The 57,671-nt window shown below is 69.5% G+C and carries 49 protein-coding genes and 1 tRNA gene (1 of these 50 running past the window's edge); 13 read left to right on the top strand and 37 right to left on the bottom strand.

Features of this window, described 5'->3' with window-relative positions:
* The 7 genes from ABZ463_RS00250 to ABZ463_RS00220 all read right to left on the bottom strand — a co-directional run.
* Window positions 1-567 carry the 5' portion of a pseudouridine synthase gene (locus tag ABZ463_RS00250; protein WP_352009100.1) on the bottom strand. It extends 150 nt beyond the left edge of the window, so the window shows 567 of its 717 coding nt (coding positions 1-567); the start codon lies at window positions 565-567; its stop codon lies off the left edge, out of view.
* A 1,019-nt stretch (window positions 568-1,586) separates the two neighbouring features.
* Window positions 1,587-2,147, bottom strand: coding sequence for an SMC-Scp complex subunit ScpB (scpB, locus tag ABZ463_RS00245; protein ID WP_352009099.1), 561 nt, complete (start codon window positions 2,145-2,147; stop codon window positions 1,587-1,589).
* Window positions 2,137-2,964, bottom strand: a complete 828-nt coding sequence (locus tag ABZ463_RS00240; protein ID WP_352009098.1) for a segregation/condensation protein A — start codon at window positions 2,962-2,964, stop codon at window positions 2,137-2,139. Before ABZ463_RS00240 ends, scpB begins: the two co-directional genes overlap by 11 nt.
* A 49-nt stretch (window positions 2,965-3,013) precedes the next feature.
* A complete protein-coding gene (locus tag ABZ463_RS00235) occupies window positions 3,014-3,955 on the bottom strand; it encodes a ParA family protein (RefSeq protein ID WP_352009097.1) in 942 nt (313 codons plus the stop codon).
* 99 nt (window positions 3,956-4,054) lie between these two features.
* Window positions 4,055-4,996 carry a site-specific tyrosine recombinase XerD gene (locus ABZ463_RS00230; RefSeq protein ID WP_352009096.1) on the bottom strand — a complete coding sequence of 314 codons (942 nt, stop codon included), beginning with the start codon at window positions 4,994-4,996 and terminating at the stop codon, window positions 4,055-4,057.
* Complete coding sequence (locus ABZ463_RS00225; protein WP_362772206.1) at window positions 4,993-5,637, bottom strand: NUDIX hydrolase; 645 nt, start codon at window positions 5,635-5,637, stop codon at window positions 4,993-4,995. The genes ABZ463_RS00230 and ABZ463_RS00225 overlap by 4 nt, the downstream gene beginning before the upstream one ends.
* A 5-nt stretch (window positions 5,638-5,642) precedes the next feature.
* Window positions 5,643-7,313 carry a CTP synthase gene (locus tag ABZ463_RS00220; RefSeq protein WP_352009094.1) on the bottom strand — a complete coding sequence of 557 codons (1,671 nt, stop codon included), beginning with the start codon at window positions 7,311-7,313 and terminating at the stop codon, window positions 5,643-5,645.
* A gap of 156 nt (window positions 7,314-7,469) precedes the next feature.
* Here ABZ463_RS00220 and ABZ463_RS00215 point away from each other — a divergent pair, with 156 nt between their 5' ends.
* From ABZ463_RS00215 to ABZ463_RS00200, 4 genes are all read left to right on the top strand, one after another.
* Window positions 7,470-8,195, top strand: coding sequence for an acyltransferase (locus ABZ463_RS00215; protein ID WP_352009093.1), 726 nt, complete (start codon window positions 7,470-7,472; stop codon window positions 8,193-8,195).
* Between the two features lie 218 nt (window positions 8,196-8,413).
* Entirely contained in the window at window positions 8,414-9,571 is a 1,158-nt protein-coding gene (locus ABZ463_RS00210; RefSeq protein ID WP_352009092.1) for a ScyD/ScyE family protein, read from the top strand.
* A gap of 134 nt (window positions 9,572-9,705) precedes the next feature.
* Complete coding sequence (locus ABZ463_RS00205; RefSeq protein WP_352009091.1) at window positions 9,706-10,296, top strand: DUF4126 domain-containing protein; 591 nt, start codon at window positions 9,706-9,708, stop codon at window positions 10,294-10,296.
* A gap of 141 nt (window positions 10,297-10,437) precedes the next feature.
* Complete coding sequence (locus ABZ463_RS00200; protein WP_362771598.1) at window positions 10,438-11,064, top strand: hypothetical protein; 627 nt, start codon at window positions 10,438-10,440, stop codon at window positions 11,062-11,064.
* A gap of 59 nt (window positions 11,065-11,123) precedes the next feature.
* On the opposite strand, the gene uvrB is transcribed toward ABZ463_RS00200, so the two are convergent.
* The gene (uvrB, locus tag ABZ463_RS00195; RefSeq protein WP_352009089.1) at window positions 11,124-13,235 is read right to left on the bottom strand and encodes an excinuclease ABC subunit UvrB; all 2,112 of its coding nucleotides are present in this window, start codon (window positions 13,233-13,235) and stop codon (window positions 11,124-11,126) included.
* Window positions 13,236-13,423: 188 nt separating this feature from the next.
* Between uvrB and ABZ463_RS00190 the strand changes: the two genes are divergently transcribed.
* Genes ABZ463_RS00190 through ABZ463_RS00180 form a run of 3 tightly spaced genes read left to right on the top strand, consistent with a single transcriptional unit; the run spans window position 13,424 to window position 17,132 of the window.
* Window positions 13,424-15,067: an SPFH domain-containing protein gene (locus ABZ463_RS00190; protein ID WP_362771596.1), complete on the top strand. Its 1,644-nt coding sequence runs from the start codon at window positions 13,424-13,426 to the stop codon at window positions 15,065-15,067.
* Between the two features lie 2 nt (window positions 15,068-15,069).
* Window positions 15,070-16,332, top strand: a complete 1,263-nt coding sequence (locus ABZ463_RS00185; RefSeq protein WP_352009087.1) for an SPFH domain-containing protein — start codon at window positions 15,070-15,072, stop codon at window positions 16,330-16,332.
* Between the two features lie 26 nt (window positions 16,333-16,358).
* Window positions 16,359-17,132, top strand: a complete 774-nt coding sequence (locus tag ABZ463_RS00180; RefSeq protein ID WP_352009086.1) for a sporulation protein — start codon at window positions 16,359-16,361, stop codon at window positions 17,130-17,132.
* A gap of 103 nt (window positions 17,133-17,235) precedes the next feature.
* Here ABZ463_RS00180 and ABZ463_RS00175 read toward each other — a convergent pair whose 3' ends face one another.
* From ABZ463_RS00175 to polA, 6 genes are all read right to left on the bottom strand, one after another.
* The gene (locus ABZ463_RS00175) at window positions 17,236-18,105 is read right to left on the bottom strand and encodes a PIG-L family deacetylase (protein ID WP_362771593.1); all 870 of its coding nucleotides are present in this window, start codon (window positions 18,103-18,105) and stop codon (window positions 17,236-17,238) included.
* 193 nt (window positions 18,106-18,298) lie between these two features.
* Window positions 18,299-18,898, bottom strand: coding sequence for a dephospho-CoA kinase (gene coaE, locus ABZ463_RS00170; RefSeq protein WP_362771591.1), 600 nt, complete (start codon window positions 18,896-18,898; stop codon window positions 18,299-18,301).
* 20 nt (window positions 18,899-18,918) lie between these two features.
* Window positions 18,919-19,368, bottom strand: coding sequence for a GNAT family N-acetyltransferase (locus ABZ463_RS00165; RefSeq protein WP_352009464.1), 450 nt, complete (start codon window positions 19,366-19,368; stop codon window positions 18,919-18,921).
* Between the two features lie 165 nt (window positions 19,369-19,533).
* Entirely contained in the window at window positions 19,534-21,015 is a 1,482-nt protein-coding gene (rpsA, locus tag ABZ463_RS00160; protein WP_352009083.1) for a 30S ribosomal protein S1, read from the bottom strand.
* A gap of 217 nt (window positions 21,016-21,232) precedes the next feature.
* On the bottom strand, window positions 21,233-22,381 hold the full coding sequence (locus tag ABZ463_RS00155; protein ID WP_352009082.1) for a polysaccharide deacetylase family protein: 1,149 nt from the start codon (window positions 22,379-22,381) through the stop codon (window positions 21,233-21,235).
* Between the two features lie 187 nt (window positions 22,382-22,568).
* Complete coding sequence (polA, locus tag ABZ463_RS00150) at window positions 22,569-25,268, bottom strand: DNA polymerase I (RefSeq protein WP_352009081.1); 2,700 nt, start codon at window positions 25,266-25,268, stop codon at window positions 22,569-22,571.
* 68 nt (window positions 25,269-25,336) lie between these two features.
* Between polA and ABZ463_RS00145 the strand changes: the two genes are divergently transcribed.
* Window positions 25,337-25,756: a hotdog fold thioesterase gene (locus ABZ463_RS00145; RefSeq protein WP_352009080.1), complete on the top strand. Its 420-nt coding sequence runs from the start codon at window positions 25,337-25,339 to the stop codon at window positions 25,754-25,756.
* Between the two features lie 228 nt (window positions 25,757-25,984).
* Here the strand turns inward: ABZ463_RS00145 and ABZ463_RS00140 are convergent, their stop codons facing one another.
* From ABZ463_RS00140 to ABZ463_RS00130, 3 genes are read right to left on the bottom strand one after another with little or no spacing between them, the layout of a single operon-like run.
* Window positions 25,985-26,770 (bottom strand): amino acid ABC transporter ATP-binding protein, encoded by a 786-nt coding sequence (locus ABZ463_RS00140; protein WP_352009079.1) that lies wholly within the window; start codon window positions 26,768-26,770, stop codon window positions 25,985-25,987.
* Entirely contained in the window at window positions 26,767-27,618 is an 852-nt protein-coding gene (locus tag ABZ463_RS00135) for an amino acid ABC transporter permease (protein ID WP_362771587.1), read from the bottom strand. The genes ABZ463_RS00140 and ABZ463_RS00135 overlap by 4 nt, the downstream gene beginning before the upstream one ends.
* Window positions 27,619-27,621: 3 nt before the next feature.
* Entirely contained in the window at window positions 27,622-28,464 is an 843-nt protein-coding gene (locus ABZ463_RS00130) for an ABC transporter substrate-binding protein (RefSeq protein ID WP_352009077.1), read from the bottom strand.
* 342 nt (window positions 28,465-28,806) lie between these two features.
* Between ABZ463_RS00130 and ABZ463_RS00125 the strand changes: the two genes are divergently transcribed.
* A complete protein-coding gene (locus tag ABZ463_RS00125; RefSeq protein ID WP_362771585.1) occupies window positions 28,807-29,358 on the top strand; it encodes a DUF4352 domain-containing protein in 552 nt (183 codons plus the stop codon).
* Between the two features lie 50 nt (window positions 29,359-29,408).
* Here ABZ463_RS00125 and ABZ463_RS00120 read toward each other — a convergent pair whose 3' ends face one another.
* The 6 genes from ABZ463_RS00120 to ABZ463_RS00095 all read right to left on the bottom strand — a co-directional run bounded on the left by ABZ463_RS00120 (window position 29,409) and on the right by ABZ463_RS00095 (window position 35,316).
* Window positions 29,409-30,128 (bottom strand): ABC transporter ATP-binding protein, encoded by a 720-nt coding sequence (locus ABZ463_RS00120; RefSeq protein WP_352009075.1) that lies wholly within the window; start codon window positions 30,126-30,128, stop codon window positions 29,409-29,411.
* The gene (locus tag ABZ463_RS00115; protein WP_362771583.1) at window positions 30,118-30,930 is read right to left on the bottom strand and encodes an ABC transporter ATP-binding protein; all 813 of its coding nucleotides are present in this window, start codon (window positions 30,928-30,930) and stop codon (window positions 30,118-30,120) included. The genes ABZ463_RS00120 and ABZ463_RS00115 overlap by 11 nt, the downstream gene beginning before the upstream one ends.
* On the bottom strand, window positions 30,927-32,072 hold the full coding sequence (locus tag ABZ463_RS00110; RefSeq protein WP_352009073.1) for a branched-chain amino acid ABC transporter permease: 1,146 nt from the start codon (window positions 32,070-32,072) through the stop codon (window positions 30,927-30,929). The genes ABZ463_RS00115 and ABZ463_RS00110 overlap by 4 nt, the downstream gene beginning before the upstream one ends.
* Entirely contained in the window at window positions 32,069-33,037 is a 969-nt protein-coding gene (locus ABZ463_RS00105) for a branched-chain amino acid ABC transporter permease (RefSeq protein ID WP_352009072.1), read from the bottom strand. Before ABZ463_RS00105 ends, ABZ463_RS00110 begins: the two co-directional genes overlap by 4 nt.
* A 160-nt stretch (window positions 33,038-33,197) precedes the next feature.
* A complete protein-coding gene (locus ABZ463_RS00100) occupies window positions 33,198-34,361 on the bottom strand; it encodes a branched-chain amino acid ABC transporter substrate-binding protein (RefSeq protein WP_362772204.1) in 1,164 nt (387 codons plus the stop codon).
* A 373-nt stretch (window positions 34,362-34,734) separates the two neighbouring features.
* Entirely contained in the window at window positions 34,735-35,316 is a 582-nt protein-coding gene (locus ABZ463_RS00095) for a response regulator (protein ID WP_352009462.1), read from the bottom strand.
* A 129-nt stretch (window positions 35,317-35,445) separates the two neighbouring features.
* Between ABZ463_RS00095 and ABZ463_RS00090 the strand changes: the two genes are divergently transcribed.
* The 3 genes from ABZ463_RS00090 to ABZ463_RS00080 all read left to right on the top strand — a co-directional run bounded on the left by ABZ463_RS00090 (window position 35,446) and on the right by ABZ463_RS00080 (window position 36,976).
* Window positions 35,446-35,521 (top strand) — tRNA-Leu (locus ABZ463_RS00090).
* A gap of 75 nt (window positions 35,522-35,596) precedes the next feature.
* Entirely contained in the window at window positions 35,597-36,352 is a 756-nt protein-coding gene (locus ABZ463_RS00085) for a helix-turn-helix domain-containing protein (RefSeq protein WP_352009071.1), read from the top strand.
* An 81-nt stretch (window positions 36,353-36,433) separates the two neighbouring features.
* Complete coding sequence (locus tag ABZ463_RS00080; RefSeq protein ID WP_352009070.1) at window positions 36,434-36,976, top strand: GNAT family N-acetyltransferase; 543 nt, start codon at window positions 36,434-36,436, stop codon at window positions 36,974-36,976.
* A gap of 70 nt (window positions 36,977-37,046) precedes the next feature.
* On the opposite strand, the gene pyk is transcribed toward ABZ463_RS00080, so the two are convergent.
* The 4 genes from pyk to gltB all read right to left on the bottom strand — a co-directional run bounded on the left by pyk (window position 37,047) and on the right by gltB (window position 46,868).
* Window positions 37,047-38,477: a pyruvate kinase gene (gene pyk, locus ABZ463_RS00075; RefSeq protein WP_352009069.1), complete on the bottom strand. Its 1,431-nt coding sequence runs from the start codon at window positions 38,475-38,477 to the stop codon at window positions 37,047-37,049.
* Window positions 38,478-39,099: 622 nt separating this feature from the next.
* Entirely contained in the window at window positions 39,100-40,752 is a 1,653-nt protein-coding gene (locus tag ABZ463_RS00070) for a S8 family serine peptidase (protein ID WP_362771579.1), read from the bottom strand.
* Window positions 40,753-40,869: 117 nt separating this feature from the next.
* Window positions 40,870-42,348 (bottom strand): glutamate synthase subunit beta, encoded by a 1,479-nt coding sequence (locus tag ABZ463_RS00065; RefSeq protein WP_362771577.1) that lies wholly within the window; start codon window positions 42,346-42,348, stop codon window positions 40,870-40,872.
* A gap of 14 nt (window positions 42,349-42,362) precedes the next feature.
* Window positions 42,363-46,868 carry a glutamate synthase large subunit gene (gltB, locus tag ABZ463_RS00060; RefSeq protein WP_352009066.1) on the bottom strand — a complete coding sequence of 1,502 codons (4,506 nt, stop codon included), beginning with the start codon at window positions 46,866-46,868 and terminating at the stop codon, window positions 42,363-42,365.
* A gap of 199 nt (window positions 46,869-47,067) precedes the next feature.
* On the opposite strand from gltB, the gene ABZ463_RS00055 reads away from it, so the two are divergent.
* On the top strand, window positions 47,068-48,600 hold the full coding sequence (locus tag ABZ463_RS00055) for a bis-aminopropyl spermidine synthase family protein (RefSeq protein WP_352009065.1): 1,533 nt from the start codon (window positions 47,068-47,070) through the stop codon (window positions 48,598-48,600).
* A 6-nt stretch (window positions 48,601-48,606) separates the two neighbouring features.
* Here ABZ463_RS00055 and ABZ463_RS00050 read toward each other — a convergent pair whose 3' ends face one another.
* The 10 genes from ABZ463_RS00050 to ABZ463_RS00005 form a co-directional block, all read right to left on the bottom strand.
* Window positions 48,607-49,242, bottom strand: a complete 636-nt coding sequence (locus tag ABZ463_RS00050) for a hypothetical protein (protein ID WP_362771574.1) — start codon at window positions 49,240-49,242, stop codon at window positions 48,607-48,609.
* A gap of 26 nt (window positions 49,243-49,268) precedes the next feature.
* Window positions 49,269-50,111 (bottom strand): hypothetical protein, encoded by an 843-nt coding sequence (locus ABZ463_RS00045; RefSeq protein WP_362771572.1) that lies wholly within the window; start codon window positions 50,109-50,111, stop codon window positions 49,269-49,271.
* Entirely contained in the window at window positions 50,108-50,827 is a 720-nt protein-coding gene (locus ABZ463_RS00040) for a VIT1/CCC1 transporter family protein (protein ID WP_352009062.1), read from the bottom strand. The genes ABZ463_RS00045 and ABZ463_RS00040 overlap by 4 nt, the downstream gene beginning before the upstream one ends.
* A gap of 45 nt (window positions 50,828-50,872) precedes the next feature.
* Window positions 50,873-51,985 carry a prolipoprotein diacylglyceryl transferase gene (lgt, locus tag ABZ463_RS00035; RefSeq protein WP_362771569.1) on the bottom strand — a complete coding sequence of 371 codons (1,113 nt, stop codon included), beginning with the start codon at window positions 51,983-51,985 and terminating at the stop codon, window positions 50,873-50,875.
* A gap of 26 nt (window positions 51,986-52,011) precedes the next feature.
* On the bottom strand, window positions 52,012-52,776 hold the full coding sequence (locus ABZ463_RS00030; protein WP_352009060.1) for a thioredoxin domain-containing protein: 765 nt from the start codon (window positions 52,774-52,776) through the stop codon (window positions 52,012-52,014).
* Entirely contained in the window at window positions 52,776-53,282 is a 507-nt protein-coding gene (locus ABZ463_RS00025) for a DoxX family protein (RefSeq protein ID WP_352009059.1), read from the bottom strand. Before ABZ463_RS00025 ends, ABZ463_RS00030 begins: the two co-directional genes overlap by 1 nt.
* A gap of 664 nt (window positions 53,283-53,946) precedes the next feature.
* A complete protein-coding gene (gene trpA, locus ABZ463_RS00020) occupies window positions 53,947-54,741 on the bottom strand; it encodes a tryptophan synthase subunit alpha (RefSeq protein WP_352009058.1) in 795 nt (264 codons plus the stop codon).
* A 66-nt stretch (window positions 54,742-54,807) separates the two neighbouring features.
* Window positions 54,808-56,031, bottom strand: coding sequence for a tryptophan synthase subunit beta (trpB, locus tag ABZ463_RS00015; protein ID WP_352009461.1), 1,224 nt, complete (start codon window positions 56,029-56,031; stop codon window positions 54,808-54,810).
* A gap of 22 nt (window positions 56,032-56,053) precedes the next feature.
* A complete protein-coding gene (trpC, locus tag ABZ463_RS00010) occupies window positions 56,054-56,863 on the bottom strand; it encodes an indole-3-glycerol phosphate synthase TrpC (protein ID WP_352009057.1) in 810 nt (269 codons plus the stop codon).
* A 168-nt stretch (window positions 56,864-57,031) separates the two neighbouring features.
* Entirely contained in the window at window positions 57,032-57,424 is a 393-nt protein-coding gene (locus tag ABZ463_RS00005; RefSeq protein WP_362771566.1) for a DUF2752 domain-containing protein, read from the bottom strand.
* Between the last annotated feature and the right edge of the window lie 247 nt (window positions 57,425-57,671).

The following is a 57,671-nucleotide window of genomic DNA, read 5'->3' as shown; positions in this document are numbered from 1 at the left end:
GACGATGTGCTTGCGCCCCTCGTGCAGGACGATCTCCACCAGGGCCTGCTGGCCGTGCTCCTGGACGATGCTGAAGGAGTCGGCCTTGGCGATGCCGTCCTCAAGCTCGACGCCCTTCTTCAGGCGGTGGCCCAGGTCACGCTCGATCCTGCCCGGCACCTTCGCCCAGTACTTCTTCTGCACGCCGTAGCTGGGGTGGGTGAGCCGGTTGGCCAGTTCCCCGTCGTTGGTGAGCAGGATGAGGCCCTCGGTCTCGGTGTCGAGACGGCCCACGTGGAACAGCCGCTCGGTGCGGTCGGCCACGTAGTCGGCCAGCGAGGGGCGGCCGTCGGGGTCGGACATGGTGCTGACGACGCCGAGCGGCTTGTTGATGGCGAGGTAGACGAGGTCGGGCATCGTCGGCAGACGCTTGCCGTCCACGTGGATGACCTGCTTGGCGGGGTCGACCCTGGCGCCGAAACGGCGGACGGTCTGGCCGTCGACCGTCACCCTGCCCGCGCCGATCATCTCCTCGCACGCCCTGCGGCTTGCGACGCCCGCCTGGGCGAGGACCTTCTGCAGCCGCACACCGCCGGGAACCTCGGTGGTGTCGCGCTCGTCGACGTAGTCGGAGTCGTAGAAGTCGAAGTCGCGCTTGGGCTGGCGGGCGGTCTTGAACCGGTCGTTCTCGATCCCCCCGGGCCGCAGAGCGGGCTTCTGGCCCTGCCGGTCCTTCGCCGAGGCGCCCTTGGCGGGCGCGGGACGGCGCTCGCCGTAGGAGTCGGCCCGGCCACCGCCGATCGTACGGACCTCCGCGCCACGGCCGGTCTTGCCGTAACGACCTCGGGAACCGCCACCGCGGTTCTCCCTCGGACCGCCCTCCGGCCTGCCGTACCGGCCGCGCGAGCCGCCGCGCTCGTCGGAGAACCCACCACGGTCATCGCGACGGGGACCCTCAGAACGGAACCCACCCCGATCGTCACGACGCGGACCCTCAGAACGGAACCCACCCCGGTCTTCAGAGCGGAAACCGCCCCGGTCATCACGACGCGGACCCTCAGAACGGAACCCACCCCGGTCATCGGAACGGAAACCGCCCCGGTCATCACGACGCGAGCCCTCAGAACGGAACCCACCACGGTCATCGGAACGGAACCCACCCCGGTCATCACGACGCGGACCCTCAGAACGGAACCCACCACGGTCATCGGAACGGAACCCACCCCGGTCATCACGACGAGGGGAATCCTGCCGGAAACCGCCCTCCGGCCTGCCGTACCGGCCGCGTGAGCCGCCGCGCTCGTCGGACTGGAACCCGCCGCGTGACCCGCCGCGCTCCGCGCGGAAGCCGCCACGGTCCTCGGAGCGGAAGCCACCCCGATCATCGCGACGCGGGCCCTCGGAACGGAACCCGCCGCGATCGGCGCGGAAACCACCGCGATCGTCGCTCCGGGGACCGCCACGGGAGGCGCCTCGCGAGGCGTCCGGGCGGAAGCCGCCCTGCGATCCGCCTCTGGAGTCGCCGCTCCCGCGGTAGCCGCCACCGCGCGGGGCGCCGCCACGGCCTCGACCGCGTCCATCACCGGACGGGGTACCACGCCTGCTGTTCACTGCTTCTGCTCCTCTAGGTTTTCCACGTCGTCTGGCAGGAAGGGCGCGAGTTCCGGAAGCTCTTCGAGCTCCCGCAGGCCCATCCGCTCAAGGAAATATGAAGTCGTCCGGTAGAGCAACGCCTGCCCCTCCGGATCGGTGCCGGCCTCCTCGACCAGCCCCCTGGCCACCAGCGTGCGCATGACGCCGTCGCTGTTGACCCCTCGGATGGCCGCCACCCTGGCCCGGCTGACCGGCTGGCGGTAGGCGACCACGGCCAGCGTCTCAAGCGCCGCCTGGGTGAGCCGCGCCTGCTGGCCGTCACGGACGAACCGTTCGACAAGGGCCGCGCATCCGGCCCGCGTGTAGAACCGCCAGCCGCCCGCGACCTCTCTCAGGTCAAAACCCCGGCCCTGGGCCGTGTATTCCGCCGCCAGCGCCCGAAGCGCGGCGGAGATCTCGGGAACGGGCCGTTCCAGCGCCTGGGCGAGGATCGTCTCGGCGACCGGCTCGTCGACCACGAGCAGGATCGCCTCAAGCCCGGCGCGCAGGCCGGGGCCGGACGCCTCATCGGTCATCGGAGGGCTCCTTACCCGCGCTCGCGTCGTAGTCGTCGGCGACGGTCACATCACCGTCGTCGCTGCCGGTCCAGGTCACATGCAGCTCGCCGAGGGGCTCGACCTGCTCGAAGGAGACCGCCGCCTCCCGGTAGAGCTCCAGGACGGCCAGGAAACGAGCGACAACCTCGAAGGTGCCCGTGCAGTCGGAGGTGAGAGCGCGGAAGGTCGCCCGGCGCATGCGCCGCAGCCGCTGGACAAGGATAGCCGCCTGTTCGCGGACATTGGCGAGCGGTTGGTAGATGTGGGCGACGGAGACCGCGGGGGGAACCCTGGGTGCGAAGGCGCGCCGGGCCAGCTCCGCCAGCCGTTCCGGGCCGACGCCGAGGACCAGCGTGGGCAGCAGGTTGGCGAACCTCGCCTCCATCGGCACGATCCTGGGGAAGCGCAGGGCCTCCTCCGCCATCCGGGAGGAGAAGACCTTCACGACCTCCTTGTAGGCGCGGTACTGCAGGAGACGGGCGAACAGCAGGTCCCTGGCCTCAAGGAGCGCGAGGTCCTCCTCGTCGTCGACCTCTCCCGAGGGCAGCAGCCTCGCCGCCTTGAGGTCGAGCAGGGTCGCGGCCACGAGGAGGAAGTGGCTCGTCTGGTCGAGGTCCCATTCAGGGCCCCTGGCCCGGATGTGGGCGATGAACTCGTCGGTGACCTTGCTGAGCGAGACCTCGGTGATGTCCAGCTTGTGCTTGGAGATCAGGCCGAGCAGCAGGTCGAAGGGACCCTCGAAGACCTCCAGGTGCACTCTGAAGGTGTCGTCGGCCGTCTGTGCCTGCTCGGTCATCCCGTCATTGTCCCGCACCGGGATCCCGGTCACCGCGGGTGAGGGGTGGTTACTCGGCGTTCCACCTGGCGAGGACCTCGCGGGCCAGCTCCCGGTAGGCGCTCGCGCCGAGTGAGGAGGGGTCGAAGCTGGTGATGGGCTCTCCGGCGACCGTGGCGTCGGGGAAGCGGACCGTCCGGTTGATCACCGTGTGGTAGACCTTCTCGTCGAACGCCTCGACCACCCGGGCGAGCACCTCACGGCCGTGCAGGGTGCGCGCATCGTACATGGTGGCGAGCAGGCCCTCGATGACCAGGTCCTCGTTGATGCGCTGCTGGACCTTGATGATGGTGTCCATCAGCAGCGCGACACCACGCAGGGCGAAGAACTCGCACTCCAGCGGCACCATGACGCCGTGCGCGCAGGCCAGCGCGTTGATCGTGAGCAGACCCAGGGACGGCTGGCAGTCGATCAGGCAGACGTCGTACTCGGGCAGCAGGGGCTTGATCACCCTGCCGAGCACCTGCTCGCGGGCGACCTCGGTGACGAGCTGGACCTCGGCCGCCGACAGGTCGATGTTGCTCGGCAGCAGGTCCATGCCCTCGACGCCGGTCTCCATCAGCACGTCCCTGGCGGTGATCTGCGGCTCCATGAGGAGGTTGTAGACCGTCAGATCGAGCTGGTGGGGGTTGATGCCGAGGCCGACGGACAGGGCGCCCTGCGGGTCGAAGTCGACCAGCAGCACCCTCAGCCCTGCCTCGGCCAGCGCCGCGCCCAGGTTGATGGTCGTGGTCGTCTTGCCGACGCCGCCCTTCTGGTTGACCATGGCCACGACGCGCGCCGGTCCGTGCACCGTACGAGGGGATGGGTCGGGGAACACCGGGCGAGGCCGCCCGGTGGGGCCGAGAACGCCCCCGCTCCGGGGGGTGCCGGTGGTCTTGGTGTCCCCCCATGGATTCTCGGGGTTTCCAGGGGCCGTCCCCCGGCCAGAACCGTCGGTGGTCACAGTCACCAGTCGAACCTCCCTGACGGCCTCGAACCGGACCGTCCGGACGGACACTATGGCGTCAACACGTATGCGGCAAGGCGGCACGCCCGGACACGACAAAGGTCAATGCCGCACGCGCGGATGCGCGGCGGCACAGGCCTCACGGAGTTTGTCGACCGTGACCAGGGTGTACACCTGGGTGGTGGTCACCGAGGCGTGGCCGAGTAGTTCCTGAACCACCCTAACGTCCGCGCCCCCGTCCAGGAGGTGTGTTGCGAACGAATGTCGCAAGATATGGGGGGAGATTCCCGCCAGCCCTCCGCGTTCGGCCGCCGCCTGCAGCACCTCCCAGGCCCCCTGCCGGGTGAGCCTTCCGCCTCTGGCGTTGAGGAAGAGCCCCGAACCACCCCTGCCGTGGGCGGCGATGCCGGGACGGGCGCGGGTGAGGTAGACCCTGAGCGCCTCCCTGGCGAAACGGCCGAGTGGCACCAAACGGGAGTGTCCGCCCTTGCCCCGCAGCCTCACCCGCTGGCTGGCCGGGCTCAGGTCGACGTCCTCGACCGCGAGCCCGACCGCCTCGGAGATGCGGGCGCCCGTGCCGTACAGCAGTTCGAGCAGCGCCCGGTTGCGCATCGTGAGCGGCGCCCCCTCCGGACCCGAGGCCGCGATCAGACGCTCGACCTCGTCCACGCTGATCGCCTTGGGCAGGCGCCTGAGCTGGCGCGGCGGACGCACCCTGCGGGTGGGGTCGTGGTCGCAGACGCCCTGACGCAGGGCGAAGCGGTGCAGACCCCGCACCGAGGAGACCGCGCGCGCCGTCGAGCTGTCCACGAGCGCCCGATGCTCCTCGTCTCCCTCCCGCAGCGCGGTGAGGAAGGCGGCGACGTCGGCCTCCGCGACCTCGCCGAAGGTGGCGCGGCCGCGGTTCCTCAGGTGTTCCAGGTATCGAAGGAGGTCACGACGGTAGGAGGCCAGGGTGTTGGCCGCCAGGCCCCGCTCCACCGCCAGGTGGGCGAGGTAGCTGGCCAGGACGACCTCCGTCTCGCTCAGGGCTCCTCCTGTCATGCCTCCGGTGCGTCGGCGGGCCGCAGCGAGGCGAAAGCATCCGCCGAAGCGGCGTATGCGGCGAGAATACCGGCCACGGCTTGGGAATTGTGGATCATTCCCGCCAGGGCACGGCGAACCGCGTCTGACAGGGGGATCCAGACCACCGGCATGTCGGACTCCTCGTGTCGTCCGACGAAGTCGAACTCCCCCTCGGGGATGAGGCTGAGGTCTCTGGCCAGGAAGATCCTGGTCCGCTCCCCCGTCATCCCGGGCGAGGTGAAGGCGTCGACCAGGGTGTGCCAGGTCCGTGCCCGGTAGCCCGCCTCCTCTGCCAGCTCCCTGGCTGCCGCCTCCTGCAGCGGCTCGTCCTCGACGTCCCGCAGGCCCGCGGGCAGTTCCCACAGCAGGTGCCCGGCCGCGTGGCGGTACTGCCTGAGCAGCAGCACACGGTCCTGGTCGTCGAGCGCGACCACCGCGACGGAGCCGGGGTGGAGCGCGTAGTCACGGTTGACGACCTCTCCGTCCGGCATGACCACGGCGTCGGTCACCACGGTGATGACGCGCCCGCTGAAGTGCCTGACCGAGGAGACGACCTTCCACTCCTCGGGGACGTCCACGACGTCCAGAACAGCGGTGTCCTTGACAGCGTCGCTGGTGATGTCGCTCACTTGCTCCTGCCCGCCTTGGCCGCGGTGCCGCGGATGTCGGCGTAGGTCAGGGCCGCCCCGATCAAACCCTTGAACAGGGGGTGCGGGCGGGTGGGGCGGGAACGGAACTCGGGGTGCGCCTGGGTGCCGATGAAGAACGGGTGCACGTCGACGGGAAGCTCGGCGTACTCCACGAGACGGCCGTCCGGCGAGAGCCCGGAGAAGACCATGCCGATCTTCTCAAGCTGCTCGCGGTAGGAGTTGTTGACCTCGTAGCGGTGCCGGTGGCGCTCCTCGACCTTGGCCATGCCGTACAGCTGGCGGGCCAGGGAGCCCTCGGAGAGTTTGGCGGGGTACAGGCCGAGGCGCATGGTGCCGCCCATGTCGCGCTCGCCGGAGACGACGTCCTCCTGGTCGGCCATGGTCGAGATGACCGGGTGGGTGGTCTCGGGGTCGAACTCGGTGCTGCCCGCGTCCTCGACGCCCGCAAGGTTGCGGGCGGCCTCGATGACCATGCACTGCATGCCCAGGCAGATGCCGAGCAGCGGGATCTTGGTCTCTCTCGCGTGCCGTACGGCGCCCAGCTTGCCCTCGATGCCGCGCACACCGAATCCACCGGGGATCAGCACACCGTCGACGCCGTCGAGCTCACGGGCCGCGCCCTCGGGGGTCTCGCAGTCGTCGCTCTTGACCCAGCGGATGTTGACGCGGGCGTCGTTGGCGAAGCCGCCCGCGCGCAGCGCCTCGGTGACCGACAGGTAGGCGTCGGGCAGGTCGATGTACTTGCCGACGAGGGCGATCGTGACCTCCTTCGCCGGGCGGTGCACCCGGCGAAGGAGCTGCTCCCACTCCTTCCAGTCGACGTCGCGGAAGGGCAGGCCGAGGCGGCGCACCACGTAGGCGTCCAGGCCCTCGGAGTGCAGCACCCTGGGGATGTCGTAGATGCTCGACGCGTCGACGGCGGAGACGACCGCGTCCTCGTCGACGTCGCACATGAGGCTGATCTTGCGCTTGAGGGAGTTGGTGATCGGCCGGTCGGAGCGGCACACGATCGCGTCGGGCTGGATGCCGATGCTGCGCAGCGCGGCGACCGAGTGCTGCGTCGGCTTGGTCTTCAGCTCGCCGCTCGGCCCGATGTACGGCAGCAGCGACACGTGCAGGAAGAAGACGTTGTCCCGGCCCACCTCGTGGCGGACCTGGCGGACCGCCTCAAGGAAGGGCAGCGACTCGATGTCGCCGACGGTGCCGCCGACCTCGGTGATGACCACGTCGACGTCGGGGCCCGCCATGGCCCGGATGCGGTCCTTGATCTCGTTGGTGATGTGCGGAATGACCTGGACGGTGTCGCCGAGGTACTCGCCACGGCGCTCCTTGGCGATGACGTTGGAGTAGACCTGGCCGGTGGTGACGTTGGCGGAGCCGTGCAGCTCGGTGTCGAGGAAGCGCTCGTAGTGGCCGACGTCGAGGTCGGTCTCGGCTCCGTCGTCGGTCACGAAGACCTCGCCGTGCTGGAACGGGTTCATCGTCCCGGGGTCCACGTTGAGGTAGGGGTCGAGCTTCTGCATGGTGACCCGCAGGCCCCGCAGCTTCAGGAGGCGGCCGAGGCTGGAGGCCGTCAGTCCCTTGCCGAGGCTGGAGGCGACGCCGCCGGTGACGAACAGATGCTTGGTGTGTGCGGCGCTGCGCAAGGAGTCTCCCGTGGTCGTCATAGATCAGTCGGCGCGTCCTGCTGACGGCCTACATGTCCACGGGCTCTCAGAATATCAAACGGTTCCCGTGATCGGCCCGTACATCCCCTGACCCGCATTTCGCCGTCATATGACCTGACGGTACCTTGGGCCGCTATGTCACTTCGTGGTGTGGTACGGCGTGCCATGGGCAGCCTTGTGCACCGTGTCTGGTCCGCGGTCCGCACCGTGGGCGCGGTGAGCGCCACCAGCCCCGCGGGCTACCGCTTCCGCCGCATCGGCGAGGGCGCGTGCCTCGCCTTCCCCATGGGGGCCGTCTTCGGCGAGGCCTGGATCGAGATCGGCGCCCACACCCTGGTCGGCGAGCGGGTGTCGATCTCCGCGGGCATGGGCCCCGGCGTCGACCTCGGCCCCGTCTCGATCGTGCGGATCGGCGAGAGCTGCTCGATCGGCAGGGGCAGCCACATCGTGGGACACCAGTCGATCGACATCGGCGACCATGTCTTCACCGGCCCCTACGTGTACATCACCGACCAGAACCACGTCTACGACGACCCGGAGACGCCGATCGGCCGTCAGTGGCCGCGCAACAACCCGGTGGTCATCGGTTCGGGCTCCTGGCTCGGCACCGGCGCGATCATCCTGCCGGGGACCAGGATCGGCAGGCAGTGCGTGGTCGCGGGCGGCGCCGTGGTCCGCGGCGAGTTCCCCGACCACAGCGTGATCGCCGGGGTGCCCGCCCGGGTCGTGCGCCACCACGTGCCGGGGCGGGGATGGTTGCCGCCCCACCTGGACGGCACCTCGGCCGGCCGTGCCGGGACCGTGGCCGCGGACCGGGCCCTCGGCGCGTCGGCCGCACCGGCGGGCTCGACACCGCCGTGACCCCCGCGCCCGGGGCCGGTCCGTCGGCCGTCGGCTGAGAGGCGCCTGCGGGGTCGTCCGCCGGGAGGCGGAGGGACGGTCACCCGCCCGGGGGAAATCGCCGCGCAGCAGGGTGGATTGTGGCGTTTTTTCCTTGTGAGCGACCCGAAGAAGCTCGTAGCTTTCCGGGTGTTCGCCCCGGCTTGACGGATATGGCGGGGATCGTGGAGGGGATTGCGTTGAGCGGAGTTCGTATCGGCCGCAGGCTGCTCGCTGCTGCCACAGGAGGAGTCGCGGCACTGGCCGTGACGGCCGGTCCGGTGACGGCGGCACGGGCGGACGGCGGCGCGCCCGAGGTCGTCGCCAAGGGCCTCGACAGCCCGCGCGGCATCTCCTTCGGTCCCGACGGTGCCCTCTACATCGCCGAGTCCGGTCACGGCGGCAAGGTCAAGTGCGCCATGACCCCCGCCAAGAAGGGGGAGAAGGCGGAGAAGATGTGCTTCGGCCTGACCGGGCGGATCAGCGTCCTGAAGGACGGCAAGACCTCCGTGCTGGTCGGCGGCCTGCCCTCGGCTGCCAGCGGCCCGTTCGCCCTCGGCCCGCACGACGTGGCGTTCACCCCCAAGGGCGACCTGCTGGTGACCGTCGGTTTCTCCGGCGACACCGCCTTCCGTGCCAAGCTCGGCCCCAAGGCCAGGACCCTGGGCACGCTGCTGACCCTCTCCACCAAGGGCAGGCGGCTGTCCTTCGCCGACCTGGCCGCCCACGAGACCAGGCACAACCCGGACCGCAAGGACAAGGGCAGCGCCGTGGACTCCTACCCGTTCGGCCTCGCCCCGCTGCCCGGCGGCGGCGCGCTGGTCACCGACACCGGCGGCAACTCCGTGCTGCGGGTCGACCGCAAGGGCAGGGTCAGCACCGAGGCGGTCCTGCACGCCAGGTCCGTCGCCGCTCCCCCGGCCCTCAAGATGCCCAAGGGCAGCAAGATTCCGATGCAGTCGGTGCCGATGGGCATCGCCAAGGGCCCCGACGGCGCCTACTACGTCGCCGAGCACGGCGGATTCCCCAACCCCGAGGGGGCGGCCCGGGTCCTCCGTCTCAAGGACGGCAAGGTCACCACCGCCGCACGCGGCTTCACCACGGTCGCCGACGTGACCTTCGACGCCAAGGGGCGGCTGATCGTCCTGGGGTCCGCCGGACCGCTTCCCGCCAACGGCATGAGCAAGACCACCGTCTACCGCGTCGAGGGTGACGGCACCCGTACCGAGCTTCTCAAGCCCGGCACGCTGACCACCCCCCTCGGCGTGGCCGTAGGCCCCGACGGCGCCGTCTATGTGGCCGACAAGGCCATGGCGCCCGGCAAGGGCGAAATCCTCCGGATCCCCGTTTCGGAGTAGCCCGCGGGAACAGGCGGGGGCGTGTCCATCACGGACACGCCCCCGCCGCCGTTTCGCCCGGCACCGGAACCCGGCGGGATCCACCGGTGTCCCGAGGACGTTGAATGGGAGGACCGAGACACCACGGAGGCACGATGCTCGCGGCACTGACAGGCCTTGGACTCTCCACCGCGGCGGGGCTGAACGCCTACATACCGCTGCTGGTCGTCGGCCTGCTCGCCAACCTCACCGACCAGGTGCGGCTGCAGCCGGAGTTCGCCTGGCTGGCCAACGGCTGGGTGCTCGCGATCGTCGGCGTGCTGCTGGTCGCCGAGTTCGTCCTTGACAAGGTCCCGGTGGTCGACAGCGTCAACGACATGATCCAGACCGTGATCCGCCCGCTGTCCGGCGGCGTGGTCTTCAGCGCGACCGAGGCCGCGGCCCGGCTCGACGGCTCCGACTGGATGACCCACAACCCCTGGGCCGGCTGGGTGCTCGGCATCGGCGTCGCGCTCGCGGTGCACGTGATGAAGGCGACCGCCAGACCGGTGGTCAACGCCACGACCGCCGGGGTGGGGGCACCGGTGGTGAGCACGATGGAGGACGTGGGGTCTCTCGCCATGGCCCTGGTCGCGATCTTTCTCCCGGTCCTGGTCGTGATCGCGGTTGCCGTGCTCGCGGTGTTCGCCTGGTGGACCGTCCGCCGCCTACGGCGCCGCCGCGCCCTGCGGCGAAGTCCCGTCTGAACCCCGGCGCCCCGAGGCGGACACCGGCGGGGTGCACGGCGAGGTCCCTTCGGCTCCCGGCCGGGCCCCTCGCACGTCGCGAACCCCCGTGTGCACGGACAGGCGGGCTATGCTCGAAACACCTGTTTCCCCCGCCGGGAGGTGATCAAGATCACCACTTTCCTCACCATCGTGCTGGTGCTCATGGTGCTGTTCCTTCTCGCCGGAGGTGTGGGCGTCTACCTCCTGGTCAAGCTCGGCAAGAAGGCCACGAAGAAGGCCAGGAAGGTGACCGAGCGGGTGGCCTCCCAGGTGGCGGCGATGGACCCGGGCCAGGCCGGTGAGACCGAGCGGATGCGCCTGGACCTGCGCAAGGAGGTCTCCCTGACCCGGCAGGCCGTCGACCAGGCGCTCCAGGCCGGATGGGGGCTGGGTGACCTGCCGCGGCTGGTGGCCGAGATCGGCGTGCACGCCGACCAGCTGGACGGCCAGCTCGCGCTCTACGCCCGGCACAGCCGGAACTCCGCCTACGTCGACCACGCCTCCCTCGGCCGTCTGCGCGAGCACCACGCCAAGCTGACCACCTCGTGCGCCAGAATCCGGGCGGACCTGCTCAACGACCAGATGACGCACTCCGCGAACGGCATCGACGACATCCGGGACCGGACCGACCTGGAGATCGAGGCGCGCCGCCGCGCTCCCGACCCCCTGGACGAGATCGACGAGCTCTACCGGCGCACCGCGGTGCCCCGTTTCCCCGACGACGAGCGCCGCTCAGACCACCGCTGAGAGGCTCCGCCGAGGCGGGCGGGGCCGTACGGCACCCGCCCGGGTTCCGGCGGGCCGGGTCAGGAGACCCCCGCCTCGCGCATGTCGCGGACCTCGCGCTTGAGCTCCTTGATCTCGTCACGCAGCCTGGCGGCCACCTCGAACTGCAGGTCCGCCGCCGCCTGGTGCATCTGCTCGGTGAGCGACTCGACCAGGGCCTCAAGCTGCGCCCTGGGCATCTCCCCCGCGATCGCCCTGGCGTGCTGACCGGCCTGCTTGACCGCGAAGCCGGGGACCGGGGCCTTGCCGCGCGACTGCTGACGGCCGCTGCCCCCGAGGAGCTGGGCGGTGTCGGCGTCCTCCCGGTTGAGGGAGTCGAGGATGTCGGCGATCTTCTTGCGGAGCGGCTGGGGGTCGATGCCGTTGGCCTCGTTGTAGGCCGTCTGCTTGGCCCGGCGCCGGTTGGTCTCCTCGATCGCCCGCTCCATGGAGGGGGTGATCCGGTCGGCGTACATGTGGACCTGGCCGGAGACGTTACGGGCCGCGCGGCCGATGGTCTGGATCAGCGAGGTCTCCGAGCGCAGGAAGCCCTCCTTGTCGGCGTCGAGGATGGCCACCAGGGAGACCTCCGGCAGGTCCAGGCCCTCACGGAGCAGGTTGATGCCGACCAGCACGTCGTACTCGCCCAGCCGCAGCTCGCGCAGCAGCTCGATGCGGCGCAGCGTGTCGACCTCGCTGTGCAGGTAGCGGACCCTGATGCCCAGTTCGAGCAGGTAGTCGGTGAGGTCCTCCGACATCTTCTTGGTCAGCGTGGTGACCAGGACGCGCTCGTCCTTCTCCGCGCGGGTCCTGATCTCGTGGACCAGGTCGTCGATCTGCGACTTCGTGGGTTTGACGACCACCTCGGGGTCGACCAGGCCGGTCGGCCTGATCACCTGCTCGACGACGTCGCCGCCGGAGCGGCCCAGCTCGTAGGAGCCGGGCGTCGCCGAGAGGTAGACCGTCTGGTCGATCCGCTCCAGGAACTCCTCCCACTTCAGCGGGCGGTTGTCCAGGGCGGAGGGCAGCCGGAAGCCGTGCTCGACGAGCGTGCGCTTACGGGAGGCGTCCCCCTCGTACATCGCGCCGATCTGCGGGACCGTCTGGTGCGACTCGTCCAGCACCAGCAGGAAGTCCTCGGGGAAGTAGTCGAGCAGGGTGTTCGGCGCGCTACCCGGGGATCGGCCGTCCATGTGCCGCGAGTAGTTCTCGATGCCGGAGCAGGTGCCGATCTGGCGCATCATCTCCAGGTCGTAGGTGGTGCGCATGCGCAGCCGCTGGGCCTCAAGGAGCTTGCCCTGGCGCTCCATCCGCTGCAGGCTCTCTGCCAGCTCGGCCTCGATGTCCCGCACGGCCCGTTCCATCCGCTCGGGGCCCGCCACGTAGTGGGAGGCGGGGAAGATGTAGAGCTCCTCGTCCTCGGTGATCACCTCACCGGTCAGCGGGTGCATGGTGGACAGCTTCTCGATCTCGTCACCGAACATCTCGATCCGTACGGCGAGCTCCTCGTACTTCGGGATGATCTCGATCGTGTCGCCCCGCACCCGGAAGGTGCCGCGGGTGAAGGCCAGGTCGTTGCGGGTGTAGTGCATGTCGACCAGGCGCCGCAGCAGCGTGTCGCGCTCGATCTCCTGACCGACCTTCAGGGCGGTCATCCGGTCGACGTACTCCTGGGGGGTGCCCAGGCCGTAGATGCACGAGACCGAGGCGACCACGACCGTGTCGCGGCGGGTCAGCAGCGAGTTGGTCGCGGAGTGGCGCAGCCGCTCGACCTCCTCGTTGATGGAGGAGTCCTTCTCGATGTAGGTGTCGCTCTGCGGGACGTACGCCTCCGGCTGGTAGTAGTCGTAGTAGGAGACGAAGTACTCGACCGCGTTGTTGGGCAGCATCCCCCGCAGCTCGTTGGCGAACTGCGCGGCGAGCGTCTTGTTCGGCTGGATGACCAGGGTCGGCCGCTGCAGCCGCTCGATCAGCCAGGCGACCGTGGCCGTCTTGCCCGTGCCCGTCGCGCCCAGCAGGACGGTGTCCTTGTCACCCGCCCTCACCCGCCGCTCAAGCTCGGCGATCGCGGCCGGCTGGTCGCCGGAGGGGGTCATGTCGGTGACGACCTCGAAGGGGGCCACCTTGCGCTGCAAATCTGTTACCGGCCTCACCTCACCCACTGTAGGACGCCCCACCGACATTCCCGTCCCCTCTCCGGGAGCCCCGTAGGACACGGCGTTCAGCACCCGTTCAATCGGCTGTCAAGCCATCCGCAAGCCACATGTTCTTTACTGGCATCCCTGCAGGCAATCACAAAGCGTGATATATCGGGCTTTCGGACAAGACCCACGGAGGTGTGATGTCGCGGCCAAAAGAGGCCATCCAGGCGGCGGTCGCGGCCGCCCAGGCGTACGGCCAGGGCGGAGACCTGCGCCAGATCGCCGGGCAGGTCGCAGGCCAGCTCACCGGTCAGGTGACGGGACAGGCAGGGGAACAGGGCTTCACGCTCAACCCCACCGACTTCCTCGCCGCGCGTGAGCAGGGCGCGTCCGTCGGCACGCTGATCGAAGCCCGCAGCGCCTCGCTGAACGAGGCCGGGGAGATCGTCAACCGCAGCTTCAGCGGCAGCGGCCAGAACGGTGAGACGGTCCACGTGATCTCCCCCGTGGTGATCCCCAAGAGCACCACGGCACGGGTCGTCATCCCTCTGGTCGTCCTGGCGGGACTCGGCCTGGTCGGCCTGATCGCCAACGGCCTGCCCGAGGGCGCGCGGGTGCTGTTCGGCCCGCACTACTGGGCCGTCCTGGTGCTGGCCGCGGCGTTCCTGTGGTGGCGGCGCAGCGTCGTCATGGTCCCCGAGGGCTGCAAGGCGCTGATCACCAAGTTCGGCAAGCTCGTCCAGATCGCCGAACCCGGGCGGGTGACGCTGCTCAACCCGTGGAAGCGGGTCAGCTACATCGTCAACACCACCCGTGAGTACCCCTTCAACGCCCCCATCCGCGAGGCCCCGACCCAGCAGGGCGTCAAGGCGAGCGTCGACCTCTTCCTGCAGTTCCGGATCGAGGACCCGGCCGAGTTCATCTTCGTCCTCGGCTCGGTCGGCGGCTTCCAGGCCAAGCTGCAGAACGCGATCAGCGAGGTGACCCGCTCCCTCATCTACGCCCAGCGCGCCGAGGACATCTACGACCTGGTCGGCGAGAGCACCCTGGGCATGCTGGACAGCCTCAACCAGCAGTTCCTGCCCGCCGTACGGCTCACCGACGTGAACATCACCCACGCCGAGCCCTCCAGCCAGGAGTACCGGATGGACCTGGCGGCGCCGGAGATGATCAGGGTCGCCAAGGAGGCCTACACCTACGAGTACGAGCTGCAGCTGCGCAAGGAGCAGAACGAGGGCGACCTGGTCAAGGAGCTCGCCGGGCTGCAGGAGCAGCTCTCGGCCATCCACGCGGAGATCGCGGGCTACCAGGCCCGGATGGACACCGCTCTGGAACGCGCCTCGAACCAGGCCAAGGCCCAGGCGGGCCAGCGGCTGGTCGAGGCCGAGTCGACGGCGAAGGCCAACGCGGCGCTGCTTGAGGCTCAGGCGCTGGACATCAGGGCGCTGAGCGCGGCGCAGGCGCCGGAGATCCTGGACCACCGCTTCCAGCAGGACCTGCTCGACAGGCTCGAATCCGTCGCCGCCCACCTGCCCCGCGTGGTGCAGGTCGGTGAGACGACGGACATCGACCTGCTCGCCCTGGCCGGGCAGCTCGTCGGCGGCGGGGAGGCCCGGCTGTTCTCCGAGGCGGACACCGCCGCGATCCGGGCGCGGATCACCGAGATCAGCCGCCGTGTCGAGGACCGCGAGGCCGAGATCACCGCCCTGCTCAGCCAGGACGCGGGCCAGGAGACCGGTCAGGGCGCCGACCAGGGCGCCGGCCGGGAAACCGCCCAGGTCACCGATGGGGAGCCCGCGCACGCCCCGCACGCCGTACCGCCCGCCGCGCAGGAAGACGCCTGAAGATGAGCAGAGAGTTCTCCAAGATCAAGGAATCGCTGGCCTCCTGGTCGGAGATCCGCCAGCTGCTGCGCGGCGGCGAGTCCGGCCAGATCGTCCCGGTCGTGATCCCCAAGGACCGCAGGGGTTTCGCCTGGGTCGCGCTGCTGATGTTCGCGCTCTACCTCGTGGGCACCGCTCTGCTCGGCGGTGGCGGCGTCCTGTCCGCCCTGGCCGCCGTGGGCGCGGTGTTCTTCCTGCTGACCGCCCTGGTCTGGCTGTGGCGCAGGGCCATCGTCGAGATCGAGGAGGGCACGACCGGCGTGCGCAGCCGGTGGGGGGCGATCGTCGGCACCCTGCCCCCCGGCCGTCACTACCTGTGGCTGCCCTGGGACCGGGTCGACGCGGTCGTGGACACCTCGACCGAGATCCCCTACTCGGCGCCGATCGCGGCCTGCCCGACGGCGGAGAACGTGCCGCTGAAGTCGATCGAGTTCTTCCTGAAGTTCCGCATCGTCGATCCGGTCGCCTTCGTCAGGACGATCGGGGCGGGCAACTTCGACCTCGTGCTCAGCAGCGCCGTACAGGACGCCATCCGCCAGCGCAGCCGCAGGGTCCACACCGAGCGGGCCTACGACCTGCGCGGCTCCGACGTGGGAGACATGCAGGAGCTGCTGACCCGCCAGCTCGGCAGGTACGGCGTGCGCATCACCGGCGCGAACATCCCCGACGTGCAGCTGCCCGACCAGTACCAGCAGCACCTGGCGACCCGGGAGAAGGTCGCCAAGGAGCTGTCGGCCTTCGAGCGTGAGTGGGAGCTGACCCGCAAGCGCCGCATCGACACCCTGCTCATGGAGATCGAGCGGGCCAAGAAGACCAGGGACGCCCGTATCGTCGAGGTCAGGGCCGCGGCCAACACCGCCCGCAAGGACGTCGCCCGCATGCTGGAGGAGCACGAGACGCAGGCCCAGCGGGTGCGCTGGGAGATCGAGGCCAGGGGCAGGGCCGAGCTGACCTCGGCGGAGAACGAGGCCAAGGGGCTGCGCAGGCTCGCCGACTCCTACCGTGACAACCGCGCCGTGCTCCAGTACGAGCTGGCCCGCCGCCGTCTCGACGTGGGCGCCAAGCTCGCCGAGAACGCCCCCCGCCCGATCGTCGTGCGCACCGGCGGCGCCTCAGGCGAGACCTCTCCGCTGGCCACCCTGCTCCTCGCCCAGCTCCTGCCGCAGCTCAGCGCGGACGGCGGCGCGGGGAACGGCCAGGCCAAACCGTCCGTTGAACCCAACTGAAACATCTCAACCCCGGGAGTCCCCCAATGGTGTTCCGTAAACTCATGGCCGCCTTCGGCGCCGGCGTCGAGGTCGACACGGTGCTGCTGAACTCCAACGTCCGCCCCGGCGAGACCCTGCGCGGACAGGTCAACTTCCGCGGCGGCGGCTCCGACTACCGGGTGGAGGGCATCTTCATCGACTTCACCGCGGTCGTCGAGGTCGAAAGCGGCGACAACGAGTACAAGACCACCTACAGCTTCCTGCGCCAGCAGATCACCGGTTCCTTCCACCTGGCCGCGGGAGCGCCGCAGTCGGCCCCGTTCGAGATCCCCGTCCCGTGGGAGACCCCGATCAGCGCCATCGGCGGCCACCCGCTGCGCGGCATGCAGCTCGGTGTCTCCACCGAGCTGTCCCTGGCCGGGGCGCTGGACAAGGGCGACCTCGACGCGCTGTTCGTCAACCCGCTGCCCGCCCAGGACCACGTGCTCGGCGCGCTCGACAACATGGGCTTCCGCTTCAAGAAGGCCGACCTGGAGCGCGGCACGCTGCACGGCTCCCGGATGCCGTTCTTCCAGGAGATCGAGTACTACGTCGGCCCCGAGTACTCCCGGCACTTCAGCGAGCTCGAACTGACCTTCATCGCGGGCCCGCGGGCGGTGGACGTCATCCTGGAGGCCGACAAGCGCGGCGGCTTCCTGACCTCGAGTCACGACACCTACAACCGGTTCACGGTCCACTACGACGACCACCCCGGCCAGGTGGAGCAGTCGCTGCGCGCGGGCCTGCACTCGATGGCCCAGCGCCGCGGCTGGTTCTGACCCGCCTTTCACGGCTGCGCCCCGGCGGCCGCCTCCCGCCGACCGGGGCCGCTCCCCCGCCCCCCACGCCCCCCGGGCGCGCCACCCCTCGCCGTGACGTCCCTCACGGCGAGGCCTCGCCGGGGCCGCGGTACATCCGCCGCAGCCAGGCGTCGTAGCGGCGGCCCGAGCCCGCCCGGTAGTCGTGTCCCCGGTAGACGGCGAAGGCCTCGCGCTTGATCTCGTGTTCGGCGGGGGTGAGGTTGGGGGGCAGGGGCAGCGTGGTGTAGCCCCGGTAGACGACCACCCTGACTCCCGGCGGGGCGGCCGCCGCCGCGAACCTCGCGGCGGCGATGTGGTCGGGGTGGTCGGCGACGCCCGGCGGCGGGTCCGGATCGAGGGTGTTCAGCACCGAAGGCCGGAAGACCCGCATCAGCCCGCGGAGCGCCTCCAGGACGTCGGAGCGGGACAGGCAGACGGAGGGCCTGGTGAAGGGGCGCACGCAGCTCAGGTCCTCTGAGGCGGCCCACAGGCGGCTCAGGGCGCTCCTTCCGCCGTCCGCCCTGGGGTCGCCGCCGTCGGGCAGTCCGGCGAAGACGAGCCGGACCTGTGGCCTGTCCGCCAGCGTGTCCACCTCGGCCCGGATCCTGCCCACGGTCATCAGGTTCCGCCGCCACCGGTCACGAACCCCGGCGGCCCAGGCGTAGGCGGCCCTGACCCCCCGCTGCCTGTCGATGCTGTACCGCCTGGGCGGGTGCCCGTCGCCGACCCCCGCCGTCCCCTCCCCCGCGGTGAGATAGACGGTGACGGTGCTCGCGCCACGCGCGAGCAGCCTCAGCAGGTCGGGGCTCATGAAGAGCAGGTCGTCGTCCGGATGGGCGGCGATCTGGAGGTGGAGGCCCTCGGGCGTCCCGCCGGACATCAGGCTTCCCGGCCCGGGCAGGCCGGGGCTCGGCGACAGCAACGGCGCGAGGAGAAGAACGACGGCCGTCACGGCCGCCATGATCCCGCCCACACCTCGAACGCCCCGCACGTCGCCCCCCGCCGCCGATGAAAGTAACTCGACGGTAAAGGAGCGGATCCCCCGGCCACCTGAGCCGATTGGACGATTTACGGTAAGGCGTCCTCATCCAAGAGGATCGTCCTTTCTCGTCCCATAGGCGGAGCCCAGCCGTACGCCCTCGCGCTCAGGCCTTCGCGCGTGCGGCCAGATCGGCCCACAGAGCCTCCACCCGGGCCTCCAGCTCCTCCAGGGACCCCTCGTTGGGCACCACGACGTCGGCGGCCCTCAGCCGCTCCTCACGGCTCGCCTGGGCGGCGATCCTGGCCCTGACGTCGGCCTCGGTCATGCCGCGCAGCGTCAGCAGCCGTCCGGCGCGCGTCTCGTCGGCCGCGTCGACGACCACGACCACGTCGTACATCGGGGCGAGGTTGTTCTCGACCAGCAGCGGCACGTCGTAGACGACGATGGCGTCCTCGTCCGCCTGGCTCTGCAGTTCGGCGACCCGCTCCCCGACCAGCGGGTGCACGACGGCGTTGAGGGAGGCCAGTTTCTCGGAGTCGGCGAAGACGATCGAGCCGAGCCGTCCCCGGTCGAGCGAGCCGTCCTCGCGCAGGACGTCCGGACCGAAGATCGCGACGATCCGTTCCAGCCCCTCGGTTCCCGGCTCGACCACCTCACGGGCGATCATGTCGGCGTCGATCACCATGGCGCCCCTGGCGGCCAGACGCCGTGACACCTCGCTCTTGCCGGAACCGATCCCTCCGGTGAGCCCCACCTTCAACATGGTCCGCAGAATACGCGCCGCTACCGCTGCCTGCGCAGGTGGACCAGGGTCAGGTGGTCGCTCATCCGCTCCCGGTGGGTCTCACGGTAGCCGCGCCGGCGGTAGAGCCGCAGGTTGCCCTCCGACAGGTGCCCGGTGAACAGGTCGAACGCCAGGGCGGAGCCCATCTCCCCGTGAAGGGCGTCCAGCAGGGCGCCGCCGACACCCCCACCCTGCAGGTCGGGCGCGACCACCAGGCGGCCGACCAGGCAGGTGGTGCCGGACATCTGCCCGCGAACCGCCCCGGCGATCCGTCCGTCCCGCCTGGCGACGAGCACGACACCGGTCCGTATCGCCCGCTCGACCTGCTCGGCGGACTCGACCAGAGGCGGGATGAACGGATCGCCGTAGAGCTGGGCCTCGCTCACGTACGCGGCCCGCTGGACCGTGAGGATCTCTCCCGCGTCCGCGGGGGCCGCCCGCCCGATCATGGTCACCCGCCAACCCTAGCGTGGCCGGCGACGGGTGAACCCGGCCCCCGGCACCGGACAGGCCGGGAGCGCGCCCCGGGCGGATCGGCGGGCACGAAAAAGGGCCCCGCCTGAGCGGGGCCCTTCCTCGGATCTTCAGATCGCCACATCAACCACTGGAAGAGGTCAGCTCTGACCGCCCGCGAGCTTCTCCCGCAGGGCGGCGAGAGCCTCGTCGGAGGCAAGAGCGCCCGCCGCCGGAGCGGAGGAGCTCGAACCGGAGGCCGGGGTCTCGCCCGAGTAGGAGGTGGGGGCTGCCTCGCCCGCCTCCGCCTCGGCCTTGCGGGCCTCCTCGATCTGACGCTTGTGCGCCTCGAAGCGGGTCTGGGCCTCGGCGTACTGCCGCTCCCACTCCTCGCGCTGGCGGTCGAAGCCCTCAAGCCACTCGCCGGTCTCGGAGTCGAAGCCCTCGGGGTAGATGTAGTTGCCCGAGTCGTCGTAGGTCGCCGCCATGCCGTACAGCGTGGGGTCGAACTCGACGTCGGCGCCCAGCGCGCTCTCGTTGGCCTGCTTGAGCGACAGCGAGATCCTGCGGCGGTCGAGGTCGATGTCGATGATCTTCACGAAGATCTCGTCGCCGACCTGGACGACCTGCTCGGGGATCTCGACGTGGCGCTCGGCCAGCTCGGAGATGTGGACCAGGCCCTCGATGCCCTCCTCGACGCGGACGAACGCGCCGAACGGCACCAGCTTGGTGACGCGGCCCGGCACGACCTGGCCGATCTGGTGGGTGCGGGCGAACTGCTGCCAGGGGTCCTCCTGCGTCGCCTTGAGCGACAGCGAGACCCGCTCGCGCTCCATGTCGACGTCGAGAACCTCGACGGTGACCTCCTGGCCGACCTCGACGACCTCGGAGGGGTGGTCGATGTGCTTCCAGGACAGCTCGGAGACGTGAACCAGTCCGTCGACGCCACCGAGGTCCACGAAGGCACCGAAGTTGACGATCGAGGACACGACGCCCTTGCGGACCTGGCCCTTCTGGAGGGTGTTGAGGAACGTCTGGCGAACCTCGGACTGGGTCTGCTCCAGCCAGGCACGGCGGGACAGGACCACGTTGTTGCGGTTCTTGTCCAGCTCGATGATCTTGGCCTCGAGCTCACGGCCCACGTAGGGCTGCAGGTCGCGGACCCGGCGCATCTCGACCAGCGAGGCGGGAAGGAAGCCGCGCAGACCGATGTCGAGGATCAGGCCGCCCTTGACGACCTCGATGACGGTGCCGGTGACGATGCCGTCCTCGTCCTTGATCTTCTCGATCGTGCCCCAGGCGCGCTCGTACTGGGCGCGCTTCTTGGACAGGATGAGACGGCCTTCCTTGTCCTCCTTCTGGAGGACAAGGGCCTCGACGTGCTCGCCAACCTCGACGACGTCCGCCGGGTCGACATCATGCTTGATCGAGAGCTCACGCGAGGGGATGACGCCCTCGGTCTTGTAGCCGATGTCGAGCAAAACTTCGTCTCGATCGACCTTGACGACGGTGCCCTCGACGATGTCGCCGTCGTTGAAGTACTTGATGGTCAGGTCGATCGCTGCGAGGAACTCTTCCTCGGAGCCGATGTCGTTGACCGCTACCTGCGGGGTGCTCGAGGTGGCCTCAGTGCTGCTCGTCATGTGTGGAATTGCTCCGAACGCGGACAGATGTCGATGTGGCGAACACGCGGCAGGCCTCTTATCGTTCAGCCGGGAATCCACCGGCCTGATCGAGCGCGAGCCCACTCGGTCCGAGACACACGCGAGCCCACAGCGCAGCGATCAGCATATGAGAACAGACGAGCCTGGTCAATCCGGTAGCACGACACACCGATGACAAAGCCATGGCTCAACGCCGTCAGTAGGCATTGATCCGCTGCTTCCACTGCGGGCTGATATTACCCCGAAGTTCCCGTGGAACGGAGATGCGTTCGGGATCCCCGTCGGCCGTATACCGCTTGCCCGGGTGCTTGTTGAGCCACTCCAGCCAGTACTGCGAGCACCACTTACGGCATTCGCCCTTCTTGCCGTTGCTCTGGACCCGCTGGATCGCCCGCCAGTCGTAGTCCTTGGTGAACGGCGAGACCGACGGCTGCGCGCCGGCCAGGAAGACGCCCTTGAAGGCGAAGGAGGTGCCGTCCCACTTGCCCTTCTGGACGGTCGACCGTTTGCGCGGCATGGCGCCGAACGGCAGCGCCAGCGTGTCCGGGGTGCCCGCGCCGTACTTGGCCAGCATCCGCTGGACGCGGACGAGCTGCTCGGCGACCCGCTTCTTCGACAGGCCCGGCAGGTAGGGGTGGTCCCAGGTGTGGTTGGCCACCTCGAAGCCGCGCGAGGCCAGCCACCGCACCGCGTTCTCCTGGGCACGCGCGTCCCGCAGCCCGAAGGGCTGATGATTTACCCAAAATGTCGCGACAGGCCGAAAATCTGGGTACTTCTTGGCCACCTGATAGATGATTCCGACCGCGGTGTCCTTGAGCGGCACGCCCGCCTTGTCGAGCGCGAAGTGGCTCGGGTGACCGTCGTCGAAGGTCAGCACGACCGGGTGCTTGCCCGCCGGGACACGGATGTCGCCGGTGACGAACTCGTGCGCGGTGATCGGCACGTAGCCGTCCCTGGCCAGCCGCTCCATCTCCTGGCGCACCTGGGCGGGGGTCCTGTCGATGGAGGCCAGCCGCTTCTTCTGGATGCGGTGGTACATCAGCACCGGGACCACTCCGGCCTCGTTGGCCTTGACCTGCCGGGCGAACTCCGGCGAGGCCACCACCGGCGGCGGCAGCTCCGCGGAGGGCAGCGTGACCGCGGGCGAGGGGCCGGGCGACGGCGGCGGGGAGGGGGTCTGGGCGGGCGGTGTCACCGGCGGTGTGCTGAGCGGCGTCGCCGTACCCGCCAGTGAGACGGAGGTCGGCGCCGCGTCGGGGCGCACCAGGAGCACCACCACCGCGGTGATCACAACCACCACGTTGGCGAGCATGATGATCTGCGTCAGTGGCGCTGAACTCCGCACAAAACTCCCGTACCCATCGAGATCTCGACTGGATTACCACCCTAGAACAGACTCGGGCAGGCCGGGCAAACAACCAATGATCTACCTGGTCACCACTGGGTGTCCGCACGGGAACCACATCGTGACGACGCCCGCCCCGCGGAACGTCACGGGGCGGGTGCGGAGGATCGAACCGGGAAGGCGGCCCTCAGTGGCCCGCGTCCTCCCAGGTGCGGCCGACCCCGACGGAGACCTCAAGGGGGACGCGCAGCGAGTAGGCGGCGTTCATCCGGTCGACGACCAGCTCACGCAGGGTCTCCAGCTCTCCCGGCGCCACCTCGAACACCAGCTCGTCGTGGACCTGGAGCAGCATCCGCGAGCGCAGAGCGGCCTCCTTGACCGCGTCGTGCACACCGAGCATGGCGACCTTGATGATGTCGGCCGCCGACCCCTGGATCGGCGCGTTGAGCGCCATCCGCTCGGCCATCTCCCTGCGCTGCCTGTTGTCGCTGTTGAGGTCGGGCAGGTAGCGGCGGCGGCCCATGATGGTCTCGGTGTAGCCGTCCTGCCTGGCCTGGACGACGATCGCGTTGAGGAAGTCGCGGACGCCGCCGAACTCCTCGAAGTACTCGTCCTTGAGGGCCCTGGCCTCCTGCACCGGGATGCCGAGCTGCCCGGAGAGCCCGAAGTCGGACAGTCCGTAGGCGAGGCCGTAGTTCATCGCCTTGATCTTGGCCCGCATCTCACCGGTGACCTGCTGGGGCTCGATGTCGAAGACCCGCGCGGCGGTCGCCTGGTGGAAGTCGTGCCCGGACTCGAAGGCCGCGATCAGCGACGCGTCGCCGGACAGGTGGGCCATGATCCGCAGCTCGATCTGGCTGTAGTCGGCGGTCAGCAGGGTCTCGTAGCCCTGGCCGACCACGAAGCCCTGCCGGATCCTGCGGCCCTCGGCGGTGCGGATCGGGATGTTCTGCAGGTTGGGCTTCTCCGAGCTGAGCCGCCCGGTGGCCGCCATGATCTGGTTGAACGTGGTGTGGATCCGGCCGTCGTCGGCGATCTCCTTGATCAGCCCCTCGACCGTGACGCGCAGCTTGGCCTGGTCACGGTGTCTGAGCATGATGGCCGGCAGCTCGTGGTCGGTCTGCGTGGCCAGCCAGGCCAGCTGTTCGGCGTCCGTGCTGTAGCCGGTCTTGATCTTCTTGGTCTTGGGCAGCCCGAGCTTGACGAACAGGATCTCCTGGAGCTGCTTGGGCGAGCCCAGGTTGAACTGCTCCCCGACGGCGGCGTGCGCGGCGTCGACGGCCTGCTTGACCGCGGCGCCGAACTCGGCCTCCAGGCCGCTGAGGTAGGGACCGTCCGCGGCGATCCCGGCCCGTTCGAGCTCGGCCAGGACCGTCACCAGGGGCAGCTCGACGTCGCCCATCAGGTGGGTGCCGCCCCGTGGTTCGAGGAAGTCCTCAAGGGCGTCGGCCAGCTCCCGCACGGCCATGGCCCGCAGCCCGAGGTCGTGGGCGGCGTCGGTCTCCTGGTCGTCGAACAGGCTGGCCTGGCCGCTGTTGTCCTCCTCCCCGCGCAACTCCCGGCGCAGGTAGACCCGGACGAGGTCCTCAAGCGGGAACGAGCGCTGGCCGGGCATCGCCAGGTAGGCCGCCAGCGCCGTGTCGCTGGTCAGCCCGCGCAGGTCCATCCCCTGGGCCCACAGCGCCAGGATCAGCCCCTTGGCGTCGTGCACGGCCTTGGGCCGCGACGCGTCGCACAGCCACTCGCGCAGCGCCGCCTCGTCGGCCTCGGTGAGCGTCGTCTGGTCGATGAAGGCCGCGCCGCGCCCGCCGTCGCCGGGCGCGGCGATCGCGACGCTGTCGACCCGCCCGGTGCCGCTGCCGTGGGAACCCCGGAAGGCCAGGCCCGCCCGGCCCTCCGGCATGGCCCGCAGCCAGGGCCCGACCTCGTCCGGCCCGAGCACGACCGTCTCGACCTCGAAGCCCTCGCCCGTCTCCGGCTCGGCCGAGGAGAGGGTCTTGAACAGCCGGTCGCGCAGCTCGCCCCTGAACTCCAGCGTGTCGAGGATCTTGTCGATCTCGGCGCGCTCGCCCTGGCCGACCGTCAGCGCCGTGACCTCGGCTTCGAGCGGGACGTCCCGGGTGAGCTGGGTGAGACGGCGGTTCAGCAGGACCTGGTCGAGGTGGTCGCGCAGCTTGTCCCCGACCTTGCCCTTGACCTCGTCGACCCGGTTGACCAGTTCCTCCAGCGAGCCGAACTCGCGGATCCACTTGGCCGCGGTCTTCTCGCCGACACCGGGGATGTTCCTGAGGTTGTCGCTGCTGTCGCCTCTGATGGCCGCGAAGTCGGGATACTGGGCGGGGGTGAGCTCGTACTTCTCCAGCACGGCCTCGGGCGTGAACCTGGTCATGTTGCTGATGCCGACCCTGGTCATCAGCACCGTGATGCGCTCGTCGACCAGCTGGAGCGCGTCGCGGTCACCGGTGACGACCAGCACGTTCATGTCCTGCGCGGCGGCGCGGGTGGCGAGCGTGGCGATCAGGTCGTCGGCCTCGTATCCGGCCAGCGACAGGTACGGCACGCGCAGGGCGTCGAGCATCTCGTGGATCAGGCTCATCTGGCTGCGGAAGCTGTCCGGGGCCGCGCTGCGGTTGGCCTTGTACTCCGGGTACTCCGTATGCCGGAACGTCGGCTCTGACCGGTCGAAGCAGACCGCCACGTGCGTGGGCCGCTCGTCACGGAGCACGTTGACCAGCATGGAGGTGAACCCGAAGACGGCGTTGGTCGTCTGCCCCGTCGTGGTGGAGAAGTTCTCCTCGGGCAGGGCGTAGAAGGCCCGGTATGCCAGGGAGTGTCCATCCAGCAGCAGCAGACACGGACGCGAGGGGGTCGCTTCGTTCTTCGGCACAGGGGAAGCCTAGTCTCCTGATACGACAGAAAACGCTGGTCCCGCGACAAGGAGACGCCCCCTTGACCATGACAGACCCACAGGAAGTCGCCCGGATCCTCGAAGAGACCCTCGGCGGCGCCGGTGGCGCGCTCGTCGAACGGATGGGCATCGAGCTGACCGGGGCCTCCCCCGAGCGGGTCACGGGCCGCATGCCCGTCGAGGGCAACACCCAGCCGTACGGCCTGCTGCACGGCGGGGCCTCATGTGTGCTGGCCGAGACCCTGGGCTCGATCGGGGCGGCCCTGCACGCGGGCCAGGGGCGTGTCGCGGTCGGCATCGAGATCAGCGCCACCCACCACCGCGCCGTCAGCTCCGGCCACGTCACCGGCGTCGCGACCCGGGTGCACGGCGGCAGGAGCGTGGCGACCTACGAGATCGAGATCACCGACGAGCGGGACCGCAGGGTGTGCAGCTCACGCCTGACCTGCATGCTGCGCGACGCCTGAACGGGAACTCACCGGTTTTCGATCATTACCCGACCTCCCCTTTTTGCACTCTTGCCACAGGAGTCGCTACGGTGGGTGACATCGATGCCCGTGGGGGAGCCGAGTAGAAAACGCGCAGGGTCGGGGAAGTCCTGCGCGGCGCCAAAGGCTCTCCCCGGGCTCGTGTTCGCTCGGCCCCGTACGGCCCGCCCCGGGCCCTTCCGGGCTCGGGCCGTACGGGGCCGAGGGTCACACGTCGGTGTGCGTGGGGTCGAGCACCCGGCGCAGGAAGCTCCTGGTCCGTTCGTACCGGGGTGAGCCGATCACCTGGTCCGGGGGGCCGTCCTCGACGATCACGCCTCCGTCCATGAAGACCACGCGGTCGGCCACGTCCCTGGCGAAGGCCATCTCATGGGTGACCACGAGCATCGTCATGCCCTCCTCGGCCAGTTTGCGCATGACCGTGAGCACGTCGCCGACCAGCTCCGGGTCGAGCGCGGAGGTCGGTTCGTCGAAGAGCATCAACGCGGGGTTCATGGCCAGCGCCCTGGCGATGGCCACCCGCTGCTGCTGGCCGCCGGACAGCTGGGCCGGGTAGAAGGCCGCCTTCTCCAGGACGCCGACCTTCGCCAGGTGCTCCCTGGCGATCCGCTCGGCCTCGGCCGCGCCGCGCCTGAGCACCCGCCGCTGGGCGATCATCACGTTCTGCAGCACGGTCATGTGCGGGAAGAGGTTGAACTGCTGGAAGACCATGCCGACACGGCGCCGGGCCGCGTCGATGTCGACGTCGGGGTCGGTCAGTTCGACGCCTTCGAGCACGACCTTGCCCGAGGTCGGCTGCTCCAGCAGGTTCACGCAGCGCAGCAGCGTCGACTTGCCCGACCCGGAGGGGCCGATGACGCACACCACCTGGCCGGGGTCGACGGCGAAGTCGATCCCCCTGAGCACCTCCAGCCTGCCGAAGCGCTTGTGCAGGTCCCTGATCTCGACCGCGTGCGCCACGGGGGCGGCCGCCTGGGTCGTCGGCTCGGTCATCGCCGTCCCCTCCCCTGCCGTCTCTCCAGCCGGTTCGCGAGGTAACCCAGCGGGATCGTGACGAGCAGATACGTGATGCCGACGACCAGGATGGGCGTGGCGTTGGCGTGTGTGGAGGCCAGGTCGTTGCCGAACTTGGTGAGCTCGACGTACTCGCTGGTCACGCCGAGGAACAGCACCAGTGAGGAGTCCTTGAGCAGGGACACGAACTGGTTGGTCGTCGGCGGGATGACGATCCGCACGGCCTGCGGGATGACGATGCTGACCGTGGCGCGGGTGTGGGACATGCCCAGCGAGCGCGCCGCCTCCATCTGGCCCTTGGGAACGGCCTGCAGGCCCGCGCGCAGCGTCTCGGCCATGTAGGCGGACCCGACGACCGTCAGGCCCAGGATGCCCTGCCCGTAGGTGTCGCCGGGCACCTGGAAGCCGGGCAGCGCCTGTGGCAGGAACAGGATGAGCAGGAAGATGAGCAGCGCGGGCAGGCCCCGGAAGACCTCGATGTAGGCGATCGCGAGCCATCGGTACGGCAGCACCGACGACATCCTCATCAGGGCCAGCAGCAGGCCGAACAGGAAGGCGAAGACGAAACCGCCGACCGAGTAGATGATCGTGTTCTTCAGCGCGACCGTGATCACCTCGGGCCACGCCTCGGCGGCGATCTCCGGCTTGGCGAAGTTCTGCGCCAGACTGTTCCAGTCGATGCGCAGGACGAGGAACACGGCCACGGCGACCAGCACGGCGTACTGGACGGCCCGGCTGACGCGTTGTCTCTTTCGCGGACTGAGCCGGGTCCTGCGGGCGCGCCCCGCCGGACCCGGTTTCTCAGCCGTCGTTGACTGGTCGGTCATGGATCAGCCGAGCTCTCCGGGCTTCTTACCGAACCACTTGACGTAGAGCTTCTCGTAGGTTCCGTCCGCCTTGGCCGTGGTGATCGCCTCGTCGACGGCCTTGAGCAGCGCCGGGTCGGCGCCCTTCTTCAGGCCGATGCCGTACTGCTCACCGGTGTCCAGGCTGGCGAGCAGCTCGAACTTGTCGGCGATCTCCGGCTTCTTCAGCCAGGCCAGCACGACCGGCAGGTCCTGGACGATCACGTCGACCTGGCCGGACTGCAGGCCGAGCAGCTCCTTGGGCGAGTCCGCGAACTCCTTGGGGTCGAAGCCGTTCTTCCTGACGTACTCCAGGCCCGTGGTCGAGGCCTGCGCGCCCAGGCGCAGGTTCTTCGCCTTGACCTCCTCAAGGGTCTTGATCCCGATGCCCTTCTTGCCGAGCAACGCCTGGGTCGCGTCGAAGTACGGAACGGAGAAGTCGATGTTGGCCTTGCGCTCGGGCGTGATGGTCATGCCCGCCGCCGCCACGTCGCACTTGCCCGCGGCCATCGCCGCGCCGCTCTTGATGACGGCGAAGTCGATGTCGACGACGTCCTGGGTCAGGCCGAGCTTCTTGGCCGCCAGGTCGACGATGTCGATGTCGAAGCCGACGGTCTTGTCCCCTTCCTTGAACTCGAAGGGCTCGTAGGGAAGGTTCGTGCAGGTGGTCAGCTTGCCAGGGTGGACCACCTTCACGCCGCCCTCCGAGGGGGCGCTCGCGGAGGAACCTCCGGTGTTCTCGGTACCGCAGGCCGCGAGGCCGAACGTGCCGGCGACCACCACCGCCCCCGCCGCGAGCACACGACGGGAAACAAAACTCAGGCCCACAAGGCCTCCTTCGGTCAGAGTCACATCGTGGACAGTTACCTCCGGGTAATACTGCCCACCCGTACGGACGTATGGATCACCGCTACAACACGATTCGGACAACAACCCCTTTCGGCGCCACCATGATCGGTATCATGCCCCACCAGGCCCTTGACACCTTCGGACGCCGAGTGGTCAACACTGCCACCCAATACGGTCCGGGACAGGAAATCACCAAGCCACAAAACGGTGCAAATATTCTATCTTCGCACTTCAGGTGGGGTAAAGGCCGCTACGAAACTCCCCGAATCCATGGGGAAAGCGCATTGAGGAACAGCCCACGCCTCGGTTACCTTGCCCGGTGTGCGCAACCTCCCAAAGACGTTGACCGGTGCCGTCCTGGCCACCGCGCTCCTCACCGCGTGCTCGGGGCAGCCCTCCGCGGCCCCCTCCCCCTCGCCCACCCCCACCTACCGGCTGACGCCCCGCCCGGTACGGCCGGGCGAGCACCCGGTCACCGCCGTGCCCGTGACGGACGGCGACATCCGCTTCCAGGTGATCGGCCTGCAGACCGGCCTGAACGGGTTCGTCGGCAGCCACGGCGAGTGGCAGGCCAAGGGCCAGTACGTGGTCGTGCGGATCGTCGCCGAGAACCCGGGCCGCACCAACTCCCGCTTCGTCGCCGGCCGCCAGCGGCTCCTCACCGCCGACGGCACGGCCCACTCCGTCGACAGGTTCGCCCAGGCCATCAAACGCCAGCCGGACACCCTCCCGCTCGGCGCCGAGGTCAGGATCGAGATGGACCTGTGGTTCGACGTCCCCAAGGACGCGAAGATCACCGGCGTCCGCCTGTACGGCGACCCGCCCCTCGGCGTCGGCGGCACCACCCAGGGCGCGACCGTCCCCCTGGGCTAGGCCGGGCACGTCCTCGCCGCACGCGCGCGGTGAGGACGTGGAACCCCTTCCTAGGCCTCGTGCCCGAGCCCGCCGCCCAGGTAGGCGGCCTGCACGTCGGGGTCGTTGAGCAGGTCGGCGGCGGGCGCGCTCTTGACCACCTTGCCGGTCTCCAGGACATAGGCCCGGTGCGCCAGCTTCAGCGCCTGCTGGGCGTTCTGCTCGACCAGCAGCACCGTGGTCCCACGGCGGTTGATCTCCTCGATGATCGAGAAGATCTGCTGCACCATCAGCGGCGCCAGCCCCATCGACGGCTCGTCGAGCAGCAGCACCTTCGGCTTGGCCATCAGCGCGCGCCCGATGGCCAGCATCTGCTGCTCACCGCCGGACATCGTGCCGCCCATCTGCGTCCTGCGCTCGGCGAGCCTCGGGAACAGCTCGTAGACCTCGGCCAGGTCCGCGTCGAAGTCACCGGAACGGGTGTAGGCACCCATGAGCAGGTTGTCGTGCACCGTCATACCGGGGAAGACCCCCCGGCCCTCAGGCGCCTGCCCCAGGCCCGCCAGGACCCTCTTGTGACCCGGCATCTTGCTGATGTCCTGGCCGTCGAAGACGACGCTGCCCGACGTCAGGCCACGCAGACCGGAGATCGTCTTCAGGGTCGTGGTCTTGCCCGCCCCGTTCGCGCCGATGAGCGTGACGATCTCGCCCTCGTTCACCTCGACCGAGATGCCCTTGAGCGCCGCGATCTTTCCGTAGTGGACGTGGATGTCCTTGACCTCAAGAAGCATCTGCGGGAGCCCCCAAATACGCCTCGATGACCCGGGGGTCGCTCCGCACCTCGTCCGGCAGGCCGTCGGCGATCTTCTGGCCGAAGTCCAGCACCGCGATACGGTCGCTGATGCCCATGATGAGGCTCATGTCGTGTTCGATGATGAGAATCGTCCGCCCCGCGTCGCGGATGTCGCGGATCAGCTGCTGCAGGGCGACCTTCTCCGCCGGGTTCATACCGGCGGCGGGCTCGTCGAGCAGCAGCAACTTCGGGTTGGTCGCCAGCGCGCGGGCGATCTCCAGCCTGCGCTGGTCACCGTAGGGCAGGTTCTTGGCGTGGTCGTTCGCCCGATGCGAGATGCCGACGAAGTCGAGCAGCTCCATCGCCAGCGCGCGCCCCTCACGCTCCGCCCTGCGGTGCGCGGGAAGCCCGAGAGCCACGCTCAGCATGCCCGAACGGTGGTGCGCGTCCGCGCCCACCATGACGTTCTCCACAGCCGTCATGTTGTGGAACAGCCGGATGTTCTGGAACGTACGGGCGACGCCCCGCTTGGTGATCCTGAAGCGCTTGACACCGCTGATCCGCTCGCCCTGGAAGAGGACCTGCCCCTCCGTCGGCTGGTAGACCCCGGTCACCACGTTGAAGACCGTGGTCTTGCCCGCGCCGTTCGGACCGATGAGAGCGAAGATCTCCCCCTCGCCGATGGTCAGATCGACCTCGCGCAGCGCCGTGACGCCGCCGAACCGCATGACAAGACCCTGCAGTTCCAGCATCGCTCGGCCACCGCGCCCACCGGCCGTCCCGCTCACCTCGGTGCTCATCGGGAGGCCACCTCCTCACCATGCGACTCGGGACCGGACACCTCTGCGCCGAGGCTTCCCATCCCGCCCGATCCCTCTTGCAGCTCCGCCTTGCGTTGACGCGAGGGCAGCAGCCCCTCGGGCCGGAAGATCATCAGAGCGACCAGCACCGCGCCGAAGATCAGCATGCGGTAGTCCTGCAGGCCACGGAAGCGCTCAGGCAGCCACGCCACGACGAACGCGCCGAGGATGACACCCGGCAGGTTGCCCGCGCCGCCCATGACCACCGCGGCCAGGATCGTCGCGGACAGCAGGAACTGGAAGTCGTTCGGGTTGATCGAGATGGCCTTGGCCGCCCACAGCACGCCCATCGCGCCGCCGATCGAGGCACCGATCGCGAAGGCGAGCATCTTGAAGCGGAACGTCGGCACACCCATGACCTCGGCCGCGTCCTCGTCCTCACGGATCGCCGCCCAGGCCCGTCCGACCCGGCTCTTCTCCCAGCGCTTCACCAGGATGATCACGATGACCGCGAGCGCGACCAGCAGGTAGTAGTAGGGCCGCGGGTCGAGCACGCCGTACTTGAAGATCGCCACGTCACCGATCGTGATGTCGGGGAAGCTCGGCGGGTGCGGGATGCCGCGGACGCCGTTCGGGCCGCCGATCGCGTCGGTGTTACGCGCCGTGATCCGGATGATCTCGCCGAAGCCCAGCGTGACGATCGCCAGATAGTCGCCGCGAAGCCGCAGCGTCGGAGCGCCCAGCGTGATGCCCGACAGGGCGCACAGCCCGATGCCGACGACCAGGATCAGCCAGAAGTTCCAGCCGAGCCTGGTGCCGATCAACGCCATCGCGTAGCCGCCGACCGCGTAGAACGCGACGAACCCCAGGTCGAGCAGGCCCGCCTGACCGACGACCACGTTGAGCCCGATGGCCAGCACCACATAGGTGCCGATCGGGAAGAACAGGATGCTCGCCCAGTCCGTGTAGGGCGACATGAACGAGCCGATGCTCTCCGAGGGCAGCAGCAGCGCCCCGACGATCAGGAGAACGTAGACGACCCAGCGCTGCCAGCCCGGCGTGTTCAGCCAGCGCTCGTGTACGGCGTCGCCGTACTGGCTGAGCCTGTGACGGAAATCTGCCAGTGAATTCTTCTGGTTCATGCGCGCGCCTGCTGGAGTGATTCACCGAGGATTCCGGTGGGGCGGAACATCAGGACCAAGACGAGGATGCTGAAGGAGATCACGTGCTTCCAGTCGGAGCCCGCGAAGATCGCCCCGTAGTTCTCCACGAGGCCGAGCACCACACCGCCCACCAGAGCACCGCGCAGGTTGCCGATGCCGCCCAGGACCGCCGCGGTGAACGCCTTGATCCCGAAGAGGAAGCCGATGTAGTAGTACGTGTTCTCGTACGAGATCAGATACAGCGCCCCGGCCACACCGGCCATGCCGCCGCCGATCAGGAACGTCATCCGGACGATCTTGTTGATGTCGACGCCCATGAGGACCGCCGCCTCCGGATCCTGCGCGGTGGCGCGGATACCACGGCCGATCTTCGTACGGTTGACGAGGGCGTCAAGGGCGATCATCATGCCGACCGCCGCCACGATCACCAGCACCTGGTCCGCCCGGACCGAGTGGCCGAAGATCGAGAAAAGCTCGTTCCGTTCCATCAACCGGGGAAGGCCCATCTGGATGCGGCCTTGCTGCGGGCGGTTGAAGACGTTCGGAATCACCAGGAGCGCGAACAGCTCCTGCAGGAAGATCGAGGCACCGATGGCCGAGATGAGCGCCGCGAGGCGGGAGGCCCCGCGCTTGCGCAACGGCCGGTACGCGATCCGCTCCAGCGCCACCGCGGTTCCCGCGGAGGCGAGCATCCCGGCCACGACCATCAGCAGGATCACCCCGGCCAGCGCGATGCCGGTCAGAGGTGAACTTATGCCGAACACGAACGGGACGAACATCGCGCCGAAGGTCCCGATCATGAACACTTCCGAGTGCGCGAAGTTGATCAGACGCAGCACGCCGTACACCATGGTGTAGCCGAGCGCTATCAGGGCGTAGATCGAACCGAAGGCCAGGCCGTCGATTGTGGCCGGCCAGAACTGATTGATGAAGTCATTGAGCACTAGGGTTTACCACTTCTAGCGGGGGTCGCCTGCACTGCCGGTAGCACACCGCTTCCAGCAGAACCTCGTGGACTCTGGTGGAAGTACACAGAAAGCGGGACCGCGCTTCGGCGATCCCGCTCCCCGTGCGCCAACTACCTTCTCTTCTCGCGGTCCGTCCCTAGCCCAGCTTGGCCTCGGTGGCCTTGCCCAGCAGCGTGATGGCGCCGCCCTTGACCTGGTAGATGTAGATGTCCTTGGCGACGACCTCACCGTTGTCGCCGAACTTCACCTGCTTGGAGACACCGGCCAGGTCAACGGTCTTGATGAACTCGTTGATCTTGTCGGTGGTGGTGTTGCCCGCCTTGACCGCCTCGACGAAGACGGACGCGGCGTCGTAACCCTCAGAGGCGTAGATCGCCGGGTCGGCGTTGAACTTCGCCTTGTAAGAGTCGGCGAAGCTCTTCACCTTCGGGTCGGTGACATCGGGGGTGGCGATGTAGCAGGGGCAGCCGACGAGGGCGCCCTCGGCGTTCTGCGCGCCGGCGCCGTCGATGAGGCCCTTGTCCAGCGAACCGTCGCCGGAGAAGAACTTCGCGTCCTTCACGCCCTTGTCACGCAGCTGCTTGAGCAGGTTGCCGCCCGCCGCGTAGTAACCACCGAAGAAGATCGCGTCAGGCTTGGCCGCCGCGACCTTGTTCACCACCGAGGAGAAGTCGCTCTCGGCCGGGTCGAGTGAGTCGTTGGTCAGCTTCACACCCTTGGTGCCGAGCTGCGTACGGACCGCGTCGGCCAGCGGCTTGCCGTACTCCGACTTGTCGTCGATGACGAAGACGTTCTTCGCACCCGCCGCACCCGCGATGAAGTCCGCGATACCGGGACCCTGAACGCCGTCGTTCGGCAGCACACGGTGCCAGAACTTCCAGCCGTTCTCCGCGAGCTTGGCGTTCGTCGCCGAGGCCGTGATGCTCGGAACACCCGCTTCTTCGAGCACCGGCGCGACCTGCGCGGACTCACCGGAGAACGCCGGGCCGATCAGGCCGGCGACCTTGTCGCTCTTGATGGCCTGCTGCGCCAGCGCGACGGCCTTGGAGGCGTCACCCTGGCTGTCGTACTTGACCAGCTCGATCTTCACAGCCGGGTTCGTCTTGTTGTACTCGTCGACGACGAGGTTCGCGCCGTTCCACGGCGGAATGACGATACCCGCGTTGGCGCCGGTCAGGTCACCCATGAAACCGATTTTGACGGTCCCGGCAGCGGAGGCGGCGGAACTGGAGCCACCGTCCGACTGCGGGGTCCCAGAGCCACTGTTACCACAAGCAGCGAGACCGAGGGTGAGCGCCACACCGGCAGCGAGCACTCCACCGAGGCGAGCAGTCTTGGGCCGCAAGGTTGCCTTCCTTTCGCCCGACCCCTCATGGGGAGCGGGTTCACAGATGCCCTCCCTGACGGAGTGGCCAGGGGGTTGTGTCGGTTAGTACAGCCAGCGGATGTCACGGGTCGATACAGGACAGGCCACCGTAACTATTTCGTTATTACACCGATTCTTTTCAGCTATAACTGACAAAAGTCATGGTCACCACGCGCATCACCACCCTCACATAGATCACTTCGAAGATGCAAAAGCCCGCGTCAGACCGGGGTCACCGGAGCCGCGCGGGCTTAACAAACAGGAAACCTTCCTAAAGGAAGGGGGGCCTCCCCACCGGGCCCACCCCTCACTCCCCCGGCGCACCCCCGGCCCCGGACACCCCGTCGACCACGATCTGCGCCACCTGACGCATGCTCAACCGGCGATCCATCGACGCCTTCTGAATCCACCGGAACGCCTGCGGCTCACTCCACCCGTGCTCCGACATCAACAGGCCCTTCGCCCGCTCGACCAGCTTGCGCGTCTCCAGCCGATCAGAGAGCGACCCCACCTCCCGCTCAAGCGCCACGATCTCCTCGTGCCTGCTGACCGCCATCTCGATCGCGGGCACCAGATCCGACTTCGTGAACGGCTTCACCAAATACGCCATGGCTCCGGCGTCCCTCGCCCGCTCCACCAGATCACGCTGGGAGAACGCCGTGAGAATCAGACACGGGGCGATCCGCCGCGACACGATCTGCTCGGCGGCCGAGATTCCGTCCAGGATGGGCATCTTCACATCCAGGATCACCAGATCGGGCCGGTGCTCGGCGGCCAGCGCGACGGCGGCCTCCCCGTCCCCGGCCTCCGCGACGACGGCGTACCCGTCCTCCTCCAGCATCTCCTTCAGGTCGAGGCGGATCAGAGCCTCGTCTTCCGCGATCACCACTCGCCGCTGCGTACTCACGAGCAAGAGAGTACCGATGTCCGCTAGATTAGAACCACGCCGGTGCCCACAGCCGATCCAGTTCTGGGTAAGCTCACCACCGGCACACAATCCGGACAAGTCCGGAAATATGCCCTGATATCCCAACGGCAGAGGAAATGGTCTCAAACACCATCTAGTGTGGGTTCGAATCCCACTCAGGGCACCAAAGGTCAGACCCCTCGGCGCACCGCGCGTTTTTGTCGCACCCTCCTGCGAAACTCTCCGCATGTATCACCTCACTGTGCGTCAGAGAGTGCTCCGGCTGCTCGATTCCGGGCAGACCATAAGCTCGGTCAGTCGCCAGACGGGTGTTTCCCGGGCGACGGTCAGGCAGTGGCGGGACCATCCCGACCGTCCGCCCTCCCGTACGGCCTCGTGTCCCCGGTGTCAGGAGATCCCGCAGCCTCCCACACCCGGTGACGTCTACGCCTACCTTCTGGGCCTTTATCTCGGTGACGGCTGTATCAGTGCCGTCGGAGACCCCGCGAAACAGGTGTGGTCACTACGGATCATGTGCGCGGACGCCTGGCCCGGGCTCCAGGAGGAGTGCGTCCAAGCCCTCACCGTCATCAGACCGGGCAACAAGGTCCGCAGGCTCCCCCGCCAGGGATGCACAGAGATCAACTGCTTCTCCAAGCACTGGCCTCACCTGTTCCCCCAGCACGGGCCGGGAAAGAAACACGAACGCCGGATCAGTCTGGAGAGCTGGCAGCGAGAGATCGTCGAGGCCAATCCCGGCAGCCTTGCACGGGGCCTTTTCCACTCCGACGGATGCAGATCGAACAACCGGGTCCGGCGAGAGTTCGGCGGCCGGTCACAGTGGTACGAATATCCGCGTTACCTCTTCGTCAACGAATCCCGTGACATTCTCACCCTCTGTGAGGAGACCCTCGACATGCTCGGGGTCGCCTGGAGTCGTCCCAAGCCGAACACCGTTTCCGTCGCCCGCAGGGAGGCCGTCGAGAGGCTGGACGAGTTCGTCGGCCCGAAGCACTGACGGTCCGCGTGGACGACTTGCCGCTGAGGGGAGGCATCGGGAAGAGTCGGCGGTTGCGGCCCTTCGATCTGAGAGGCAGACATGACTGGTGGTGTCGTCCCGGGGGAGCTCCGTCTGAGCGGGCACGGCCTGGTGTTGCGGGAGTGGGAGGACGATGACCTGGAGACGATGGTCGGCCTGTTCGACGATCCCGAGGTGGCCTACTGGACGCCTCTGGTCTCCCCGTTCGATCTGGAGGCCGCCCGGCTCTATCTGAAGCGTGCGCGGGAGCGCCGGGCGGCGGGGCAGGCCGTCCAGCTGGCCATCACAGAAGGCTCGGGGGCGGCGCTGGGTGAGGTGCTGCTGATGTGGAGCGAGCCCGGTTCGGGGGTCGCGGAGATCGGTTACAGCGTGGGTGCGGCCCATCGGGGGCGTGGGCTGGCGGTGCGGGCGGTGCGGGTCATGACGGAGTTCGCCCGGGGCACGCTGGGGATCGACCGGTTGCTGCTGGAGATCGAGAAGGAGAACACGGCGAGCGCGGCGGTGGCGGGCGCGGCGGGTTACTCCCTGACGGAGGCGCCGCCGATTCCCGGTGAGGAGAAGGGCAGGAGGTTGTTCCTGCGGACGTGGGAGTACGACGGTTGACCCGCCGTTGGCCCACGATGCCGGTACGGCGGGCGTCGGGGCGCCGGCCGTACCGGTTGGGTGCGGTTGGTCAGGCGGGGTGGGAGACGGCCGCGCCGATGGTGTGGACGCGCAGGGCGTTGGTCGAGCCCGCGGTGCCGGGAGGGGATCCGGCGACGATGACGACCTTGTCGCCCTTCTCCAGGCGGGCGTTGGCGAGCAGGGAGGCCTCGACCTGGCGGACCATGTCGTCGGTGTGGTGGACGAAGGGCACCTCGAAGGTCTCCACGCCCCAGGTGAGGGCCAGCTGGTTGCGGACGTGGGGGGCGGAGGTGAAGGCGAGCAGCGGGATGGGCGAGCGGTAGCGGGCCAGGCGGCGGGCGGTCTCGCCGGACATGGTGAAGGCGACGAGGGCTTTGGCCCCGACGATGGCGCCGACCTCGGCCGCGGCGCGGGCGATGGCGCCTCCGGTGGTCTCGGGCAGCCGGTCGAGGCTGTGCGTGGCGTGCAGGGAGGTCTTCTCCGCGGCGACCGCGATGCGGCTCATGGTCTGGACGGTCTCGATGGGGTAGTTGCCGACGGAGGTCTCGCCGGAGAGCATGACGGCGTCGGCGCCCTCCATGACGGCGTAGGCGACGTCGGAGGCCTCCGCGCGGGTCGGGCGGGGGGCGGAGATCATGGAGTCGAGCATCTGGGTGGCGACGATGACCGGCCGGGCCTTCTCGTGGCAGAGCTGGATGGCGCGTTTCTGGACGATCGGCACCTCTTCGAGGGGTAGTTCGACGCCGAGGTCGCCGCGGGCGACCATGATGCCGTCGAAGGCCTCGATGATCTCGGGGAGCCGTTCGACCGCCTGGGGCTTCTCGATCTTGGCGAGCAGCGGGAGGCGGACGGCTTCCTGTTCCATGATGTTGCGGACGACGTCGGCGTCCGAGGGGCGCCGGACGAAGGACAGGGCGATGAGGTCGAAGCCGGTGCGCAGGGCCCAGCGGAGGTCCGCCTCGTCCTTGTCGGTGAGGGCGGGGGCGCTGACGTTGACGCCGGGCAGGTTGAGGCCCTTGTTGTCGGAGATCATGCCGCCGATGATCACGCGGGTGGTCACGCGGGGGCCGTCGATGCGGGTGACCTCCAGGTGGACGCGTCCGTCGTCGACGAGAATGCTGTCACCGGGGCGGACGTCCTTGTGGAGGCCGAGGTAGGTGGTCGAGACCTGTTCGCGGTCACCGGGGACGTCCTCGGTGGTGATGGTGAAGACGTCTCCGAAACCGAGGCGGACGGGGCCCTCCTCGAACTTTCCGACGCGGATCTTGGGGCCCTGCAGGTCGGCGAGCACGCCCACACCGCGGCCGAGTTCGGCGGCGGCCTCCCTCACCCTGTCGTATACCTCTTTGTGCAGTTCCTGGCTGCCGTGGCTGAGGTTGAAACGAGCCACGTCCATGCCTGCGGCGATGAGTTCGCGGAGGCGTTCCGGGGAGGAGGTGGCGGGGCCGAGGGTACAGACGATTTTTGCGCGACGAGTCACGGGTCCCACCCTAATTGGTACAGACCACTTGGTCGTTACGTTGGCCGGAGCAGGGGTGAAAAACTCGATGACATCGTGTCACCGGTGCGAGCCCGGGTGTTGCCGTTGAACGCCTGTGGGGTGCCGGGGGCGTTGAGGCGGCGGCCCGGAGTCGTGGCCTGTGAACGCGGGCGCGGACCATGATGGCCGAGGGGTCTCGGTCGCGGCGGTGCCGTACGGCCGGGCGTCGGGACCGGCCGGGTACGGCGATCTCCATCCGGCCGGCGGGATGAGCCCGTCGGACTTCTTCGGGGCGTCCGATGCGATCGGTGCTGGTCCTGCCGTACGTGGTCGAGGGGGTTCGCGGTCGTCGTGCCGCACCGGCGGCGGTGAGCCGTGGCGGCGCTCCGGCCTGGTGCCCGTGTGCGGCGACGCGGGCGGTCAGGGGCCTGACCCGCCTGCCGGTGGCGGGGGTGGGACGGAGCGGGTCCCGGCGGGGCGGTGCCGTACGTCGTCGTATGGACGGTTGCAACGCCGCGGGTGTGGCAGCCGGCCTCACAGGGCCGGGGCGGACGCGGCTCCGCCCCGGTTCAGGCGCCCTCGCGGGGCGTCACCGGCCCGTGTGGGTGTGACGCCCGGAACGTCAGGGGGCGATGGTCGCGGCCTTGGCGGCGTCGACGATGCCGCGGCCGTAGAAACCGTTGCGGGACTTGGAGCCCTGGCAGGTGTGGGCGGCCTCGTCGCCGAAGCCCTGGTAGACGTAGCGGCGGGGCTTGGGGCAGGAGGTGCGGGTCGCGCTGGCGTAGAGCAGCCGTTCGACGTCGGCGGGGCGCATGGTGACGCCGTCCTTGGACGGTTTGCCGAAGCGGCTGATGATCACGGCGGCGACGCCGGTGGCGTGCGGGGCGGCCATGGAGCTGCCGGCGAGGTACTGGTAGTAGGCGCAGGTTCCCGCCTTGCAGTCACGTACGACGGAGCCGCTGCGCGGTTTGCCGTCGGCGTCGATGAGGTGTTCGGCGCGGAGCACGTTTTCCGGGGCCGCCGCCAGAACGGTCCTGGTGATGTCCTGGCCGCTCTCGCCGTCGGCGGCGTCGCCGCCGGGGGCCGCCAGGTCGGTCTGTTCGAGGCCGTAGTCGGAGTAGGAGGCCTTGCGCTTGGTCGGGCCGACTGCGGAGACCGAGATGACGCCCTTGGACTCGGCGGGGACGCTGAGGCAGGAGTTGCCGATCTTACGGGTGCGCTGCGCGTCGAGGGGGTAGTCGGGGCTGATGAGGTCGGTCTTCGGGTTTCCGAGGTCGGTGGCCTCGTTGCCGATGGCGCTGATCAGGGTGACGCCGTGTGCGCGGGCGTAGTCGAGGGCGCGCTGCATGCCGGTGATGACGCCGCGCTGTTCGAGTTGTTCCGCTTTGGAGTCGCGGGGGTTGGCGGTGCAGTTGAACAGCCACGGGTCGATGTAGTAGCTCATGTTGACCACGTCGATGCCGTTGTCCGCGGCGTAGGTGAGGGCGTCGATGCTGGGTTTGAGGAAGAACATCCCGGAGTCCTGGCCCGCGCGGAGGTTGACGAGGGAGACGCCGGGGGCGACACCTGCGACGCCCAGGCCGTTGATCGGGGAGGCGATGGTGCTGGCCACGTGGGTTCCGTGGCCGTCGTCGTCCCGGTCGACGGGGTCCTTGCAGCCCTTGAACTCGCAGGGGCCGTCGAGTTCCTTGCCGTTGGGGTCCTTGGGGATGTCGGTGACGAAGTTGCGGCTGAGGCCGCGGTTGAAGTTCGGGGCGATGTCGGGGTGTTTGCCGTCGATGCCGGTGTCGATGACGCCGACCAGCACCCGCTTGTCGCCGGGGGCGGTGGCGTGCGATCCGGTGGCGGTCGCGCCGATCATCTTCATGTCCCACTGCCGTCCGGCGAGGGGTTCGCCGCCGCTGAGGGCGATGGTCCTGATGTCGGAGACGTTGACCCCGGTCGCCGTGGCGGGGACGGAGGCGGCGTGGCCGATCCTGCGGTCGCCGGAGACTCCGGCGACGGAGGGGTCACCGGCGAGGCTCTCCACGAAGCCGGCGGCGGGGCCTCTGGCGACGACGTAGCCGAGTTTGGGTTCGGTGGAGAGCGGGGTTCCCCCGGCCTCCTCGACGGCCCTGACCGCTCCGGTCCGTGCGCCGTCGGCGTAGAAGACGAGGTAGTCGCGCAGCGCCCCGCCGCCGGCCGTGGCCTGGTTCGCGGGGGCGGCCGCGGTGAGACCCGCAACCACGGCGACGACGGCTGCCGCCCCGGTCAGGCGTGCGCGCCAGCGGTTCATCGATCCTCCACATCCGTTGGAGCCAGGAGAATCATCCTCAAGCCATCCGACCTGCAAAGCAAACCGATGTTCCCGGTACGGCGGGCGCAGAGCCGTACCGGGAACGCCGGGTCGTGTTCAGACCAGGGGTCTGGCGGTCGGCGGGATCGCCGTCGGCAGGGCGGTCTGGCCGGTGAGGTAGCGGTCGACGGCCGCGGCGGCGGAGCGGCCCTCGGCGATCGCCCAGACGATCAGCGACTGGCCGCGTCCCATGTCTCCGGCGACGAAGACGCCCTCGGCGGAGGTCATGTAGCCCTTGTCCCTGGCGACGTTGCCCCGGGCGTCGAAGAACTCGCCGTCGGCGGAGTCCGCGAGGTCCTGGAGCAGGCCGGCCTTCTCCGGGCCGACGAAGCCCATGGAGAGGGTGACGAGGTCTGCGGGGATCTCCCGTTCGGTGCCGGGGATCGGCTTGAAGCCGTTCGCGGGGCCCTCGACCTCGACGAGACGCAGTGCCCTGACGTTGCCGTCGGCGTCGCCGACGAACTCGGTGGTCGAGACGGCGTAGACGCGGTCGCCGCCGCCGTCGGCCAGTTCCTCGTGGGCGCTCTCCATCTTGAACAGGATGGGGAAGGTGGGCCAGGGCTGGCTGCCGGGGCGCTCGGCCGGGGGCTGTGGCATGATCTCCAGCTGGGTGACGGAGGCCGCCCCCTGGCGGATCGCGGTGCCGATGCAGTCGGCTCCGGTGTCGCCGCCTCCGATGACCACGACGTGCTTGTCCTTGGCGTCGATCGCCGAGACGGTGTGGTCGCCCTCCTGGACCTTGTTGGCCAGGGGGAGGTACTCCATCGCCTGGTGGACGCCCTTGAGGTCGCGTCCGGCGACCGGCAGGTCCCGCCACAGGGTGGCGCCGCCGGCCAGGACGACGGCGTCGAACTCCGCGCGGAGCTGGGCGGCCGTGACGTCGACGCCGACGTTGACGCCGGTGCGGAACTCGGTGCCCTCGGCCCGCATCTGGGCGAGCCTGCGGTCGATGTGCCGCTTCTCCATCTTGAACTCGGGGATGCCGTAGCGCAGCAGGCCGCCGACGCGGTCGGCGCGTTCGAACACCACCACGTCGTGCCCGGCCCTGGTGAGCTGCTGGGCGGCGGCCAGGCCCGCGGGCCCCGAGCCGACGACGGCGATCTTCCTGCCGGTCCTGGCCGTGGGGGTCTGGGGGGTGACCCAGCCCTCGTCGAAGGCGCGGTCGATGATCTCGACCTCGACGCGCTTGATCGCCACCGGGTCCGAGTTGATGCCGAGCACGCAGGCGGCCTCGCAGGGCGCGGGGCACAGGCGGCCGGTGAACTCGGGGAAGTTGTTGGTGGCGTGCAGGCGTTCGACGGCCTCGCGCCAGTCGTCGCGGTAGACCAGGTCGTTCCACTCGGGGATGAGGTTGCCCAGGGGGCAGCCGTTGTGGCAGAACGGGATGCCGCAGTCCATGCAGCGGGACGCCTGCTTGGTCAGGGCGGGCCTGGGGAAGTCCTGGTAGACCTCCTTCCAGTCGCGGATGCGCACGTCGACCGGGCGGCGGGCGGGCAGCTCGCGTCCGTGAGTGAGGAAACCCTTCGGGTCAGCCATCGGTGTGTACCCCCTTATCCCTGCACCGCGGCCGTCATGACCGCCTCGTCGATGTCTCTGCCCTCGCGCCTGGCGGCCTCGGCCGCGCGCAGCACCCGCTTGTAGTCGGTCGGCATGATCTTGCGGAAGCGGGCCGGGTCCCAGTCGGCCAGGAGTTCCTTGGCGACGGGCGAGCCGGTCTCCGCCAGGTGGGTCTCGACGATCTCCCGCAGTGTGTCGGCGTCGGTCTCGTCCAGGTCCTCGATCTCGACCATCTCGCGGTTGATCCGCGCGGTTTCCGGGTCGAGGAGGTAGGCGACGCCGCCGGACATGCCCGCGGCGAAGTTGCGGCCGGTGGGGCCGAGGACGACGACCCTGCCGCCCGTCATGTACTCGCAGCCGTGGTCGCCGACGCCCTCGACGACGGCGGTCGCCCCGGAGTTCCGTACGCAGAAGCGTTCGCCGACGACGCCGCGGATGTGGGCCTCGCCGGAGGTCGCTCCGTACAGGCCGACGTTTCCGGCGATGATGTGGCCGTCGAGGGGGGCCTCCTCGTGCGGCCTCACGGTGATCCGGCCGCCGGACAGGCCCTTGCCGAGGTAGTCGTTGGCGTCGCCGGTCAGGCGCAGGGTGACGCCCCTGGGCACGAAGGCGCCGAAGGAGTTGCCCGCTGAGCCGGTGAAGCGGACGTCGATGGTGTCGTCGGGCAGTCCCGCGCCGCCGTACCGCTTGGTCACCTCGTGGCCGAGCATGGTGCCGACCGTACGGTTGACGTTGCGGATGGGCAGGTCGAGCGTGACCGGGTCGCCGTTGGCCAGGGCGCCTTCGGCGAGCTGGATCAGGGTGTGGTCGAGGGCTCGTTCCAGGCCGTGGTCCTGTTCGGTGACGCGGCGCAGCGCAGTTCCCTCGGGGAGTTCCGGGCGGTGCAGGATCGGCGTGAGGTCCAGGCCTGAGGCCTTCCAGTGCTGCTCGGCGGGGGCGGTGTCCAGCAGTTCCGCGTGTCCGACGGCTTCGTCGAGGGTTCGGAAGCCGAGGGCGGCGAGGTATTCGCGGATCTCCTCGGCGATGAACTCGAAGAAGTTGACGACGAACTCGGGCTTGCCGCTGAAGCGCCTGCGCAGCTCGGGGTTCTGGGTCGCGACGCCGACCGGGCAGGTGTCCAGGTGGCACACGCGCATCATCACGCAGCCGGAGACGACCAGCGGGGCGGTGGCGAAGCCGTACTCCTCGGCGCCGAGCAGCGCGGCGATGATCACGTCACGGCCGGTCTTGAGCTGGCCGTCGACCTGCACGACGATGCGGTCGCGCAGCCCGTTGAGCAGCAGCGTCTGCTGGGTCTCGGCCAGGCCGAGCTCCCAGGGGGCGCCCGCGTGCTTGAGGGAGGTGAGCGGGGAGGCGCCGGTGCCGCCGTCGTGGCCGGAGATGAGCACGACGTCGGCGTGGGCCTTGGACACGCCCGCCGCGACCGTGCCGACGCCGACCTCCGCCACGAGCTTGACGTGCACGCGGGCGGCCGGGTTGGCGTTCTTCAGGTCGTGGATGAGCTGGGCGAGGTCCTCGATGGAGTAGATGTCGTGGTGCGGCGGCGGCGAGATGAGGCCGACGCCGGGGGTGGAGTGCCTGGTCTTGGCGATCCAGGGGTAGACCTTGTGGCCGGGCAGCTGGCCGCCCTCGCCGGGCTTGGCTCCCTGGGCCATCTTGATCTGCAGGTCGTCCGCGTTGACGAGGTACTCGGAGGTGACGCCGAAGCGGCCCGAGGCGACCTGCTTGATGGCCGAACGGCGGGCGGGGTCGTGGAGCCGGTCGGGGTCCTCGCCGCCCTCGCCGGTGTTGGACTTGGCGCCGAGGCGGTTCATCGCGACGGCGAGGGTCTCGTGCGCCTCCCTGGAGATGGAGCCGTAGGACATGGCGCCGGTCGAGAAGCGCTTGACGATCTCGCTGACCGGTTCGACCTCGTCGATCGGGACCGGTTCGCGGACTCCCTCACGGAGGGTGAACAGGCCGCGCAGGGTCATCAGCCGCTCGGCCTGGGAGTCGACGAGGGAGGTGTACTCCTTGAAGATCTCGTAGCGGCGTGAGCGGGTGGCGTGCTGCAGCTTGAAGACGGTCTCGGGGTTGAACAGGTGGGGTTCGCCCTCGCGGCGCCACTGGTACTCGCCGCCGACCTCAAGCCTGCGGTGGGCGTTCTCCGCCCTGGGGTAGGCGCGGGCGTGGCGCAGCGCGGACTCCCCGGCCAGGACGTCGAAGCCGACGCCGCCGAGGCGGGAGGTGGTGCCGGTGAAGCAGGTGCCGATGACGTTCTCGTCGAGGCCGAGCGCCTCGAAGATCTGCGCGCCGGTGTAGGAGGCGACGGTGGACACGCCCATCTTGGACATGACCTTCAGGACGCCCTTGCCGTACGCCTTGATGAGGTTGCGCACGGCCTTGTCGCGCTCGACCTTCAGGACGCCGGAGGCGATCATGTCCTCGACGGTCTCGATGGCGAGGTAGGGGTTGACGGCGCCCGCGCCGTAGCCGATGAGCAGGGCCATGTGGTGGGCCTCACGTGCCTCGCCGGTCTCGATGACCAGGCCGACCCGGGTGCGGGTCTTCTCGGCGATGAGGTGGTGGTGCACCGCGCCGGTGAGCATCAGCGACGGGATGGGCGCGAGGGCGTCGGAGGAGCCCCGGTCGGACAGCACGATGATCCGTGCGCCGCCCTCGATCGCCGCGGAGACCTCGGTGCGGATCTCCTCGATGCGGTGGAGCATGGCCTCGCCGCCGCCGTGGACCTCGTAGAGGCCGGAGACGACGTGCGGGCGGAAGCCGGGCAGCGCGCCTTCGTCGTTGATGTGGATGATCTTGGCGAGCTCGTCGTTGTCGATCACCGGGTAGGGCAGCACGAGCTGGCGGCAGGAGGAGGGCTCGGGGGCGAGCAGGTTGCCCTCGGGGCCGAGCGTGCTGGCCAGGGAGGTGACGAGTTCCTCGCGGATCGCGTCCAGCGGCGGGTTGGTGACCTGCGCGAACAGCTGGCTGAAGTAGTCGAACAGCAGCCTGGGCCGGTCGCTGAGGACGGCCACGGGGGTGTCGGTTCCCATGGAGCCGATGGGCTCGGCGCCCGTGGTCGCCATGGGCGCCAGGATGATCCGCAGCTCCTCCTCGGTGTAGCCGAAGGTCTGCTGCCGCTTGATGAGCGCCTCGTGGGTGGGGATCTCCCGCGAGCGGGCGGGCAGTTCCTCGAAGCGGACCAGGCCCGCGTGCAGCCAGTCGCCGTAGGGCAGTTCGGCGGCGAGCCGGGCCTTGATCTCGTCGTCCTCGATGATCTTGCCGCGGGCGGTGTCGACCAGGAACATCCTGCCGGGCTGCAGGCGGCCCTTGCGGACCACGTCCTGCGCGGGGATGTCGAGGACGCCCGCCTCCGAGGCGAGTACGACGAGGCCGTCGGTGGTCACCCAGAACCGGCCGGGGCGCAGGCCGTTGCGGTCGAGGACCGCGCCGACGAGGGTGCCGTCGGAGAAGGTGATCGAGGCGGGGCCGTCCCAGGCCTCCATGAGGGTGGAGTGGAACTCGTAGAAGGCCCGCCGTGCGGGGTCCATCTCGGTGTTGTTCTCCCACGCCTCGGGGATCATCATCAGCACGGCGTGGGGCAGTTCGCGTCCGGCGAGGTGGAGCAGTTCGAGCGTCTCGTCGAAGGAGGCGGTGTCGGAGCCGTCCGGGTCGCAGATCGGGAACAGCCGCGACAGGTCGCCGGGCAGGGCGGCGGTGCTCAGCATGGCCTCGCGGGCACGCATCCAGTTGCGGTTGCCCTTGACCGTGTTGATCTCGCCGTTGTGGGCGACGTAGCGGTAGGGGTGCGCCAGCGGCCAGGAGGGGAAGGTGTTGGTCGAGAAGCGCGAGTGGACCAGCGAGATGGCGGTCTCGTAGCGCTCGTCGCTCAGGTCGGGGAAGAAAGGCTCGACCTGGCCGGGGGTGAGCATGCCCTTGTAGACGATCGTCCGTGAGCTGAGCGAGGGGAAGTAGACCTTCGTCTCGTGCTCGGCCCGCTTGCGCAGGCAGAAGGCGATCCGGTCCAGCTGGAGGCCGCTCTCACCTCCGGGGGAGGAGACGAACAGCTGCGCGAAGTGCGGCATGGTCGCACGGGCGCTGGGGCCGGGCAGTGCCCGGTCGGTCGGGACGTCGCGCCAGCCGAGGACCGTGAGGCCCTCCTCGTCCGCGATCCGCTCGATCTGCCGTACCGCGTCGTGGCGGGCTTCCGCCTCGGCGGGCAGGAAGGCGGTGCCGACCGCGTACGAGCCCGCCTCGGGGAGCGGGAAGCCCGCCTCCGCGCGGAGGAAGGTGTCGGGGATCTGCGTGAGGATGCCGGCGCCGTCACCGGTGTCGGGCTCGCTTCCCTGGGCTCCCCGGTGGTCGAGGTTGCACAGGGCCGTCAGCGCCTTTGTGACGATGTCGTGGCTGCGGCGGCCCGCGACGTCGGCGACCATGGCGACGCCACAGGCGTCGTGCTCGTTCGAAGGGTGGTACAGGCCCTGGGGCTCGGGGAAACCGAGGTGGGCAGCAGGCATCGAATCCCTCCCGTCGTCTCGCTGCTCTGGATCAAGCTAGGGACGACGTTGGCCCTGCTGCGTGGTGGGTAGACATTACCGTACCCTGCCGGAAAGCTACCTACCCGGTCCGCATAGCGACCATTTAGTACAGGTTTGCCCACTTCAGTCAACATGCCCGTACGGCACGGCATTCCATCGGGCGCCCTAAGGTTGGCGCATGGACGCGATTGCGGATCTCCTCGCGCGGGCGGGAGTCGACGGCAGGAGACCGAGGGCCGTGCTGGCCGCGCTGGGCGACGGCCGCTGGTGGACCCTCGCCGATCTGGTCAGGCTGACCGCGACGTCACGGCGGACGGTCGAGTCCCTGCTGCGCGAGCTCGACCTGGAGCGCTCCGGCGACCGGTTCAGGCTCAGGGCCCCGCTGCCGGAGGCACCCGTGTCCCGTGCGCCCGCCGACCCGGTGGCCCACCTGCTGCCCGAGCAGGCCGGCCTGGTCGCCACGATGGAGAAGCTGATCACCGGCGCGCCCCGGGGGCGTCACACGCTCGACCACGTGTCGGCGACCGCGGAGACCGTGGTCAGGCGGGCCCTGCTGCTTGAGGCGAGGTTCTGGCTCGACGGCGCCCGCCTGCTGTGCGTCGGCGACCACGACCTGACCTCGCTGGCCGTCGCGGCGCTGTGCCCCGGCCTTGAGGTGACCGTCGCCGACATCGACGAGCGCATCCTCGGCTACATCGCCGAGCAGGCCGGACGCCTGGGCCTGCCGGTGCGCACCCGCTGGGCCGACCTGCGCCTCGGCCTGCCCGCCTCGGCTCGCGGATGGGCCGACCTGGCGATCACCGACCCGCCCTACACGCCCGAGGGGGTCGGGCTGTTCGTCGCCCGCGCCGCCGAGGGGCTGCGCGACCGCGACCAGGGCCGCGTCCTGCTGGCCTACGGCGCCAGCGAACGCACTCCCGCCCTGGCGCTGAAGGTGCAGAACGCCCTGTCCGCCCTCAACCTCGTCAACGAGGCGATCTACCCCGACTTCAACCGCTATCTCGGCGCCGAGGCCATCGGCTCGGCCGCCGACCTGTACGTCCTGCGGCCGACCACGAAGACCTGGCCCGCCGTCGCCGCCCGCGTCGAGGGCCTCAGCGCCGCCATCTACACCCAGGGCCCCCAGGCGGTCGAGTCGGCGGCCTCATCCGCGCCTCCTCCCCCGGTCACCGGGAGTCCCGAGGTGCTGGTCGGGGACTGGCCCGCCCAGGTGCTGCCCCGCACCCCCAGGGCACGCCTGTCGACCTGGCTCGCCAAGCCGTACGCCACCGACCCCGCCGAGGTGGCGATCGCGGTGCCCGCGGGGCTTGAGGCCGCGCTGCCCCGGCTGCTGCTGGCCACCCGCGCCCGCCGGGTCCAGGTCACACTGGCCGAGCCGCCCACCGCCCTGCCCGCCGAGCTGTCGGCCGTCTACGAGCTGACCGCCGAGGGCCGGACCGTGCACGCCGTACGGCTGCCGCCCCCGCAGACCGACGAGGGCCGCGTCCTGCGGCGCGTCCTGGACAACGCCCACGGCAAGGTCGCCAACACCTGGCGGGAGGCTCTCATCTCGGTCAGAGGTGAGCTGACCAAACGGCAGGCCAGGGCACTCGTCGCGCTGAGCGCGCCGTGGGCGCAGGACGTCACCGTCCTCGAACTGCCCGCGCACCGGCTGCGGGAGCTCCAGGACGCGGTCGCGCGCTCCCTGACCGCGCCCGTGCCCGCGGACTGAGCGCGCTCAGCGCACCAGACGGTGCTGGAGCAGCAGGCTGGGGCTGTCGACGGCCACCTGCGGGTAGGTCAGGTCGGCCTTATCCGCCCCCTGCCCCGTGGTCCCGGCGGGGGCGACCCAGCTGACGGTGACGTAGTGGCCGAGGGCACGGGCCTGTGCCCAGCCCGCGGCTCCCTGGAAGCCCTCCGGGGCGCCCGGGACCGGCCGTACGAAACCGTCACGGCCCAGCACGCCGACGAGCCGGTCGGCGGCGGCGGAGTCGGCCAGATTGAAGACGACGAACTGGCCGAGGACCCGGCCGTCACGGGTCGCGTAGCGGGCGCGCAACACCTGGGTGCATCCGGCCACGGCCTCCCGTGCCCCACCCCAGACCGCCGAGGCGCAGTCGGTCAGCTGTTCGGTGCCCTGGCGCGTGAGCGTGACACCGCCCGCGCTCACCGAACCCGTGGGAAAGACCTCTGCGACGGTCAGCGGGTCGGGATCGGCGGCCCGGGTGGCGATGGGGTCGTAGTGCGCCGTGGTCCGCTCGGCCCTGAAGGTCGCCGGGCGCTGGGTGTCCGTACCCGCCCGTGACCACAGGAACACCGCGGTCCCCGCGGCGGCGAGGGCCACGACGGCGACGGCGATGATCCACTTACGCATGACCGATGAGCCTACTGTCCGTGGGGTCACGAGGGGGACGCGGCGGGCTTCACCGCGACGACACGGCGGAAAACGGCCCTCTCCGCGCCCCTGACCGCCAGGGACAGGGAGACGAAGTCGTCCTTCTCGCCGGGATCGGCGCCGTCGGCGCGGCCGATCCAGACCAGGGCCGCGTAGTGGCCCATGGCGTTGCCGCTGCCCTCGCTGTAACCGGAGGAGGAGAACGGCGCCCTGCCGCCCTGCCCCAGCGGCTGTGGCCAGCCTCCCCGGTAACCCGCGGTCAGGGACTGGACCAGTTCGTTGGCCGCGGCGGTGTCACGCAGGTTGAACAGGGTGTATTGCGCGACGTAGCGGCCGTCCGCGCTGGTGTAGGTGCCCCGCAGCGCCTGGGTGCAGCCCGACCTGGTGAGCTGGTCGGCCAGTTCCCGCCCCCAGACCGCCGCCGAGCAGGTCGCGTCGAGTTTGGTGGCGCCCAGCTTCAGGGTGATCGCACCCTCTTTGAGGGTCCTGACGGGGAAGATCTCCTTGACGGTGAGCGGCGCCGGGTCGGCCGTGTTCCGCTCGATGGGCGCGAACAGCTTCGGCGAGTTCCATCCCTTGTAGGTGTCGGGCCTCGGCTGGGTCACGATGGCGGCGGCGGTCGCCCGCTCGGGGACGAAGTCGTTGCCGACCGCGGAGATCACGAAGGCCAGGACGACCGCGGTGACGATCACTCCGACGACGGAACCGCCGATCACCAGCAGCCGCTGCTGGAGGCGGCTCAGCCCCAGCTCCCGCAGTCTGCCGCCCTCCACGGGCTGCGCCGTCCTGGAGGAGCCGCGCCGGCGCCTGCGCGACGGGGTCGGGACCTGGGGGCTGGGCGCGTTCACAGGCCGCCCCCGCCCAGCAGGTGGCCGAGGCCGAAGGTCAGGAGCGCGGCGAGCGCGCCGACGCCGAGCTGGCGCAGCCCGCTGTACCACCAGCTGCGCGCGGTGACCCTGGAGACCAGTGCCCCCGCCCCGAACAGCGCCAGGCACGAGACGATCGCGGAACCGACCAGGCTGGTGACCCCGAGAAGGTACGGCAGCAGCGGCAGGACCGCGCCGACGCTGAAGGACAGGAACGAGGAGACCGCGGCGACCTTGGGCGAGGGAAGGTCCCCCGGGGTTACGCCGAGTTCGGCGCTGGTGTGCACCTCAAGCGCCTTGTCGGGATTGAGGGAGATCTGTCTGGCCACCTCCGCCGCCAGCTCGGGCTGGACACCGCGCGACTCGTAGAGCTGGGCGAGTTCGCGCAGTTCGGCCTCGGGGTTGCGTTCCAGCTCACGCCGCTCGACGTCGATCTCGGCGACGGCGAGCTCCCGCTGGCTGGCGACCGAGACGTACTCGCCGCCCGCCATGGAGAACGCCCCCGCCGCCAGGCCCGCGATGCCCGCCAGCACGACGACCTGGGTGCTCGTCGTGCCGCCCGCGACACCGGCGATCAGCGCGAAGTTCGACACGAGCCCGTCCATCGCCCCGAAGACGGAGGGCCGCAGCCAGCCGCCGTTGACATCCCGGTGGGCGTGGTGGATCTCGGCGCGCTCCTGGGCGCCGCCCTGACTCATCGTTCCTCTTTCTTCGCCTGGTTCCTTAGCGGGGGGAGACCCGGCTCACGCCGTGCCTTTCTCCCCTGCTGCGCGCTCGCCGTCGGCCGAGGCCCTCTCGGCCTCGTCGGCCTGGTCGGACCCGTGGGCGGGGTCGGTCTCTGCGCCCGTCTGGGCGAAGGCGGACACGAACTCCGCCTTTCCATCCTGCCCGTCCTGCCCGCCGGCCTGCTCCGAGGGGGGCGCGGAATCGGCGGGCCGGTCGTCCTCGGTCTCCGCCCGCGGCCCGGTCTCGTGCTCGTCCGCCTGGTCGGCGGCATGCGCGGGGTCGGCCGGATCGCCGGCCTCCTGGTCCTGCGTCACCCCGACGACCCGCTCCTCGCCGGTCTTGTTCCTGGTGCTCCAGAACCAGATGAGCGCCGCGACGAACAGCACGATGGAGGTCCACTGGTTGAGCCGCAGGCCAAGGATGTGGTGGGCGGTGTCGATGCGCAACCCCTCGATCCAGAACCGGCCCAGGGTGTAGCCCGCGATGTAGAGCAGGAACAACCGGCCGTGCCTGAGGGCGAACCTGTGGCCCGCCCAGACCAGCACGAGGGCCAGACCCAGGTCCCACACCATCTCGTACAGGAAGGCGGGGTGGTAGGTGGAGACCCCCGGCAGCGTGCCCGGCTTGTCGGGGTCGATCTCCAGGCCCCACGGCAGGGTCGTCGGGCTGCCGAACAGCTCCTGGTTGAAGTAGTTGCCCAACCGGCCGATGGCCTGGCCGACCGCGATGGCCGGGGCCACGACGTCGGCGACCGCGGACACCGAGATTCCCCGGTTGCGGCAGCCGAACCAGACGCCCAGCGCGCCCAGGGTGACGGCCCCCCAGATGCCCAGCCCCCCGTTCCAGATGTAGAGCGCCTCGATGGGCGTGTGAGGGGCGTCAGGCCCGAAGTAGAGCTGCCAGTCGGTGATGACGTGGTAGAGACGCCCGCCGACCAGGCCGAACGGCACGGCCCAGACGGCGAGGTCGACGATGGTGCCCGGCGTTCCCCCACGGGCGCGCCAGCGGCGCTCGCCGATGGCGACGGCGACGATGACGCCGAGCACGATGCACAGCGCGTAGGCCCTGATGGGGATTACACCGAGGTACCAGACCCCCTGCGAGGGGCTGGGAATCGAGGCGAGGGGCATGTCAGGTGACGTTACCGTGTCGCGGGCTACTTGGCGGCATCGAGAACGGCTTTACGGAGATCCGCGGGCTTGAACGCGACGTCGTTGCCGATCTCGGTCCCGTTGATCTTCAGCGTCGGCGTGCCGCTGAGCTTGGCGGCCTGCATGGTCCTGGTGCTGTAGTCGATCTGCTCCTGGGCCTTCTGCTGGGTGGTCACGCAGGTGGCGAAGGCCGAGCCGGTGACCCCTGCGTCTCTGCCCCAGTCGACCATGTCGTCCACCTTGAAGCCCTCGACGGTCTCGGAGGGCTGCTCCTTGAACAGCTTGTCGTGGAACTTCGACCACGGGGTCCCTCCGGGGATGCACCGGGAGGCGGCCCCGGCACGCAGGGAGTTACCCCTGGTGACGCCCTGGTTCATCTCCTGCGAGAAGATCGTGATGGGGTGGTAGACCACCTTGACCTTTCCCTCGGCGGCCAGGTTCTTGATGGTGGGCCCGCTGGTCTGCTCCATCGCCCTGCACGCGGGGCACTGGAAGTCCTCGTAGACGTCCAGGACCGGCTTCTCGACGCCCGCGACGGCCATCACGACGGAGCCGTCCGGGGAGGCGGTGATCGGCGCGAGCGCCTGGGTGACCTCCTCGGGCTTGCTGCCGTTGGCGGCGTACCACCATCCGGCTCCGATCGCGCCGAGGGCGACGACCACCACGGTCGTCACCGTCGCGACGCGCTTGAGCCGCTCCTTCTGCCGCTGCTCCTCCCGCTGTGCCTTGATCCGCTCACGCACCGAGTGCTCCCGTGCGGCCTTGCCCATCAGTGATCCTCCTGTTTCCGTGGTTCCTCCTCGCCGTCCACCTCGTCGTACGACTCCCGCTCAGGGGCCAGCCCGAGCGCGGAGTCCAGCGCGAGCCGTCCCGGACCGAACCGGGCGACGAGCACGCCGAGAACGAAGAGACCGGAGTCCCGCAGGATGTCGACGAGGTAGTCGGGCTCGACCCCCGGCTTGAGCTGGCCGCCGCCGCCGAAGCAGCCGCAGTCGATCCGCAGGCCGCGCGCCCACACGGAGGCGATGCCGATGACGAACGCCAGCATGAGCAGCGCGGAGATGCCGCCCACGACGCGGGTGAGCAGTCCGACAACCAGCAACACCCCAATGACGATCTCCAGGATGGGCAGGCCGTAGCCGACCACCGTGGCAAGCGAGTCTGGAAGCAGTTCATACGCCTTGACCGACTGGACGGAAAGCACAGGCGTGCCGATCTTGCCCCAACCTGCGACAATGAGCACCCCCGCCAGCACCAACCGCGAGACGGTCGTCACCCAGGGTAGCGTCGAACTAGCTCTGTGCGACCTCGGGGGGGCCTGCTTTTCAGAAGTCACGAGCATCATCGTCTCCCATTCCGGACCTGCGTCGCGGCCGTCGCCGGCGGCTACACGCGTTCCTGAGGAACCCCATCACGTGCTGGATAAGCGTCGGGTAAGTCAATCGGCCGACCGTAACGCGCTCCGTGAGGGTCCCGAAACTCCGGTCTCCCGTTCGCCGGGTGTCCGGCCGGGCGTGGCATGGCGCGAAGGCGGGGACGGCATGGCCGCCGCCTCGGCTCCTCCGCCACTGGCACACACCCTCCAGGTTCGATGACCGTCCCGGTTTCCCCCATGTCCCTGCACCTGTGCGATCGGCGGGCCGAGCCTGTTCGAACTGGGAAATCGTAGCCGAGGCACGGTCCTCGCGGCGTTTTCAGGTCAACGGGGGGAGCGTTCGGACTGAACCGGGAGAGAGGTCTCGCACCCCCGGGGCCGATGCGCCGCTTCCAGCGTACGCATTTCCAGGGTACGCCGCAGCCTTCCGCGCAGGTCGGCGGGCATGACGACGCCCCGGCTCCATGGGGCGGCGCCGTACGAAGAACGCGGCCGTCCTGTGTGGACGGCCGCGTCGTATGAGATTTCAGGCGTGTCCCGGGCAAGCCCGGTTTTCAGCGGCGAATCAGGCGCGCACGCCCGCCGCCAGCTCGGCTCCCAGTTCCCTGACCGCGGCCAGGCCCGAGGCCTCGTCCGGGGCGTCGAGCAGGCGGCGGATGAACGCCGAGCCGACGATGACGCCGTCGGCGTAGCGGGCGACCTGGGCCGCCTGCTCGCCGGTGCCGACTCCGAGGCCGACGCAGACCGGCAGTGAGGTCTGCCTGCGGGTCCGCTCGACCAGGCCTTCGGCGGCCTCACCGACCGTGGCGCGCGCCCCGGTGACGCCCATCAGGGAGGCGGCGTAGACGAAGCCCGTGCAGCACTCGGCGACGGCCTTGATGCGTGTCTCGGGAGAGCTGGGTGCGACGAGGAAGACGGTGTCGATTCCGGCCCCCGCGCTGGCCTCCCGCCACGGCCCCGACTCCTCCGGGGTCAGGTCGGGGGTGATGGTCCCCGTCCCGCCCGCTGCGGCCAGGTCACGGGCGAACCGGTCGGCGCCGTAGCGGTCGATCGGGTTCCAGTAGGTCATGACCAGCGTGGCGGCGCCCGTCTTGGCCACCCCCTCGACCGTGCGCAGCACGTCGGCGATGCGGGTGCCGTTGATCAGCGACCGGTGCACGGCGTCCTGGATGGTCGGGCCGTCCATGAGCGGATCGGAGTACGGCAGGCCGATCTCGATCACGTCGCAGCCGGCCTCGACCATGGCGGTCGCGGCCGCGATCGCGCCGTCCTTCGTGGGGAAACCCGCGGGGAGGTATCCGATGAGGGCGGCGCGATCGTCCGCCTTAGCCTTGGCGAACACCGTCTGAAGAGTCGTCATCGTTGGTTCCGTTGTCGGTCGTGGCCTCCGTCCCCTCCGCGGGGCGGAGGGGAAGCAAGTCGGTCGTCAGAGGTTGAAGTACTTCATGGCGGTGCCCATGTCCTTGTCGCCCCGGCCTGAGAGGTTGACCAGGATGAGCGCCTCGGGGCCGAGCTCGCGGCCGAGCTTGAGGGCTCCGGCGAGCGCGTGCGAGGACTCGATGGCCGGGATGATGCCCTCGGTCCTGGCGAGCAGGGCGAAGGCGTCCATGGCCTCGGCGTCGGTGATGCCGTGGTAGGCGGCGCGTCCGGTGTCCTTGAGCCAGGCGTGCTCGGGGCCGACACCGGGGTAGTCGAGGCCCGCGGAGATCGAGTGGGACTCGATCGTCTGGCCCTCCTCGTCCTGCAGGACGTAGGTGCGCGACCCGTGCAGGACCCCGATGGAGCCCTCGGTGAGGGTGAGGGCGTGCTCGCCGGTCTCCTTGCCGCGGCCGCCGGCCTCGTAGCCGTGCAGCTGGACGTCCTGGTCCTCAAGGAAGGCGTGGAAGATGCCGATGGCGTTGGAACCGCCGCCGACGGCCGCGGCCACCGCGTCGGGCAGCCTGCCCGCGAGGTCGAGGATCTGGCGGCGGGCCTCGACGCCGATGATGCGGGCGAAGTCGCGGACGATCTCGGGGAACGGGTGCGGTCCGGCGATGGTGCCGAACAGGTAGTGCGTGTGGTCGACGTTGGCCACCCAGTCGCGGAAGGCCTCGTTGATGGCGTCCTTGAGGGTCTGGCTGCCGTTGGTCACCGGGACGACACTGGCGCCGAGCAGCTTCATGCGGGCGACGTTGAGCGCCTGGCGCTCGCAGTCGACGGCCCCCATGTAGATCACACACTCCAGGCCCATCAGGGCCGCGGCGGTCGCCGTCGCGACGCCGTGCTGACCCGCGCCCGTCTCGGCGATCAGGCGGTTCTTGCCGAGCCGCTTGGTGAGCAGGGCCTGGCCGAGCACATTGTTGATCTTGTGGGCGCCGGTGTGGGTCAGGTCCTCGCGCTTGAGCACGATCCGGGCGCCGCCCGCGTGCTCGGAGAAGCGGGGGATCTCGGTGAGGGTGGTCGGCCTGCCCGCGTAGGTGCGCAGCAGGTGGTCGAACTCCCGCAGGAAGGCGGGGTCGTTCCTGGCCTTCTCGTACTCGGCCGCCACCTCGTCCAGCGCGGGGATGAGGGCCTCGGGGACGTAGCGCCCACCGAAGACGCCGAACTTGCCGTCGGTGTCCGGGTCGTCGCCGTGGACGCCGTTGCCCGCGAGGTCCGCGGAGGTGAGGATGCCGTCTGTCACTGTCACGTGCTCACTGTCCCTCTGGTCGGGATGCGGGGTGGGCTCCGGCGGTGACCAGGTCGACCACGGCGGCCCTGGGGTCCTTGCCGGTCACCAGGCTCTCGCCGACAAGGACGGCGTCCGCCCCCGCCCTGGCGTAGGCGAGCAGGTCGTGGGGACCGCGCACACCCGACTCGGCGATCTTGATGATACCGTCCGGGATCTTCGGGGCGATCTTGGCGAACACCTCGCGGTCGACCTCGAGGGTCTTGAGGTTGCGCGCGTTGACACCGATGATCTTCGCTCCGGCGGCGAGCGCCCGGTCGAGCTCCTCCTCTGTGTGCACCTCGACCAGCGGGGCCAGCCCGATCGACTCGGCCCGCTCGATGAGGGAGACCAGCGCGTTCTGTTCGAGCGCGGCCACGATCAGCAGCACGAGGTCCGCGCCGTAGGCACGGGCCTCCCACAGCTGGTAGGAGGTGACGACGAAGTCCTTGCGCAGCACCGGGATGTCGACCACGGCGCGGACGGCGGCCAGGTCCTCCAGGCTGCCGCCGAAGCGGCGACGCTCGGTCAGGACGCTGATGACGTGGGCGCCACCGGACTCGTAGTCACCGGCGAGCGCGGCGGGGTCGGCGATGGCGGCCAGCGCGCCCTTCGACGGGCTCGAACGCTTCACCTCCGCGATGACCGCCACCTGGTCGCCGCCGAGAGCGGCGTAGGCGTCGCGGGGGGCGGGTGCCCGCTCCGCGCGTTCCTTGAGCTGCGCCAGCGACACCGTCTGCTGCCGGTCGGCCAGGTCCGCGCGGACTCCTTCGAGGATCTCCTCCAGTACGCTCACCTGTCCTCCTCGCGAAACTCGGAGGTCATGTCGGCGAACGCTGCCGTACGCATGGTCCGCTCACTCCACTCGCTCACGAGTAAGGCCCCTCCCGATCGATTGCCCTGTCTCGCCGATGCTATCGGCCTTGCCGTGGTCGCCCCGCCACCGGGTGACGCCTATAGGTGACTATGGGGCCAAGAATTCCCCAAAGGGAACATTCCGCACTATCCAAAAAACGATCATTAAACCAAGAAATGCCCATACATAGGCAGGATTTATAACTTTTCCGGCATCTCGTCTTCCCTGCCAGGAGAACAACGCCCAGCGTCCCCACAGCAGGACCACCACGGGGATCATGATCACGACGAGCGGATTGAACCCCAGTGCGGCGGCCGGGTCACCCTGGGTGAGCGCGTGCACCGCCCGCAGCCCTCCGCAACCCGGGCAGTACAGCCCGGTGAGGGTGAGGAAGGGGCAGGCGGGATAGTGCCCCGGCTCGCCGGGATCGACCAGCGCGACCAGGAGGGTTGCCGCACCCGCCGCCACGGCCAGGCCGAGCGGCGCCAGCACGGCTCGCATCCGCCGTGCTCTCGGCTCTCCCGCCCTCGCGGCCCCGCCGGTCACCATCTGCCCGCCCGCACCCCTTCTCCCGCGACGACTGTCACCGGCAACGATACTCAAGGCGGCGCCGGATGACCGGCGACGCCCCGGCGGGGAACGGTCGGGAGGTCCTAGGAGCTGTTTAGAGTTCGGATCATGTGGTTGAAGTGAGGAGCTTCAACCACATGACCGAGCCTCGGAGATAGAGCCCGGCTTCATAGCTTTC

Origin of the sequence: Streptosporangium sp. NPDC020145 (genome assembly GCF_040631275.1) — a bacterium.
Taxonomy (GTDB): domain Bacteria; phylum Actinomycetota; class Actinomycetes; order Streptosporangiales; family Streptosporangiaceae; genus Streptosporangium.
This window is presented reverse-complemented; position numbering and strand designations above follow the sequence as displayed.

Coding starts and splice junctions, on each gene's coding strand:
- ABZ463_RS00185 (WP_352009087.1), top strand. CDS start 15,070: ATGAGCAGAGAGTTCTCCAAGATCAAGGAATCGCTGGCCTCCTGGTCG.
- scpB (WP_352009099.1), bottom strand. CDS start 2,147: ATGACCGATGAGGCGTCCGGCCCCGGCCTGCGCGCCGGGCTTGAGGCG.
- rpsA (WP_352009083.1), bottom strand. CDS start 21,015: ATGACGAGCAGCACTGAGGCCACCTCGAGCACCCCGCAGGTAGCGGTC.
- ABZ463_RS00040 (WP_352009062.1), bottom strand. CDS start 50,827: ATGAGTCAGGGCGGCGCCCAGGAGCGCGCCGAGATCCACCACGCCCAC.
- ABZ463_RS00205 (WP_352009091.1), top strand. CDS start 9,706: ATGCTCGCGGCACTGACAGGCCTTGGACTCTCCACCGCGGCGGGGCTG.
- ABZ463_RS00120 (WP_352009075.1), bottom strand. CDS start 30,128: ATGCTTCTTGAGGTCAAGGACATCCACGTCCACTACGGAAAGATCGCG.
- ABZ463_RS00190 (WP_362771596.1), top strand. CDS start 13,424: ATGTCGCGGCCAAAAGAGGCCATCCAGGCGGCGGTCGCGGCCGCCCAG.
- ABZ463_RS00145 (WP_352009080.1), top strand. CDS start 25,337: ATGACAGACCCACAGGAAGTCGCCCGGATCCTCGAAGAGACCCTCGGC.
- lgt (WP_362771569.1), bottom strand. CDS start 51,985: ATGCCCCTCGCCTCGATTCCCAGCCCCTCGCAGGGGGTCTGGTACCTC.
- ABZ463_RS00110 (WP_352009073.1), bottom strand. CDS start 32,072: ATGAACCAGAAGAATTCACTGGCAGATTTCCGTCACAGGCTCAGCCAG.
- ABZ463_RS00080 (WP_352009070.1), top strand. CDS start 36,434: ATGACTGGTGGTGTCGTCCCGGGGGAGCTCCGTCTGAGCGGGCACGGC.
- ABZ463_RS00030 (WP_352009060.1), bottom strand. CDS start 52,776: ATGGGCAAGGCCGCACGGGAGCACTCGGTGCGTGAGCGGATCAAGGCA.
- ABZ463_RS00165 (WP_352009464.1), bottom strand. CDS start 19,368: ATGATCGGGCGGGCGGCCCCCGCGGACGCGGGAGAGATCCTCACGGTC.
- ABZ463_RS00135 (WP_362771587.1), bottom strand. CDS start 27,618: ATGACCGACCAGTCAACGACGGCTGAGAAACCGGGTCCGGCGGGGCGC.
- ABZ463_RS00215 (WP_352009093.1), top strand. CDS start 7,470: ATGTCACTTCGTGGTGTGGTACGGCGTGCCATGGGCAGCCTTGTGCAC.
- ABZ463_RS00065 (WP_362771577.1), bottom strand. CDS start 42,348: ATGGCTGACCCGAAGGGTTTCCTCACTCACGGACGCGAGCTGCCCGCC.
- ABZ463_RS00055 (WP_352009065.1), top strand. CDS start 47,068: ATGGACGCGATTGCGGATCTCCTCGCGCGGGCGGGAGTCGACGGCAGG.
- ABZ463_RS00240 (WP_352009098.1), bottom strand. CDS start 2,964: ATGACCGAGCAGGCACAGACGGCCGACGACACCTTCAGAGTGCACCTG.
- ABZ463_RS00180 (WP_352009086.1), top strand. CDS start 16,359: ATGGTGTTCCGTAAACTCATGGCCGCCTTCGGCGCCGGCGTCGAGGTC.
- ABZ463_RS00230 (WP_352009096.1), bottom strand. CDS start 4,996: ATGACAGGAGGAGCCCTGAGCGAGACGGAGGTCGTCCTGGCCAGCTAC.
- ABZ463_RS00050 (WP_362771574.1), bottom strand. CDS start 49,242: ATGCGTAAGTGGATCATCGCCGTCGCCGTCGTGGCCCTCGCCGCCGCG.
- coaE (WP_362771591.1), bottom strand. CDS start 18,898: ATGTTGAAGGTGGGGCTCACCGGAGGGATCGGTTCCGGCAAGAGCGAG.
- ABZ463_RS00115 (WP_362771583.1), bottom strand. CDS start 30,930: ATGAGCACCGAGGTGAGCGGGACGGCCGGTGGGCGCGGTGGCCGAGCG.
- ABZ463_RS00005 (WP_362771566.1), bottom strand. CDS start 57,424: ATGCGAGCCGTGCTGGCGCCGCTCGGCCTGGCCGTGGCGGCGGGTGCG.
- ABZ463_RS00140 (WP_352009079.1), bottom strand. CDS start 26,770: ATGACCGAGCCGACGACCCAGGCGGCCGCCCCCGTGGCGCACGCGGTC.
- trpA (WP_352009058.1), bottom strand. CDS start 54,741: ATGACGACTCTTCAGACGGTGTTCGCCAAGGCTAAGGCGGACGATCGC.
- ABZ463_RS00070 (WP_362771579.1), bottom strand. CDS start 40,752: ATGAACCGCTGGCGCGCACGCCTGACCGGGGCGGCAGCCGTCGTCGCC.
- gltB (WP_352009066.1), bottom strand. CDS start 46,868: ATGCCTGCTGCCCACCTCGGTTTCCCCGAGCCCCAGGGCCTGTACCAC.